Consider the following 57,671-nt stretch of genomic DNA (forward strand, 5'->3'; position numbering starts at 1 on the left):
ATCAGAGGTGAAAACGGTAAAGTCATTCAACACTTAGCAAAGAATACTTTTGATTTAAGAGAGGGCACTTTCGAGGAAAAACCGTTATGGATTGTTTGGGAAAAAGAAGGTTATGAAATAAAGGCACATTTAAGGCATAAAAATAATAGAAGTGAAATAACTTTTAAGCTTATTACACAGCTTAAACTCACTAAAAACTGATTTAAAATATTCGTTTAAGTTTCATTCAATTTATATAATAAAGTTAGTTATAATTAATCCTTCGACATCTTGTTGAAGTGGGGATACTACACCGTATAATATATGCTTATTGGCTTTATAGATAGATAATTAGGTATATACTATAGGCTATAAACCAATTTTAAAATCCAATAAATAGAACTATTCACCCATTTGATCTATAGTCATTGCACCACATTTTAAAAGGTCTTTTGGGTTTAGTTCTATGACTATAATAAAATTATGAATACAACAGTACAAGCGTATGCACAGCAATTAGAAGCTATAAATTACAAGTCTCTATGGTTAGGGGCTAATGTTATGGATAAAATAGAGGGTATATCAAACCATACAGCCTTTACACGCCCTATACCTGAACTTCATAGTGTTGCTGAGATTATAGGACATCTAATAGCTTTGAATATAGATGTGATTAATAAGATCAAAGGCTATCTATCCTTGCAACAAGTCTATCAGCCTGATCATTGGCGTTCTAATCAGGAACTTAAAACCATTGGTTGGAAACAATTAAAAGAAGACTATGAAAAAAGTATTTTATCATTAATTATACTTCTTAAAGATAAAGATGATTCTTTTCTTGAAAAAACATACACAGAAGATAACCATAAGAGTCGTTACCCTTTTGAGTATGCCTTAGAAGGTATTATACATCACATTTTATATCACTTAGGACAAATAGGTATTATCATAAAACTTCTTATTAGAAAATAACCATATATCTAATTACTAAAGTAACAAGCAACCCGTAATTAAGTATTCGACCATACTTAATTACCCATCTTTTTTATGCTAATAAGGAAATACTAATATTTTTGAAAGTTCCCTAATTAGATCAGTCACTTCACTCATTTACGTGATATCACAGTCGATTTAGGTCTATATTTGAACTTTCCTGAATTTTAAACACCCCTTTTAATTTGAATATTAATTTAAAACCACAAATGAAAAATGATTAAGAATGTAAAGTTATGGAGGGCTAGAATATTTCTAGTGCTCAGCTGGGTTAATTGATGATACCTCTTTTTAAAATAAATAGTTAACAAAAAATTAGCATGAGGTAAAAATTTCACATAGAGCATATTAAGTAAAATTGGCATGCAGTTTTTAGTAATTTCAGTGACAAATATTAATTTACAAGTACTATTTATCTACTTTTGAAGTTATAAAATTGAAGAAGAGTATTGACATTAACCATCAACTATCACTTCGTTTTAACCTATCAAACGCACCACACCCCCTTTATTGAAAAGCACAGATATATCTGTGGCATTAATTCTACGTCTTTTTTGATGTATGAAAATAAGCTACATATGTAACTATGTCACATTGTTTAACTAAACTAGTTCAATCATTATGATTAAAAAATCATGTTATTTATCTATCTTTTGCATCCTTGCATTAGGTTTTAATTCTTTACAAGCCCAAGAGACAGCTTCACAAGCCGAATTTGATTATGAAGCGGAACTTAATCGTTCTGTTCCAATTCCTAACTCTCCTGAGGCAGAAGCCTTCACTCAGTATGGCAATACACCTGTCAACATGTATGCAGGAACTCCAGAAATAGGCATTCCTATCTATACCCATCAAGGAAGAGAACTTCATCTTCCTGTAAACTTAAGCTATGATGCTTCAGGAATTAAAGTGGAGCAATTAGCCACAAGTGCTGGGCTTGGGTGGAATTTAGCAGTAGGAGGGCGTATCTCTCGTGTTACTAATGGACTACCAGATGACTACATTACTGCGGGAGTTACCCCATACCTAAGCTTTTGGAACAATGATGTTCAAAATAAAATGATAGTCTATAAAAATGAAAGCACCCTTTTTGCTAATCAACAAGGAGTAGTTGATTACTTTGATTTTATGAATAGCATCAATATTAATGAATATGATACGCAACCTGACTACTATAGTCTTAATGCCATTGGAATTAACGATTATATTGCTTTTGATGTAAATACACGTCAGGCATATGCACTTAATAACCCTCATATAGAAGTAACATTTACCACTACTGCGGCGGGGGCCAATGGTATGCGCAGTATTATGGGATGGACAGTAATAGGTGCTGACGGGACAAAATATTACTTTGAAGCTGCCGAGGTTACTGACTACGATGGGAATGATACACGTATATTTGATGTATATAAAACCTATAATTCCTCTTGGGTACTTACAAAAGTTGAATCCGCTAATAGAAGAGATATCTATATATTTAATTATACAAAATTAGCACCATGGGCTCAAAACTTTAGTGTCTCTGGCTATTCTTCGTATACCTACACCATAGATGAAAATACACCTGCAAATGTTCCTTCGCCTCCTTTTGTAACCAGTTTTGTTCCTAGCATTAAAATAGAGCAACAACGATTAGATAACATCACTCATAATGGGAAAGAAATTGTATCTATTTCGTATCAAAACAGATATGATATAGGTGCATCAGATGCTATTGATAAAATCATTATCAAAGATGGTGCAACACAAGAATATAAAATCTATGATTTTCTCACTTCGTATTTTGGAATTAATGATAGTCAATCTCCTGTGGGACAACAAGCAGCTGATATTCGTTTAAAATTAAATGGTATTGATATTCGTTCCAACACCAATGATCTATATCAAAAATATCGTTTTGAATATTTTTCTCCAGACCAAGTGCCTTCTGTTGGAAGTAAATCCCAAGATTATATGGGGTATTTTAATGGTAAATCCAATTCTGTACTTTTTCCAGAAGTAACTGTAGGGCAACATACCTTTGGAGGTGCTGATCGTTCTATCAACTTTTCTAATGCTATTAAAGGTACCCTCTCTAGAATTTATTATCCCACGGGAGGGTATACTGATTTTGAGTTTGAATCGCATACGACTCCTGCCAACCAATCAGACTTAAATGAAACTACACATACGCAGTACTATGCCAATCAGTCATTACTAGGTTATATTGACAATAATGTCTCATGTACAGATCCTGATTCTTTTTGTGAATGTGGCAGTGGATGGTGTAACGATGAATATGGTCCAGGACGAAGCCCTAATTTTTCAAATACAACCTTCGATATTCAAGAAGCTGGAAATTACACGTTAAAATATTTTGAAACCATTTCTAGTAGTGGGAATGTACCATCGGGAGGTACAGGCATAAGGGCTTATGCTTTTAAAGTGTCTAATGCCACAAGTTGTGGCCCAAATCCTATTCTTGATATCGATCAAATTCTAAATCCAAATGGAAATGGAGAACTATTAATCAATAATGCAGATGTGATTTTTAGTAAATACGCGGATCAATCTCAACTCGATATTGATGATGAGATGAGTGTTTTTTTAACCCCTGGATGTTATCAGATTTTACTTGTGAACCCAAATAACCAAATCACACAATTTATGCAGGTAAGCCGAATTGAAACTACCATTGATAGCCCTGCTGAATTAGCCGATGTTCAGCGGGCAGGTATTCGTATTAAAACCATTAAGGATTATACAGCTACTAATACATTAGCTACTGAAAAAGAATACCTCTATAAAGTTGATAAAATCACGAATGGTAATTCTTCAGGAAATATCATTTTTAATCCTCAGTTTTATACTATCAACAATGGTGTAAGCCTTTCAGGTATAGACGAAGGTTGTCAAATCATTGATGCCATTTCCATTACTGTAACAGGAAGCTCTAGTGGTGGAAGTCAGCCTCATGTTGCTTATTCGCGTGTTTATGAAATTCTAAAAAAAGGAACATCTGTAGAAGATAATGGAGGGTATACAAGACATGATTTTTATATCGATCAAAATACAGGCTTACACTCTTCGGGAGTTCCACCAAATGTAAGTTCGTATAAACCTCAATTAGCGGTAGGCAAACAGACACGAAATACCGTATTTGACGCTTTGGACATTGCTGTTCAGGAAGTAGTGTCCGAATATGCCACAAGTTCAAATGCGTATCAATATTTTGGAAGTTTTGGACTTTACGTTGTAAACAAACCCGAGAAGAATTTTGATTTACTAGTTTCTAAACCATATTTAAGCGGATATACCTATGATTTTTCTCAAAAAGACTATGGAGTCTATAGTACAGGAGGTGGTGGCGGTGGAGATGCTGAAGGAGCCTGCGCCTATGTATACCCTGATGTTACTCAATTAGGTTGGAATCTACATATTACAAGTTATGTACCTTCTTTTGAACTTAGATCATCTGCCGTGCAAGGTTTTGTAGGTGGAATGATACACCAAGAATCGACTCAGTTCTTTGGAAATGGATCAGATAATAAACAATTACAGACAACACAAGATTATGAATATGATGATACCATCGGTCATTTAGTTAGAAGAAAAATTTCAACATTGGAGACAGATGAGCAAGTGACTCAGGAGTATGTGTATTCTTTAGAACTTAATGATCCTGTGTATTTACAAATGCAAACGCGTAATCAATTGCAAATGCCAGTAGAAGTTACAACCACTGCAAATGATGCGAAAAGCAAAAGAAAAAGTAATTATAGGGCTATAGGGAATGGATTTTATCCCACCTCTATCGAAATTACAAATGATCTGATCAATCCCTCAACAGGAGCTACATCGAATCATCCAGATGAGAAGCGCATTTATTTTGAGTATTACAGTGATGGGAATATCAAAATGTCCTATCAATTAGACATCTCAAGTGGCAGTACGCCTACTGCTACAGAACAGGTTAATAAAATTGCGTATGTCTGGGGATATGATAACAGATATCCTATTGCCAAAGTGGTAAATGCATCACATTCAGAAATTGCTTCATATGTATCGTCACTAGTCACATTAGCACAAGCAGATAATGATCGAACAATAGGCAATCTTGGAAATGAAGGTGCGCTACGTCAGGCGCTTGATGGTATGCGAAACGATCCAGCCCTCTTTCATACACAAATAACCACCTATACCTATGATCCTCTTATCGGGATTACTTCTATGACAGACCCTAGAGGATACACCATGTATTATGATTACGATACCTTATATAGATTTAAGTATGTTAAAGATGCTGATGGGAATATCTTAAGTGAGAATGAGTATAACTACAGATACAATAACTAATATCCAATAGTAAAGATGAAAAAATTAATAGCATTTATTATGTTGCTTTTTCCAGTGTTAGGTATTGGACAGACAACAACAGAAAATTACGTAAAAACGACCTCCTATCAGGTTGCCACACAAACGGGAAGTGTTTCAGAGGATCATAAAATAGAGAATATCTCTTATTATGATGGACTCGGAAGAGCCAAACAAAGCGTATCTGCAAAAGCTGGAGGCGATAAGCAGAATATTGTACAATTGGTCACTTATGATTCTTTAGGAAGAACCAATAAACAATATTTACCCTTTGCTACAAGTGCAGAAATTCCGAATCCTTTAGATTTTACAAATCAAGGGACATTACAAAGTAATATTGAAGCTTTCTACAATACTGCTAAGTATGAAAATACGCTAAATCCCTATAGTGAAACACTCATAGAAAACGCTCCACTTAACAGACCTTTACGACAAGGAGCCCCTGGGAATAGTTGGAAAATTCAAAAGGATAATTTTGCAGATCATACGATTCATTATGTCTATACATCTAATACGGTGAGTGATGGAAATACTCAAGGAGATGATGTATTGGATTTTGAAGTGGTCTTTAGTGGTACTGATATTACCCTGCCATCATTACAATTGGTCGGTTTGCATCCAGCCAATAATTTATCAAGAACCATTACTCAAGATGAAAATTTTGAGCAGTTACTTGATCCTTCAGGACCAACAAATCCTTCCGATGCGCCTTTACAAGCGTATCAAATTATAGAAACTGGAGCTCATGCTAGTGAAGAATTTGTGAATAAAAAAGGACAGACGGTTTTAAAACGTACCTACAATAATGATGTAGTCCATGACACTTATTATGTATATGACGATTTTGGAAATTTAACATTTGTACTCTCTCCAGAGGCAAGTGCTCAAATTGTAAGTGGAACGACTTTAGTAGCCAATGCTCAGGACATACTAAACAGACTTGCATATCAATATAAATATGATTATCGCAATCGTCTGATTGAAAAGAAGGTGCCTGCCAAGGGTTGGGAATATATATTGTATGATAAGTTAGATCGCCCAGTTCTTACTCAGGATGCCAATCTTCGACAAAACAATGAATATCTTTTTACCAAATACGATGATTTTAATAGAGTTGTGTATACGGGTATTTACACCTCTGGATCTTCAAGACAAACCATACAAAATCAAATTGATGCCCAAACAGAATTTAATGAAGATGTAACTATCAATAGTAATTCATTTAATGGAAATACACTTTATTACACCAATCAGGTATTTCCTATCAATAGCATCTCAGTGCTTACTATTAATTATTATGATACCTATAAAGATTTGGGTAGTTATAGCTTGCCTACAACTGCTTATGGACAGACGATAACCAATGCTACAAAAGGACTTCCTACCGTATCAAAAGTACGTGTATTAGCAACCAGTAATTGGATAACCACCGCTACAGGTTATGACGTAAAAGCACGTCCTATATTCTCTTATAGTGAAAACACCTATTTAGGAACCACAGACACCTCTGAATCATTACTAGATTTTACAGGAAAAGTACTAGAGAGCAGAACGACACACCAAAAAACGGGTCATCAGGCAGTAGTCACTAAAGACTACTTTACCTATGATCATCAAAATAGACTCATTACGCAGATGCAACAAATAGATGATGAACCTTTGCAACTCATCGCTAGTAATACCTATGATAACTTAGGACAATTGGAATCTAAACGTGTGGGAGGACAACTTTTTGAAGTAGGTTATACCGATTTAGTCAACGTTGTTGTTTCAGATGATGGCCATTTGATTACAAAACTAGATGATCCAAATTTACCTGATGCATACAATGCTGGTCTTGCTACTATTGGAAAATTAGAAGGAGACGGAGGTATTTCATTTTCTGTAGAATCCATAGGTTCCGAATTAAGAGTAGGATTCAATGATATTAATACAGAAGAAGGAGTGTATGATATTAATTACTTTTACAGATTTCTAACTACTTTGGTGAATGGCAAGTATAAGTATATTATTTATAAACGTCCTCTAGCTGGAGGAGGTGCGCAATCACTCTACACTGGCTACTATGATATAGTTAGTAATGATTTTAAAATTGAAAGAGATGGTGATACATTATATTTCATACAAAATGGAGCTGTAGTAACTTCTACCTTATTGGAAGACCCAAGTATTTCTCTTATTGGAGATATTAGCCTTAAAACACCAAACTCACAAATAAGCAGTCTTAATTTCTATGCAACAAATATTGATAAGAGTCTTCAAAAAGTAGATTATCAGTATAATGTTCGTGGATGGCTTACTGATATTAATGATATTAATAGTAATTCTGGAGAACGTGACCTTTTTAATTTTCATATTAATTATGATACTAAAGAGGGAATGACTTCTACAGGAAGTGTTACTCCTCTTTACAACGGAAACATCTCTCAAACCATTTGGAAATCTGCAAATTCAGATTCTCAAGTAAGAGCTTACGGATATGCGTATGATGATCTAAATAGAATTAATGGAGGTTTTAGTAGAAAAGGAATCAATTATAACACCGTAGATAGTTATACACTTTTTAATGTGAACTATGACAGAAACGGAAACATAGAAACCTTAAAACGAAATGGATATATACCTACAAGTCCAGGATATCAATTAATGGACGATCTTTCCTATGCTTACAATGGAAATCAATTGCTCAATGTGATTGAAGGGAGTACTTCAGGTATCAAGAAACAGGGATTCTATGATGGGAATACTTCTGCTACATTGGATGATTATGAGTATGATGTTAACGGAAATATGATTAAAGATCGTAATAAAGGGATTACGGATAATATTGAATATAATCACTTAAATCTACCTGTAACTGTTAGAATTAATACCGTTGATGCTCAAGGTGATACTCAGCAAGGGACAATTTCGTATATTTACGATGCCACGGGAATAAAACTTGCGAAAATAATGAATGATGAAGTTCAAAATAGTACAATCACGACTTACTATGCAGGAGGATATATCTATGAGAATAACAATAATAACGTTGAATCTTTAAAAATGTTCCCGCACCCTGAAGGCTATATAGAACCTGTATATGGTACTTCTAAGTCTATTGGAAAATTTAGCACACAAACGCAAACAGCAAGTTTTTCTAACTATCAATATGCGTTTAATTATACCGATCACTTAGGAAACGTGCGTCTTACGTATGCAGACAGTGACGGAGATGGGGCTATTGAAATAGGTACAGAAATCATCTCAGAAAAGCATTACTATCCATTTGGATTAAAACAAAAAGGATACAATGACGTGGTTTCTGGGAATGTAAATCACACTGCGGACAGGTTTAGCTTTCAAGGTCAAGAATTACAAGAGGATCTAGGGTTAGGGTGGTTACAATTTAAATGGCGAAATCATGACCCTGCAATTGGAAGGTTTTTTAATCTTGATCCACTAGCAGAAAAATTTGTTTATAATTCTCCATATGCATTCAGTGAAAATAAGGTTATAAGTCATTTTGAATTGGAAGGACTTGAAGCGGTTTTGGGTATAACATTGGGCAAAGATGTAAAGTATAGAGGAGATATCCTTGAGCAAGCTCATCCTGGAACTCAAAATATTAATATTCAATCAGGAGGTGTAAATAGTTTTGTGGATGCTTTTAGAACTGCGTCTGCTTCTGACCCAGAAGGAATTGCTTTTGTGGCTGTTTGGGGTCATGGTTATGCAGGAACAATATTTGGAGCTCAAGCTGACGCTTCAGTTAGTAATTCTGGGCTAAGTAAATTAAACGATGCAATAAAGAACGGAGAAGTGAATTTTACAGATAATGCATTAATTTATTTAGGAAATTGCAATTCGGCAACTTGCGCAAGTGATGACGTTAGATCATTTGCTGCGGAATTATCAAAAATAACAGGAGCTACTGTTATTGGGGGTAATGCTTCTGTTGGAGTTGGTAGGGAAGGTTCTCAAATAGAAAACGCTGAAAGTATGATTTATTGGATGTATAATCCTAATAAGGATAATTTTGTTTCCTTTAATGATGGAGTATCTACAAATCTAGGAGGTAGTATAGATGTTATACGATTACTTAACAGAACTATGAATCCACCTACATCAGTCGGTACAGTAACTAGAGAAGGGATAACACCATCTTCTACTCCTTTACCTACTGGAAATACACTTCAAGCTGATGCAAGTAGTGGACGAATAGATACAGGAGACTTTAATACAGAACCATTTAGACCTAGGATAGATAAACATTAAAAATTATTTTAGAATGAAAAAAATAATAATATATTTTTTAACAATATGCTTTTTTTCTTGTGTTCAAGATAAACAAGTGAAAACATTAGAAAGTAAGATAGATACCGTAGACATTCCTGTTGAAACAAAAAATGGTCAAAACCAATCAACTTTATTGAATGATAATATCAATTTACAGAGTGTAAAAAATCAAATAGATAATGCTACTACTACTTTTTTAAGTAAAGAAGATATTATTTTTTTCCCTGATCGAATTAAAAATAATTTTTATGGATATTATACTCTTATAAAAAATTCTGATAGTAACTATCCAACGAGAATAATTGGGAATATGATCGTTTATGATTCTATAAATCCATATACTTATGAGAAGAATACTGATCAATTTGTAGAAATTACTTTAAATGACAAAGGAGTATCACTTTTCAATAATAAGATAGAGGTAGGAGCTTCTTATTCAAAAATTATTGAAGAATTCGGAAGTAAATATCAAAATAAGGATAATACTTTAATTTTTACAAAAAATAATAAAATTGCTTTTTTTAAATTTAAAGACAGCTTAGTCTCAAAAATAAAAATTGGAGAATATAGAAAAGATATAGATGTTGAATTGATGCTTAAACATTTCAATTGGTAATGGGTGATGTCCCAAAATAGGTCATCGTTTGGGTAATGTCCCAAACTAGGTCATTGCTAAAGATGACAACTTAAATTATTGAAAAACAGTAGTTAGCCAAAAAGTTAATTACTGTTTTCTTCGTTCATTGATATGTTGGTAAAAAAGAAAATCGCTAAGAGGTCTTAAAATAAACATTCTTTAAATCGTCATATATCAAATTAGGTCATAGAAAAACACCAATCTCAAAAGAAAGGTGTTTAAAAAGTATTCAATTATTCCAGCCAAATATCTTTGGCTTTATTAAACCCGACCCATTTATGATCCTTATCATACCCACGAGCAGACAAGCTGTAGCGAATGAGTTTTTCAAGAGGGATGTCATAGGCAAGGATGTCGGGTAACCGAGGCGGATTACTCCGCCTAAGTCCCCTAAGAACCGTACGTGATAGTTTCCCATCATACGGCTCAAGCACCTATAAGGCAAGAACTGTTTACTTTCTCACCCGCCTACCTTTACGAGTTTTAAAATAGTCATCCCATTGCTCATCAAATGGATTAGCTCCATGTCTAATTTTGATAAAGCGTTTAATGGGGATTTTATCCAAACGTAAGAGATGCACAGGTTTGTCTCCTCTATAGGCAGTAAATACCCAATTTCGATTTCCGATAGATTTCCAATATTTATTTTTAATCCATCGGCGAGACTTATTACCGTGTTTTCTCTTTGCCCATCGCCATAGGGCTTGGAAAATATCGTGATCCATTTTAGAGAATATTGCCTTAGAGACTACATGTCTATGATAATTTCCCCATCCTCTTTTCAGAGCATTGAGGTAAAGTATCACTTCATAAGTAGAAAGGCTTCCTGATTTTCTAATAAAATGATGGACTTTTTGCTTGAAATTCTTGATGGATTTCTTACTAGGTTTAATTAGTAATTTTCCATTGTATTTTCTAACATTTTGTCCAAGAAAATCAAAGCCTTGATCGATATGGGTAATTTTAGTTTTCTCTACTTGTAATGAGAGCCCTCTTGGTTTTAGAAATTCTTCTATTGCTGGTCGTACCACATTTTGTAGTACTTCCTTATTAGCGGCAGAAACAATAAAGTCATCTGCATATCGAACAAAACTAATTTGTAATTTTTGTCCAACACTATTTCTATTTCCAATCGGAGTTCTCCAGACTCCACAAGCGTCATAGATATATTTTTCCAATCCATCTAAAGTAAGATTTGCCAGTGTAGGAGATATAATTCCTCCTTGTGGTGTTCCTTTTTCAGTATGTTTAAAAAAACCGTGTTCTATAATTCCTGCTTTTAACCACTGTGATAAAATATATTTATCTATTGGAATATTATTCAAAAGCCAGTTATGGTTAATATTATCAAAGCACCCTTTAATATCAGCTTCCAGAATCCATTTAGCGCAGTATCTGTTTCCAAATACTACAAAACATTGCTCTATGGCATCTGCACAACATCTTTTAGGTCGAAACCCATAAGAATTTAAGTCGGCAGTTGTTTCTGCTATAGGTTCTAATGTTAGAAGTAGCAATGCTTGCATTGCTCTATCTTTCATTGTTGGAATACCTAAGGGTCTTTGTTTACCATTAGCTTTAGGAATGTATACTCTTCGCAGTGGTTTAGCTTTATATCCTTTTCTATTCAGGGATAAAGCCCCTTTGAGTTTTTGAGTAGGATATGACCAAACTTCCTTATCGACTCCAGGAGTATTTCTCCCTTTATTACTCGTTACTCTTTTTACCGCCAATAATTTGGCATAATAAGAGTTTTGCAGAATCCATTGTAAAGATTTTACTTTACGATGTTGTCCTGCTTTGGTAGCCTTTACGATACGCATTTGTAATAACCTTACCTTATACTCAACGTGATTCCAGTCTATGGAATTCCAGTATCCTCTAAGTTCAGACGCATGTTTCATAATATAAAACTCTAATTTGCTTTCTGATTATTAAGTTTCCTTACAAATTTCTCGTAATCAAGTACCAGATGAAAGTCAGCTTGCTTTCGCAACAAAACAATAGTTTCTATCCAGTTCATTACAAACTGGCATTCGCTTTTTTCATCATCCTTTACCCACAGGATTATCAGTTTTCCTTACGGATTACTTTCTTTGCTGGCAGACAAAGAATCCTATGGGCTTACCTAGTTTCTCTTACCACACAGAATAGGTTAGAATCTACCTGTCAACCGAGGACGTTATAGTTACGTCGGTTACCGCTTCACTAACCGAACTTATCCCATACCATTTTGGTTAAAGCCTATCAGTATCTTTGGCTTATCATTTTTAACGATTTTTTACAGTAGTTCACATTCTGTTATTCATACTATTCGTTCCTAGCAACCTTATCGTTTGATACTAACAATAGTGAGATTCTCTCACGAGAATTTCTAAGTCGCATTGCCTCCCGAGCTTTACACCTAATCGTTACCAACTACGCATATCAGGATAGGAAACTTGTGGTAACACACAAGGTTAAATCAACTGAAAATTCCAGCGTTTAACAGTGCAATAAGAGACTTTCTAGTCGCACAAAGCGTAATAACTCTCCATTTGCTGTAGAGAACATTCCTTGGAGTTCTTCCCAAAACCATAATGAATTACGATCTGTAAAGATTTCAGCAATCCTATCATAGGAAAGGGAAGTGTAACTATCAGGCAATACTTCAAAAGCTTGTCCGCTAACAATGGGGTAAATTTTTGGTATTACCGCATAATCATGAATAATACTTTCTACAACTCCGTACTCTTTGTGAGTAGTACGATGTTCAAAGTTGAGCCATAGAGCATGATCGATGGCTTTACTTTTTTGTTGGTGTCGTATCATCTTTCTTACCTTTTTCTGGTGTTCCTTTTTTGAGGGTAATCGTTTTGACAGGTGCTTTCTTTTCAGTTTTTGTTGCATCATCTTTAGTATCAGAAGTCTTTTTCACTTCCTCTACTCCATCCTTTGGATCTTCCTTTTTAATAGGAGTTCCATTGAGTGAAATGATATCTTCACGAGACGACAAACCTTCTGCTGCTTTTTTACGAATGAGACGTTGACTATTAAAGAGTGGTCTACATTTAATATTAAAGGCAGTATAGTTCAGCGCATCTTTTGGATTCTCCATACTACCGGCATAGATGGTATAGAGTTCATCATTGGTAAGTGAGTGATCTTTGGCATCCATAATAATATTTAATGCTCGTGTGGCCACATCGTTTAATGAACCTGTCGTTTCAGAGGTATTAAAGCCTAGTGCTTCAATCTTTTCTTTCTGCTCTTTATTGGCATATTTCAAAAAGATTTCTGCTTCTTTTCGATAGCTTTTGAGACGATCTGAAATTTCATTTTTGGCTGTTTTAGCCTCAGTAATTTGTTTGTCAGCTTCTGCGGTACGTATTATCAATCCCTATGCAGAGCATTTGATATTGCCGAAATCAGTTTTTAAACCAAGACGAAGCAATGCACATTACTTGCAATTCATTGAAGCTGTTACTTTCTATTGCCAACAAAAGAGAATCACAATTTGATGTGCATACAGGAGAAGAATATATAGAAACAAGTTTAGAAGATATTAAAATAGCAAACGCTCTTATCAAAGATACTTTGCTTCGTAAGTCTGACTCACTCAATGGAGCAACAAGAAATTATCTCGAAAATCTTAAAACTCATTTGAGCAAAAAACAGAATACGGTATTTACCAATCAAGAAATCAGAAGGGAATTACGGATTAAGGAATCAACCTTGAGACGCTATAATCAGTTACTCTTACAAGAAGGGTATATCAAACGTAGAACGGATATTCAAAAGGAATCCTTTTGTTATGAAATCATCGATGTAGATGAGTTTCGCCATTTAGAAACAACCATCGATATGGCGCTAAATATGTGTATCGAAAAGTTGCAAAAAGTGGTAAAAGTATAAATGCCTGCCCGTGCTACGGGTCGCTAGTTCGCCAGTGGTTCGCCACTGGTATAATGGCGAGGCTAAATGTTTGATAAACAAAAGAGAACAAGAGGTTCGCCACTGAAACTAAAAAATGTAAAAGGGTATAGAAGTTTATACACTCCTGCCTACCGACAGGCAGGTTCGCGAAAGCAAACTATGAAAAAACTACAACTTAAAAACGAGGTGTTTATACAACTCCTGGACTCATATACCAATTGGCTGGACGTACTTGGCTATGCTCCTACTACGGTCTATAATCTGCCAAATCATTTAAAAGAGTTCTTTCATTATTTAGAGAAACGAGGACATCGTAATCTTGACCTAGTAACGACTTTGCTTATCCAAGAATACTACACCCAATTATCAAAGCGGGGAAACCAAAGACGTGGCGGGGGATTATCAAAAGCCTTTTTAAATAAACACCAACAAGCCTTAAAGAAGTTCTTAGTCTATTTAAAAGAACATAATGCTAATATCAAATTTGGTGTACATCTCAAAGGAGAGAAAGTATCGTATCAGAATACGGATAAGGTGATACTTACCCAAGACGAAATCAAACGACTCTTTAAAGCCTGTGATTACTCACATATGAGTGAACACTTTCAAATGAGAGACCGTGCCATATTGGTATTGTTATATAGTTGCGGACTCAGGCGAAATGAAGCAGTACATATCAATTGTGAAGATATCTTATTTGATAAAGGACGTATCTATGTACGTAAAGGCAAAAACTACAAAGAACGCTTTGTACCGATTAACACATATAATTTAAGTATCCTCCAAGACTATCTCTATGAAGGCAGACCAGAGTTTCAGAATAACTATCAAACCGATGCTTTTTTGATTTCACAGCGAGGTACACGTATCAATGATATGTCGATAGCTAACAGGCTCAAATATATTATTGATGCCAGCGAAGATGAAGATATACAAGCAAAGCATATTACCTTGCATACTTTACGTCATAGCATCGCCACGCATCTCATGCAAAACAAGGTACCTATGAAATCCATTAGTCAATTCCTCGGCCATTCAAGTCTTGAATCAACGCAGATATACACGCATTTGGTAAATATGAACGAACATGAAATCATTTGATACCTATCTCTATGAAAAGGCGTATGCCAAATCAACAATCAATACCTATTTGATTTGTTACGATAAGTTTATGAGTTGGTGTCAATCAAAAGACTATAACCCTTATACCATTGATTACAAAACATGTTTAACCTACGCAAAGAAAATACAACGCCCCATAGCAGGGAAGCGACCTTCAAAGAAAACCACCAAACTACGCATTGGAGCCTTAAAAGTATTCTTTAACTATCTGATAGAAGAAAACCACCGAGGCGATAACCCTATGGAGAATATGAATATCAGAGGAGCAAAACGAATGCTGAATCATAACCTCTTAGAATACGAAGAACTCGAAGATTTATTTTATAGCTTTCAAACACAGAATATAGAACTTCCCAATAGTCCGTCGGTAGCGATACGGGATAAAGTCATTACAGGACTTATGGTGTATCAAGGACTTTCGATTACGTCTATTAAGCATCTGAAAATACACCACGTAAATCTAGAGCGAGGGAATATCTATGTGCCAAGCACACGGAAAACCAACTATCGCAAGCTAGAAATCAAATCGCCACAGGTGCTTTCCTTAGCCCAGTATATACAAACGGATAGGGAAACCCTGCAAAATGCTATAGCGTGCCACACAGAGGCGTTTATACCGCAAAACTCGGATCGTTTCACCATTGCCTGTCAGTTGTTTAAAAAACTCCGCACCATTAACCTAAATATCAAAAACGCTCATCAGATACGAGCATCGGTTATTACGCATTGGTTAAAGCTTCACAACATACGAGAAGTGCAATATATGAGTGGGCATCGGTATATTTCTTCTACCGAACGATTTGTTCAAGATGATATTGAAAATCTACAAGAAATGATAGATAATTTGCATCCTATCAATTAATTACTATTGTATTTAAAAATAATATAACTTCCAAAAGTAGCTATCCATAATTTTAGGCATTCTTTTTTGCATTTACTAGAGAATAGATATATTAGATTTGTGTATAAATATATACATGAGGTATGGAGGATAGACTCTTTATATAATTAACTGTATTAATTAAAACTAGAATTAATGTTCAAAGATTTTACAAATAACTTAGACGCAAAATTTATTTTCAAGTTGAAAATTTAGATGGATATACTAGTTTAAATTTCTTTTATATTATTGATGCTTTTGGACGTGTAATGAGCGGTTATTCAGAATTTTATAATTGTTGGATTTATGAAGAAGCTGATAGATGGTGTGTTGGTTTTTGGATTAGCGGAAATTATTTTTTTAATAGCAAAAATTTAACAAAAGAGGATGTGAAAAACATCAAAGATAAAATTGATTTTAAGCAATTTAAAAAGGATGGGTTTCATTTTATAGGAAATACCCAACTTATTGACAAATTGTCTGATCATAATTCTAGTTTTACTCTTGAATCTTTTAAAGAAAGGTACTTCTATTCTCTTAAAGAGATTCATTTGAAAAGTAAGTTTTCTAAAGAAGTGAATTTAGCTAGTCAAGAAGATATTCAAGAGATTGCAACTCTTTACCAGCAATACTATCAAGAGGAGTACAATGGTAATAACAATAAAGAACTGACTAAAACTCTTGAGAATTTTGAAAGTCTACAATTACGAAAATTAATATATAGTTTAAAGGAAAATGATAAGGTTATTGGATTTTGCACTATAATGACATTTCTATCTCCAAAACCAAATATGATTGGAACAATATTTATAGATGTAAATTTTAGGAATAATGGAAATGGAAGACATTTATTGTCTTTTGTAGTTGGTGAAATCCTCAAACAAAATGATGAACTTTTTCTTATGACTACGAAAGAAAATATATCATTAAATAGAATGGTTGAAAGTATTGGGTTTAGAAAATGCTATGAACATTCAGATAGGATAATAAAGAATCACGAATAACAGCTATTGTAGGTTATACTCTCCCTTGATTGTCAGCTGCTTAAAAACTCAGTACCATTAACCTCAATATCAAAAACGCACATTAGACACGTGCATCATCGGTTATTACACATTGGTTAAAGTTTCACAACATACGTGAAGTGTAATATATGGTGGGGCATTGGTATATTTCTTCAACCGAAAGATTCCTATAACATGATATTGAAAATCTACAAGAAATGAGTGATAATTTACATTCTGTCAATTAATTACCATATCTTAGTAATCCCTTAAATTAAATGTATTAATCTAAACAAATCTCAATATTTATTGGGGGTTATTTGTTTATTCTCCTCTGATTACGGAAAACCGTAAGCAAAGTTCATTTAAATGAATTATGCTTGTTTATTAAATTACTAAACCAATAAAATAATCAATGTACATATCTAAAATTGATATAAATAATTTCAGGAATTTTAAAGAGAAAAGAATTGAGTTCAATGATGGTGTTAATGTTATAATTGGACATAATAATGCAGGTAAAACAAACTTAATTAAAGCATTGTCATTAGTAATTGATAATGAAAGACCAAAACGGCTTAATACAGACGATTTTAATAAGAATGTTACATTAGACGAATTAAAGGCAATTGCTCCTAAAATTAGTATCTCTGTTACAATTACAAAAGGGAGAGAAGAAACTCCTGACGATTTAGTAACAGTATCCAACTGGTTAACGAAGTTGGATAGCTCATATGAGGCATTGTTGACCTATGAGTTTTTTTTGCCAGAGAAGAAACAAGAAGAATATGTTAATACATTATCTGTATTAACTAATGAGACTCCAAATGCCTTAGAAAAGGCATGGAAGATAATAAAACATGAATTTATTAGATTTTATGGATATAAAATATGGGGCGGTAAAATAACAAACCAAACTACTGCTGATTCAGAATCATTACAAAAATTTGATTTTCAATTTTTAGATGCAATTAGAGATGTTGAAAGAGATATGCTAACTGGCAGAAATACATTACTAAGGGAGGTTTTTGATTTCTTTATGGACTATGAAATTAAAAAGGATGGAACAAAAACACTAGATGAAAAATATCAACAGATTAAAATTAAAAAAGAATTATTTTCAGAAAAGGCTAGTCTTTTAATTGAAGACTTGAGCTCAAGAATTAATAATGGGAAACAAGAAATTCTTTCTTATGCAACAAAAACAGGAGCATCATTTAATAAAGCAAAACCTGATTTTGAAGGAAGTATTTCTGAAAATGAAATGTATTCTGTATTAAAATTAATTGTTGAATATGAATCAGGTATTAAAATTCCTGCAACACATAATGGATTAGGGTATAATAATTTAATTTTTATGTCTCTATTACTAGCAAAAATGCAGGTAAATGCAGATGTAGATTATTTAGATAACAACGCTAAAGTCTTTACAACTTTGGCTATCGAAGAGCCAGAAGCTCATCTTCATCCAGCAATGCAATATAAATTTCTCAAATTTTTGAATGAGAATAAAAAAGAAAAAAAAGTGCGTCAAATATTTGTGACGACTCATTCAACTCACATAACCTCTGCGGTTTCTTTGGGTGAAATTATTTGCTTACATAATCAAAATGGAGAAACAAAAATAGGTTATCCCACAAAAGTATTCCCTGATGTGAAAAATAAAAAATATGTGCAACGCTTTTTAGATGCAACAAAATCAGACATGCTATTTGCTCAGAAAGTATTATTTGTTGAAGGTATCGCAGAACAACTTCTAATGTCAATCTTTGCAAATTATATTGGTAAGTCACTAGAAGATAATCATGTTGCTGTAATAAATATTGGAGGTCGTTATTTTAATCATTTTCTACACTTGTTTGATAGCGAAAAAGAAAATACAATTCCTAAACAAATTGTCTGTATAACTGATAGAGATCCAGAAAGAAAAGAAAAAACTAAAAGTAGTTTCAAGAAATGTTATCCTTATGAATATAATCAAGATTTGGTTGGCTTTGATTATCAAGTAAACCCAAGTGCTGATATCTACGCTAAAGGCACACACCAAAATATAACGTTCTTTAGTCCTGAAACTAATAAAGGAAAGACTTTAGAGTACGAATTATTAATGAGTAACCCTTCTTTAAAATTATTACTCACAGAATCTATTGATAATAAGGAAGAATTAAAAGATTTAATGTCAATATTCGAAACTGATGATTCTACTGTCCAAGATTTAATGGATAGACTGAGAGATAGTAGTGCCAATACAAGAATCAAAGATTCAATAAATATAAATACCACTTTTGATAGTGAAGAAAAGAAAAAATCTATAATTGCATCTAGATATTTAAACTCTGTTGGCAAAGGAGAAAACGCTCTTGAATTATCATTTGTTTTGTCTGAAAATCTTAGTAAAAAAGGAACAGATGATTTTATAGAATTTAATGTTCCTAAATATATTAAAAATGCAATAGAAGAGTTATGTCAGTAATTATTATAAACTCTGATTTTAAAATAGCTGATATTGAAAATAATTTTAAGGTTTCAGCTGGTCCTGGTGCAGGTAAAACTCATTGGTTAGTAAACCATATTAGGAACATACTACATTCTTCAAATAAGCTTTCGATAACTAGAAAAGTAGCTTGTATAACCTATACAAATACCGCTGTTGAAAATATATATAAACGTTTGGGGACTTCTTCTGCTCAGGTAGAAGTCTCTACTATCCATAGTTTTTTATATAAACACGTTGTAAAACCATATGTTTCATTTATAGCAGAACAATATAGTTTAGATATCAGTAAAATTGATGGGCATGATGATATTATACTTTCAAATTATAGTTTTTTAAATGATTGGAAGGCAAGAACTAGACAGCAAAGAATTAGAGATGATAGTGTAGTTATCAGTGCTTTTAAAAATTTAAGATGGAAAATAGAGGGAGATGATTTAGTAGTAAAAACCCCTTACCCATTTAAAATGGGTAATTATCCAATAAGAAATGATTCGTATTTAGAATACAAAACAATGACTTGGGAAAAAGGAATAATTCATCATGATGATGTTCTTTTTTTTAGCTACCAAATATTTAAACAAATTCCGTTTGTTGCAAAAATTTTACTAGCAAAGTTTCCTTATTTAGTTGTTGATGAATTTCAAGATTGTAATCCAATCCAAATTACAATATTTAAAGCTCTTGGATTAGAAGGAGTAATAACTGGAGTAATTGGTGATCCAATCCAATCCATTTATGGATTTCAAGGTGCAGATTATAGCCAGTTTCATTCTTTTACGTTACCTGAAATTAAGGAATATTACTTAAATGAAAATAGAAGAAGTAGTAATGAAATAGTAGGGCTTTTAAACTCAATTAGAACAGGTATAACACAAGTGCCCTTTCGAAATACTAATACTCAAAATCCCAAAATAATAGTTGGAGATATGTTATTTGCTTTGAGGAGAGCAAAAATGATTAGCGGAAATGAAAAAGTGAATACTCTTTCTAGAGTTAATATAACTTCCAATGCAATGAAAGCTGAGATTAGTGGAACTGGTTTGGATAGCAAACTATTAGGTAAATTAGTTGAATCAGACAAACCAAGTTCCTCCAATAAATATCGTAGTAAATTAATTACGTCGTGTATTAAATCCATTGCTTTTGCAAGAGAGAATAAGTTCAAAGATGCAATAAAGGAATTAGAAAAATTCTTTAATTATAAAGCGGATAAAATAAAAGGTAAACGTAGGGCATTAAAATATATTACTATTTTATTAAAATCATTTGAGGAATATAAGTCTAGTTCTTTAATAGAATTCTCTGAATTTGTGAGACTAAATCTTGAACCTAGTATGACAAAAGTTAGCAGAGGTGCTGTCAAGGTATTTTATGAAAATCATACTTTTAATCAATTACTATTATGTGTATCAATACCAGAAGACTTGAGTTTGCATAAAACAATACATAAATCAAAAGGGGATGAATTTAAGAATGTTTTATTAGTTCTTGAAAAAGAAGATGATATAGATCTTTTTATTAATCCTGATTTAGAACAAAATGAAGAACACAGAGTAAACTATGTAGCCATAAGTAGGGCCGAAAACAAACTTTTTATATCTGTTCCTGTGTTAAGTAAAAATAATCAAGAGATGTTGAATACTTTATTTGATATTGAAATACTTTAAAGAATCATTGAAAGAAGAACGATCAGGCATATTTGATTTCATTGACGAGATATCTAAGGAAGAAACCTATCGTCAATTGTACCCAAGTAAAAAGGAGGGCATTGTAATTGCGCATTTGTATCAACGTGTAAAATCGGGATACTATGAAAACGATTCGTTTACAGCAGAACAGATTCATTCTCTATTTGAGTTTACAATGAACGAAGAAGAAAAAAGGGTCTCTGATGTAAAAGGACGGATAAATAAACTCCAAAAATACTTCCTGAAATATGATGAAGAAACACAACTATACTCCTTTCAAGAGTATGGTATAAAATTCTGTAGAATTGCAGAAGAAACATTAATTGGATCTTTAAAACCAACTGAGATAAAGATTATATGTTCTCAATTAAAGCAAAAACTACGAGAATCTATTGGAGATGAAACTAAAATAGAAGAATGGTTTATAATCCATTTTAAAAGTTTTCATCCCAATTTAAAACAACAAATAGATTTTTTAGACAGACAAATTGATGAGGCTGTAGAAAAATTAAGGAACGACACACTAGCTGAAAAAAAATCGCCATTAAAGTTACTACAAACTGTAAGCGATGACCTTGTAGATATACAGAATAAAAACGACGAATTACGTTCAGCATTTTCTGAAACCTATTCAATAAGCACTTTGTTATTTGAGATAAAAACAGAGCAAGAAATACTATTAGAGCGCATAAGGTACACCACTCGCTTTTTTAATAATGTACAGAGTAGACTTAGAAATACAAATAGGAGACTAGACAGAATACAACCAAAAATAAAACAACTCTTCTTTACACTAAATCAACCAGAGTATAGCGCCAAAATAGATCGATTTATACGATTTTTACTAAAATATTCTACACTTGAGAAAAAGGGTAATGACAAAGAAATTATATTCCCTAAAGAAGTAAACTCTATAACTTCAAACCATAAACGTCCTAAATATCTATTGATAGATAGGGATCGAGATTTATTTCCTACGCAAGCAAAACCCAGAAAAAAATATCATAGAGATCAAAAAATTGAAGCACAAAATAAAGCTGTTTTAGAAAATGCGTTTGATGATGCCCAAACCATAGATGATTGGGTACAGCTGTTTTTTGCCCAATTACAACAAAAAAAAGAACTAAACATTTCCAAAGGATTTTTCTTGGTACTCGAAGATACAAATGATGTTACAATTGCTACAAAAGTTACATTTAAAGTTATAGAAGATGCTCACAATAATGAAAAATATAAAGTGGATATAGATAAAACCAATTTAGTACAAAATAAAAATACAGCTTTATGGAAAACAATGATATTTCAGAAGTAGAATATCTGAAATTCTTAAAAGAAGAAGATGCTATTCAATACTTTGGGCGATTAGACTATCTATTAAAAGACGGTGTGCATATTCAAGAAGATGCAGACCAAATACCATATTACCGCTTTTTAAAGGAAAATAAAAACTCTATAAGAGAGTATTACGAACGCTTCTTTGGGATAAGCTTAAAAGAAGAAAATAAAGAAACAGATTCCTATTTTTTTCTCGATTTTAATGACTCTAGTAGAGGAAGCATACCACAACCATTTAGAGACATTCTTAAAAACGATTACATTATTATTGGGTTAATAATTTACAAAATACTATTTCTGGAAAGAAATTTAGAATTGACTTCTATCCAAAAGTTAAAACAGACCATTAGAAATGATTATCAAGAATTCAAACCAGGTTTAAGAAAACTTGTAGCACAGTCTACAACTGATAAAGATAATTTTGATGATGATGAAGCAATTGATAATGCTATAGACAGAGCCTTAAAACAATTTAGAAAACTAGCTTGGTTAGATTATAAAGGCGATACGTTTGAGTCTAGAGCATCTTTCCATAGAATAACAACACTGTACGAAGACATTATACCAAAAATTGACACTATAATAAAAAGCTATAAATGAAAAAATACCCGCGTATACATAGCTTAGGAGCCATAAACATTATACACCATCAAGAATTTGATTATAAATTTCATTCTTTTAGAACCGATTTTACAGGAGAAAGTGGTGTAGGAAAAAGTATTATCACGGACTTAATACAGTTAATCCTTGTAGGTTCAACACAATACCAATCAGCAACAAAAGGGCAAGACGATAGGCCTTATACAAGCCTTATTATAGAGACTCCAGATAAAGGTGATTACGGTTATGCGTACCTAAATGTAGAAGTAGCTAAAGGAAAATATCTATTAATAGGTAGTTATATAGAACGAAGGTCTAAAAAAACACAAGCTTTTATTGTACAAAAAAGTTTAGACTTTGAACAAAATATACTCACACCTTTTGACACGCCATTTACAGTAGAAAATTTTGAAAGAAATGATAAATGGATGACACTACAAGAATTTGATAAATATATTAATACGGGCAACCATTTAGGCTGTAAAATATACCATCTATTTAAAGACTATCATGAAGCATTATATTTAAACAACATATTGCCCATAGATGTTTTTACTAATAAAAGTGACCTAGAAGATTACGCTAAAATTTTACAAGCCTTTGCCCGAAGAGGAATAGATGTAAAGAACGATGTTAACTTACAAGAATTTTTACACGGAAAAGCTACAGGTTCTAGGTATTATAATCAATTTCAAGATGCTGTAAAACAAATGGAAGATTGCATTACAGGACATCGAAAAAACCACCAAGAAGTTCAAGATATAAAAGAAAAAAACACCCTATTAAAAAAGTTACGTGATCTCAAAGTAATTAAAGATAATGCATTTGTAAAATACAACAACGCAAAATTCTATTTTAACAATCATCGATTAGCCCAAATAAATGAGGAGATTAAACAGACTGTACAGAATTACTTTATAGCTAAAGCGTCCATAAAAGAATTAAAATATTTAAAAATAAAGACATTACAAGAGTGTGACACAAAACTCGCCAAACTTATTTCGGAAGAAGATAAATTAAAAAAAGAAAAAGATAAGTTACAAGTCACAGTAAGCTTTTTTAGCATCGTAGATGAAGCCTTAAAAAAGCTATCCTTAAAAACGGAAAAAGAAGTAAAAGAATCCTATACTTTATATAAAAAGAACGAAGTACAAATAAACAGGTATATACAATTACAAAAGCAACTTCAATTACAGAGTTTAGAAAATGACTTTAATACTCTTGATCACAATAAAACATTTAAAGGTGTTGTAGACCAATTACAAGAAGAAATTATAAAAAACGAAGTACAAGTAAAACAATATAAGGATCTTATAAAGTTTAACGATTTTGAAAACCCAAAATCAATGGCATATTGGGTAATCAATAAAGGCGAAAATTTAAACTTAAAAGAAGAAAGTATTATAAGGCATTTCTTTAGTATTGATACTATTAAACCAGAAAAAATTGATGCAAATAGCACATACTTGCCTAAGCCCAATAAGATTTTAGAAACCTTAAAAAACGTTATTGAAGAACCTGAAAAAAGAGGGTTCTGGATAACACTTTCTGGGCTTTATGTATTTATAGAAGAAGTTGAAGAACCTATTTTTAATACAGCTAACATAGATGAGCTTAAAAAAGTGTTTCAATCTAATAATCAAGATTTAAAAATAAAACTAGAAGAAAAAGAAAAGATATTACAAACAAATAAAAAATTACATGAATTTGTTTTAGAATATTTAACTGAACCAGAAAGTGACTTAAAAGTATGGCAAAATCGAAATAACTTGCAACAACAAACAGAACATCAAAAAGAAGTTTTTATTCGTTTTGAAGAATTTGATTTTGATAATGAAATAACTAAATATCCTAAAAAAGAAGAAATAATCGCTGTATTTGAAAAAGTAAAAAAAGAGTTAAAACATGTAGGTAAAGAAGTAATAAATTATGGAAGTATAAAAGAACAATTAAGTACGTTTAAAATTCATAAAATACAAGAGAAAATCCTTAATTTAAAAGCAATTGCTAAAGAGCAAAAAATAGTAACTGAACCAACTTTAGATATTATAATCGATAAAGATAAATTTATAATAGACTTTACAACACAGCATAAGACAGTAGTTGACAACTTAGATATTAAAGAAGGCCTAGAAGAATCTATAGAAAGTAAAAACACAGTAGAAACAGAGCTAGATACCCATAAACTAAAATATCCTTATGTAGTCAATGTTAATTTAGAAAAAACATTAAACAAGGAGGAAGATTACAAAGAAGTTTATGGTGCTTATGAAATTGCAAATACTAATTATTGGGTAGAACTTAAAGGTATATTGATTTCTTATGGATTAAATGATAAAGAAGAACAATTAAAAGGAGAACAATCTTTTATACAATTAGCAAAAATGTTGTTTCCATCAGAGATTTTTAAAAATGTTTCGTTTGATGAAACTAGCATACTAGATGAAATTGAAAAATATCTGGAGAAAATCATAGATGTTAATGCCAGAATAAATCAAAATAAACTTCTGGCTATAAAAGATATACTAGACGATTTAAAAACAGAAGTAGGCAATCAAATAGAAATTAATAAAGAAATTAAGAAATTTTTCAAAGAAGACTACACAAAAATAACAGGAGACAATAATGCATCATTAAAAATACAGCAAAGCTCTACAGTTTCCTTAAACTGGGTAGCGAGCTATTTAAAAAAACTAGCTACAGTAGATATTGGTTTATTTGATTATCAAGAAAGTTTAAACGCTAAAAATGAAAAATTACCCTCGCTAGAAGACAAACTATTATATGCTTACCAAGAATTTAGTAAAATACCCGAACCAAATATGTCGGCTAGGAAATTACTAAACCCTTTTTCCTATTATAATTTAGATTACAGTATTGTAACCAAAAGTGGAAAACGTAACTCTGGTAGTACAGGACAAACCTACACCTCAATAGCCCTATTATGTATTGCTAAACTATCCTTAAAAAATGGAAGTTCTACTAACAAAGAGCCTATTCTCGGGTTGCGTTTTATGAGTATAGACGAAGCAGAAGGGATAGGCTCTAATTTTGATATGCTAAGTAAAATTGCCAAACTATTTGACTATCAAATTATTTCATTATCCATAAGTCCTAATAAGCTTAAAAGGGAAAATCAATATATCTATAGGCTTACTAAAATAGCTAATGAAGAAAGAGCCAATCATCATCCATCTGTAATATTCAGTTAAACTATGAGAGAAGAACTAACTTGGCGAGAACTAGAAGGACTCTATCGACTCTATAAAGGAAAAAGTACACGCTTAAGATTGATGAATAATATATATGTAAAAAGAGTTTTATATGATATAGAAAGAATCATCGATTATAAAAATGGGAACATTAAAGTTATAGAAAAACAAGAAGGTTTCGATGAGTTTTTTGAAAAAAAATTGCTCGATCAATATTTATATTATGCAAACTTTTTTGAAGAAGTAAATATTGAAATATCTGCACAACGCACCTATTCAGAATATGTATTAAAAACCTTAATGTTAATCCATAAGAATAAGGAAAATCTAAAAGATACTTTGTCAACACCTCATATGTTTTCCAGTAACTTTTTTGAAGAAAAAGATTCTAAATTTCTAGATGATAATAAAAGATTACGGGATGATATTTTAAAAATCCTAGGTGTTAAAGAATTTCCTATGCAATCGCCAAAATCTCAACAATGGATGTTAGTTGTGGATTGTAAAAACCCAAAGTACATATTAATCTGTGAAAACATCGATTTTTTAAAAGACCCTTGGCTCTTTAGAGAAAATAATATAGAGCTATGGCATTTAGGAGGTAATAACACTAAAAAGCTAGAAGAAGTTCCATCAAAAAAAATAATCTATCCAGTATTTTATGTTTGCGATTGGGACTATCACGGATTAGATATTTATGTTCGTATAAAAAAAATACTAACTCAAAAAGATAAAAATATCATACTGCTAACCCCTAAAAACCCAATGCTAAAACCTATGAAGTCTGGTAAGCATCATAGCGAGTGGAAAAAAGAAGATTTTTCAAGTTTAAAGCGAAGTGCTTTTACTAGAGAAGCACAAAGTTTAATAGAACAATTGGTAATAAAAAACAAATGGGTAGAGGAGCAAACAATTAAACCGATTGAATTAATATTAAATCAAATAGATAATAAATAAAACATGTATGAGTGGATTTAGACTTTTAGCAATAAGACCTTTATTAGATTGTGATGAAACTTTTTTAAAAGGTCTTGATCCTAATGGTGTATTCTCTTTTTATTCTAATTATCAGTATTTAGGTAAAAAAGGAGAGACTGTTTCTAACATTGAACCTGTTGAGGAAATAATTATAGAAAAAGACGATTCATTTAACATATATAATGAAGAAATTAATGGCACATCAATTAATATTTCCGCTTTAGTTGGTGAAAATGGCTCTGGAAAAAGCACACTATTAGAATTATTTTATGTGACTTGTTACGCGATAGCCCTTGAGAAAGGAATAGTTCCTGGCAGCAAATATTTTAGCGAAAAATATATAAAGACTGAAGAATTATATCTTTATAAAATTATTAGCAATATAAATAGAGTGCAGACATATTTGAGGGTCGATTTGATATATGCTATTGATTTAGACTTTTTCTCAATTAATTATGTAGATGGAAGATTATCTCATCGTCATATACAAGGACCAGGTAAATTCTTGAATTTTAAAAACAAAACATATAAGAACGATTCGATTTCAATATATGAAGGGATTAGTAATGAGTTATTTTTTTATAGTATAGTAACAAATTATTCACTTTACGGACTTAATACCATAAATCAAGGGCACTGGCTTAAAAGTCTCTTTCATAAAAATGATGGTTATCAAACACCTTTAGTTATTACTCCAATGCGAACAGAAGGGGTTATAAATATTAATAATGAATTTCATTTTGCTCAAACACGTGTACTTTCTAATCTTGTAGATGAAAATTTTATTATAAAAAATATAGTCAATAATAAAGATGTAGAATCTATCAATTTTGAATTAGATACGGAAAGATTTATTAGTATCAATAATGTAAGTATTGATTTAGTATATCAAAGATATATTAAAGAATATAAGCTTTCAAACGGAAATCAATACACAGATAAAGAATTCTTTATTGATATTTATAATGCTTTATATAGAGAGAGAAAATTAAGAATTAAAGAGATTGATGTAAAAGTGATTCCCCATTTTGAATCTCTTATAAAATATATTTTAAGAAAGCTTATCCGTATTTCATCTAACTATAAAGAATATTTTGAATTTTCTTTTCTCCCAAAAGATGAAAAACCTATACCAAGTTTAAGAAAATTCAGAGAATTTTTACTAAAACTACAAAATGACAATAGCCACATCGTATTAAAGTTACGACAGATTTTAAATGCTATTAGATTCAATATATTTAAAAACTCTGATGAAATACACTGGGAACCTAATAACTTAGTTGATAAGGAAAAAACTACAAAGTATTATTATAAGTTAAAAACTAAAGAGTTTGTATCGAGAATTAAATCAATAAAAGATAATTTCCCTTCAATAGATTTAATCGAACTCATACCTGTTGCTGCTTATAGACCATACTTAATTATAGAAAAAATAACAAAAACTGGAGAGGGGCATATTTTTGAATCTCTAAGTTCAGGAGAACAACAATTTGCTCATTCGCTACATTCTATTTATTATCATCTTTTAAATGTAAACTCTGTTTTTAAAAGTAAAACAGAAAAGATAAAATATAATTATGTAAACATTATTCTTGATGAAATAGAATTATATTATCATCCAGACTTTCAGAAAGCATATATAAAAGAATTATTGAATGGCATTAAAAATTTAAAACTCAATAATATTAAAGGGATTAATATTATTTTTAGTACACATTCTCCATTTATTCTTTCTGATATTCCTGCAAATAATATTTTAAGACTCAAAGAAGGAGAAGTTTATAAAGAAGGTAATATTAAATCTTTTGGAGCAAATATTCATGATATTCTTGCAGATGACTTTTTTCTTAGTAATGGTTTTATGGGAGATTTTGCAAAAGAAAAGATTGATGAAGTGATTATTTGGTTAAATTCTGAGAGACTCCAAAAGGAGGTAACGTCTTTAAAAAAAGAAATAAAGTCCTTAAAAAGAGAAGAGAAAATAACTAATGGAATTAAAAATAAAATATTAAACACTAAAATAGAAGAGCTAAAAGAATTAAAAGATAGAGCGCCTGATTTATCTATGCAATATTGCGAATCACTTATTAAAATTATTGATGAGCCATTACTTAAAAATACTTTAGATGAAATGTATAATACTATTTACCCAAAAACTGAAGATGAAAAATTAGAAGAAATCAGAGCTTATGCTAAAAAACTAGGTAGAGATGATATAGCGAATAAATTAGATAATTTGGACTAGAGCTATGATATACTTAGGAGAACAAAATCATGCTCTAAAAATTTACAGCAAAGTAGCAATTTGTTGGTTGGGAATAAAAATAAAAGGGCGTAAGACTAAATCTAAAACTTTAGGATATAGGTGTGAAGACTCGAACTGCTCCTTATGTAGAAGTAGGATGAATATAAGGGCTAATGTTAATCAAGATTTTAGAGATTTATTTGCAGAAGATTTAATCATTAAAATTATAGTATCCAAGCCAGAAAAGCTTTACGAGATTTACAATCGAATTAAAAGTCAGTATCTTTATTTGGGGTATACACAGGAACAATTCAAAACTGAGAGCGATAAAATATTTGTTGATTCTGGTTATACAGATTGGTTCTTGTCGAATAAGTGGAACTATAAATTCGCTAAACTAATTAATAAACATACTTGTACTTATTGTAATAGAGAATATATCTTTGTTTTCAAGAAAGAAAAAGGAAAAGGACTAGTTCCGCAGATGGATCATTGGTTTCCTAAAACTTTTTTTTCGTTATTAGCATTATCTTTTTATAATTTAATTCCCTCTTGTGGAACCTGTAATACTATAAAATCTGATGCAGAATTTAACTTGGAAAAACATTTGCATCCTTATGTAAATAAAGATATTTCAAACGCTTATAAATTCGATTATATCTTCAAAACAGCTCATGTACCTGAAATATTTTTAAAAGAAAATACATTGATAGGTAATAAAGGGAAAAATACTTTTGATGCTTTAAATCTTCCTTTTATTTACAAAGGACATTCCGATAAGGAATTAAAGGATTTATATGATTTGCGATTCAAGTATTCCGAAAATTATTTAGAGAGTCTAATTAAAAATACATTCAATAGCCATTTACCAATAAGTGATAACGAAAAGTATCGGTTAATTTTTGGTATTGAACTTGATCCGAAAGATTACCATAAACGTATTATGAGCAAATTTAAAAATGATATTATTGAAAAGCTTTTGAATATTTCGAATGATGCTTAAATTTGAATTTTAATATTCGCTCATTGAAATAACCTCTATTAGTTTGAGGGATTGATTAAAAAAAGGTTTAAAAGCCCTTAAAAATTAGCCTTAGTTACTATCCCTTCGGATTGCAACAAAAAGGATATAACGATGTAATTACTTCCAATAAAAATGATGTAGCAGAACGTGTTAAGTACAACGGAAAAGAAAATAATCCTGAGCTTGGATTAGGATGGTATGATTTTGGAGCAAGAAATTATCAAGCTTCTTTAGGAAGATGGATGATTATTGACCCACTTGCAGAGAAATATATGAACCTTTCTTCTTATAACTTTGCTATGAATAACCCTATGTTCTTTATTGATCCTGATGGAAAAGAGGTTGATGTAAGTACTTTAGTTCAAAGTAATAAAAATGAAGATAAGTGGATATTATTAAATTTATTAATTGATTTAGCAGATATTTCGGGTCAAACGATAAAAATAGATACTGATAATAATGGTAAGTCTACATTAGTAGGTACAGGTTGTTCAGAAGGAGGTAATTGTAGTGATGAAATAAGCTCTTATGTTGATCATCTTTTAACTAGTGAAGAGTCCGTAAAAGTTTTTAGGTCAAATAACTCTACTACTACTTTTTCACAGGATGGAGTTAGATATATAGGTATAAATGGAAAACAAATTTATGGAGCTCAACAAGCATTAGAAGAAAATGGTGTTGATTCAAAAACTTTCGGTACAGGAATGGTATTTCTCCATGAAACCTTACATACGAAACTAGGAGCTAGTTATTTTAATAGTCCATTCGATGAATCAGAAAAAATAAATCCTGGATTTTTCCCAGATCCTATAGGTCGAGATAGAGAAACACAGACTGGTCCAACAGTTGATCGCGTTAATCAATTTAGAGAAAGTCTAGGGTTACCACAAAGATATATTTATGGAAATGTACAAGGAACTCTATACTTTGAAGTTGATGGAACCCGAAGACAGATTCAATATGAATACATTACAGTCCCTAATGTATCTGAAGCTGATTATAGTAAAACGAAATTAGTAAACGATAATAATTAAACTATGAGAATAAGTTTGTTTTTAATGATAACTCTTCTAATAATGAGTTGTAAATCTAATGAAACTTGTGTAAAAGAATTAGAGAAGAATGATTATTTGATAATTCAAAAATGTATAAATAAGGTTTTAGAAACTAAAGAAGGAATATCTATAGATTCTTATTTAGTAAAGCCTTATTTAGATCAAGTATCATTCAAACCTTATTCAAAAGAGGAGATTGAAAAAACTTTTAAAAGGCTTGAAATGAGCTTTGACGAAGTTGTTTCAATGAATGAAGAATCTGCTAACTGTAAAGAACGATATTATAAAGACTTGTCATCTTTATCTAGCACTAATAGTGATGCTGTAGTTTTTAGCACTACAAGATTATATGGTGATTTAATTCAAATTAAATTAACAAGTTATTATGGAGAAGTAGATGAGGATAAAATTAAAAATGAGGAGAAGCTAGATATAAATCAAATGTATGAGTACCTTTTTAAGGTAGAAGATGAAAATGTTAAGATACTTTTACAAAGTAGTACTTTTTATGACTAGAAAATCATAATGGTGGTGTAGTAAACTGATGCTTTTGAGAAATTGAATATTTTGATAATTGATTATCAGTAATATACATAAAGAATGGGTCTCGAATTTGAGACTCATTCTTGTTCTTTCAAGTAATGAAAATTTGTTAGAGGCTATTAAATAAGGATTCTTTATACTTACGTGTAGTAAATTGGTGCTTGGTTATTTTTACAGATATGAAATGTAAAAATTGTAATGCATCAAATTGTATTAAAAAAGGAAAACGAAGTGGTAAACAACGTTATCATTGTAAAAGCTGTAATCTAATTTTCAATTAGGATATACTTATAAAGCCTATCAATCAAACGTAAATGAATTTATAAAATGTTTATTGAAAGAAGGCTGTGGAGTTAAAAGTATTTTAAGAATTATAAATATCTCAACTAAGGCAGTTCTTTCAAGAATGCTTAGGATTAGTAAGGCAATTAAAGTTCCTTACTTTGATAAACAAGGCTGTACATTTGAAGTAGATGAAATGTTTATAAAGATTGCGAATGGTGAACATCAAAACTGGTTAATCTATGGTATTGAAAGAGTAACAAAATCTTTAATTGATTTTGTTATTGGTGGAAGAACAAAAGAGAATATTAGTTAATTAATCAATAAGATATTATTACTCAATCCCAAAAGGATTTATACCGATAGATTAAATATCTATCCTAGTTTGATTCCAAAAGAAATTCATAAACGATTTCAATATTGTACCAACAAAATAGAACGAATGAATTTGACATTACGAACACATATCAAACGACTTTCAAGAAAGACAATTTGCTTTTCGCGAACCTGTCTACCTCAGGTAGAAGCAAGAATATTTAGAAGCTCACTTACGGATATATTTTTGGGGATAGTATTAACATTAAATAATAGAAGTGAGGTTTTCATAATTGGCTATAATCAAGTGTATATCTTCCATCAAAAAGTTCGATAATTGACCCTTTTGGGGTACAAAAGGCTTCTCATTATGAGGAGCCTTTTTTGTTTTTGATATATAATTTTTTAGTTTTTAGCCCCCTCTTCTTTCTCTTTCATTCTGCTTTCGCGAAAGCGTAAAAAATAGTTTTATCAAATGGGTATTGGTCATCTTTACTCAAGATTGTGCTAAATATTTTTTGAGCATTTAGACCCTAAAAAAGCTTAAATACTCTCTTCAACTTGTAGGTTTTGATCTTTTTTTTAAATAACTTTTTTAGAGCTTAGAACGTAAAACTAGAATATCAAAAATGGCCTATTGTAGAAAAACAAGGGATTTTTGTATGAATGCCGTATCATGATTACGGTTATACCGTAACAAAATTACGGATATAATAAGTAGCTTTCCTATGTCTTAAGCCCCTTTACAAAACCCCCTTAAGTCCATCGTATATTTTCTCACTAAAATTAAATCGATATGGAACACTCTTACGTTATTATAGACAGCAATCCAGACACCGTATATGCCATACAACTTGCTATGGAAAATTTTAATAATTTTATCTGTATTGGGATTTCTCCCAGTGAGCAAGAAGGTCTAGATATTATTTTAGAAAGAAATCCTTCTTTAGTATTTCTTAATATAGAATTAGAGCATAATCGCTCGGGTATGACAGGATATTATCTGTTGGATGCACTCCAAAAATACTTAGATGTCTTACCACAATTTATAGCATTGGCTACGACAGCTCAATACGCAATAGAAGGAATTCGGCATAGTATATTAGATTACATTATGACTCCTGTCGATAAAAACGTGTTACGACGTACGTTATTTCGTTTTAGAAAATTACCATTTAACAAACCCGCAGATATTAATGATACACTTTGTTTAAAATCATACGGGGATTATAAGTTTGTAAATACTAACGAAGTGCTTTTTTTAAAAGCAGATAATAATACCACAGATTTTGTAAGAGTTAATGGGACCACTGTAAGCGCCTTTAAAACACTAAAATTCTTTCAGGACTCTCTACCTGAGCATTTTATAAGAATTCACAATAGTTACATAGTTAATAGTCATTACATATCAAGAATTCATTTTGGAAAATCACAATGCACGATGGAGCATAGTGATATAGCAGTTCCTTTTTCAAAATCATATCGAGATAATGTAGAGATGATACGCGATAATTTTTATAAGCGAAGTCTAGTCATTGCCTAGGGTTCTTTAAGTTATTAACGATGAAATACATTCTATTATATGTGCATATATCGATAAATAACAAAAATTTATTTAGTTAATTTAATTGATATTCAATAGGTTATGTTTTTTGAAATCTTAAAAACACTATAGTTTGGTAAAAATTACCATTTTTTAAATTGGCTATACACACGTGTATGACATCCATCTACATCTATGTGTCGTATAACTACTATATAGAAAGTAAATTGCGATTTTAACATACGACTTCTTTCTATTTTTACACCGTTATAACAAAGCAATTAGTGTTGTGAAGCTTTTCAAAATATCATTAAAAACACACAGTAATTAGGGGTGTGTTATGTAATGATATGATGATAAAACCGAATACCCCTAAAACCCTAATGCCAAATTAACCATTAGATAAATCTTAACCCAATCAAACAGATATGCTATAGCATATGCTTGAAATTAAATTACTAAAACACCCAAAAATGAAAAAATACATACAAACCATTGTTATATTACTAGTTGTTACTTTATTCTTTTCTTGTGAATCTGATCCTTTATTAGAAGATTTTGAGACAACTAACACCATTCTAAATATAGAAAGCATCGAAGACGCTGAAGCGACTCCTAACAATAGAACAGAAGAAACTAACGCTGATGTAGAGGAGGACGATCTTCCTCCTGCTGATGTAGTAGAGGAAGATGATCTTCCTCCTTCAGGGAAGGCAGACAATGTAGAAGAAGATGATCTACCTCCGCCTGTTAAAACTAATAATGATAATGTAGAAGAGGACGATCTTCCTCCAGCAGAAAAAAAAGACAAGAAAAAGGTTGAAGAGGATGATCTTCCCCCCAGTGGTAATTAAAACTAAGTTTAGTTATCAAAGAATTGTAAGAACTAATTTAGTTTATGCCCTATTCTCAATTTAAGGAATAGGGCATTATTTATTTTTACATTTTAGTTTATATTATACATAATTTTTTAGTTTTGTTAGTTGAAAAAGTTTATATTTCTGATATTTAGCATGATGAAGAATAATATTTCTCTATTACTTTTAATATCCTTTATTTTATTTTTGTCTTGTGATGATCAATCTTTTGAGTCAAGCTTAGGTAAAAAAGAAATAAATCCATTTGAGAAGTATCAAAGTCTTGTTGAGAACACCTCCATAGAAAAATCTGGGCGTCTTAAATATATTGACAGTATGGTTGATTATATTAAAGATTTACCGAGAGATACTCTATTAAGGAGTTATTTATTAGATATAGCTTCTTCCTATGAATTATTAGAGGTACAAGACTCTAATTATAGATTTAAGCATAAAGCATTGAAATTAAGTTCTTTGATTCATGATTCAATAGGGTTGGCAAAATCAAACTATAGTCTAGGATCATACCATTTAAGAAAAGATGCCCTAGATAGCGCTTATGCTTATTTTTATACTTCTGAAAAATTATATGATCAAATAAAAGATATTAAGTCAAAAGCTAATTCGGCTTTAGCTATGGCAATTACTCAAAAAAATGTTAGAGATTATGTTGGCGCTGAAGAAAGTTCTATCAAAGCAATTAGACTTTTTGAGCAAATTGAAGAAATTAGGTATTTAGCTTCCTCATATAACAACTTAGCTATCGTTTCAAAATTCTTAGGTGAATATGAAAGTTCTATAGAATACTATAAAAAAGTGTATGACTATAGGGCTAGCCTTGAAAATGGAAATTCGCTCAATATAAGTACACTGAATAATTTAGGGATGGTTTACATGGATATGGGTAATTATCCTGAGGCGATATACAATTTCAAAAAAGGGCTAGCCTATGATAGCCTTGAGTATAAAAAGCCCAAATCATATATCCGCTTGATAGATAATCTAGCCTATGCCGAGTATAAAAATGGGAACATGGATTCTTTTCCTGATTTATTGCTTAAGGCTCTAGACATGAGTAGGGAGGTAAATGATAGAATCGTGATGGTCTCCAGCGGGATGCATCTATCAGAAATTTACTTAGCCAAGGCAAATAAATCAGAAACATACTTAACTAAGGAAAATAAAACAGAAACATACTTAACTAATAAAAATAAAGAGCTAGCCACATATTATGCAGAAAATGCCTATGCTACTGCCAAAGAAATCACGTATAATGAAGGTATCTTAGGATCCCTAGAGCTTTTAATGAAAGTGTCAGCTCCTAGTGAAGGCATTGCATACGGACAGGAGTATATACGTATCAGTGATAGTCTTCAGCGTGAAGAAAGAGCTTATCAAAATAAGTTTGCTCGTATCCGTTTTGAAACAGATAAGCTAGAGGTAGCAAAAAACAAAGCAACAAAAAAATCTCAGTTTTTACTTATTATATTTTCAATTTGCGTGATTTTATTCCTGATAGGGTATATTGTTTTACAACAAAGAAATAGTAGAAAAGAATTAGAGTATCAAGAGGGGCAACAAAAATCTAATGAAGAGATTTTTAACCTCATGCTCGCACAACAAGGAAAACTAGAAGAAGGAAAACACCTTGCAAAACAACGTATCTCAGAGGAGCTTCATGATGGGATTTTAAGTAGACTTTTTGGTTTGAGATTGAGTTTAGATAGCTTGAATAACAAACACGGTAAAGATGTAGAAAAACTCCGATCTAGCTATATAGATCAATTAAAAGACTTAGGGAAGGAAATCAGAAAGATTTCTCACGATCTAAATAGTGAAGGATTTACTAAAGACAATTTATACCCAGATGTACTTAGAAAACTATTAAAAGATCAATTAGACCCACAACAGGTTACGTATGAATTTTTATATGACAAAGAGATTAATTGGGATTTAATCTCAAACCCTAAAAAAGTTCATGTATATCGTATTATTCAAGAATGTCTCATGAATATTAACAAGCATGCCAATGCAAAACATATTACGGTTACTTTTAAAAGTAAAGACGCAAACGTAGAACTTACCATTGAGGATGATGGAGTAGGAATGGATGCTACCAAAGCAAAATCAGGTATTGGAATGAAGAATATTAAATCTAGAGTATCACAAATAGCAGGATCTTATAAAATAATTAGTAAAATTAACTTAGGAACCCAAATCCAGATTCTATTTAATTAAAAAATTTAGTATCTTGTTGTCACTAAATAAATGTTAGTAGAATACTTTCCCTATAAAGTTTAAGATTAGCAACTTACGATATTTAGTAATTTATAAAATAATCGTAAACTATGAAAAAAAAACTTAAAGTCTTAATGGTTGATGATCACCCGATGATCTTAGAAGGGTATAAAAACACGCTATCAGATTTTTGCGAAGAGCATTATAAGCTAGAAATAGACACTGCATGTGACTGTGATGAGGCTATTTCGCTGATTGATAGAACCCCCAAATCAAAATCTTACGATCTCGCTATGATCGATGTACAGTTGCCCATTGCAACTAATGATGTAGGTATTACTTCTGGTGAAGGAATTGCCCAATATCTCAAGAAAAAGTTTTCGAGAGTAAAAGTAATTATTCTTACCATGCACAATGAGAGTACCAGAATTCATAATATATTGGAAAAGGTAAATCCTCAGGGATTACTCATAAAAACAGATATTTCCTTCTCAGAACTTAATCATGCCTTTGAGCAAGTTTTGAGTCAGAAAATATATTATAGTAGTACCGTAAATGATCACCTACGCAAAATGGTAACAAATGATGTATCTGTAGATCAAATTAACCTTCAGATACTATACCATCTTTCAAGAGGTGTCCGCACAAAAAACCTTACGAATCATATTAATCTTTCCTTAAGCGCCATCGAAAAGCGTAAAAATCAATTAAAAGAAAAATTACACGTTAAATCAGAAAGTGATGAACGATTAATTGAAGAAGCGCGGTTAAGAGGTCTTATATAGATATATCCTTCATAAGTATTTTATCTTCTCAAGAATATTTTTTGAGATTCTTAAATACTACAGCAACAACATCTAGAAATTATTCTTTGTGATAATGCCTAGATGTTTTTTTATTCTTACTCTTTAGGATATCTGCGTTGTCTAGTTTTTTTGTTAAATATCCGCTTTCGCGAAAGCAAAAACAACTGAAATATAATTCTTACAACTGAGTAAAAAAACAGGGCTAAATGTCTAAACTAGAAGACGTAATTATCCAAAATGGCTATAAACAGCCAAAATTACGGTAAAACCGTAAAATTTTTGACAGCATACCCGAACAAATATTCAGAACTGCTTCTTACATTAGATAACAGATAAGGAGAAGTATTTAATACTTTGCTAAGTACATAAAATATACATTTTCAATCTACTAGTAATTTGTTTACTTGTTCGTATTGAATGTTACAATTGTTGGTTTTGAGTGTTCAAGTAGCTTATTTAATATATTGAAATAGATTAAGAGAGTTTAGGGGCTTGTCGTCTATTCAATTATTAAAAAAAAACCAATCTTCCCCCAGCTTTAAAATAGCCCTCGACTTGAGGGCTATTTAAAGCTTTTATAGTTTGTAATAAACCCAAAAATTTTACAAGAAAAGTGATTTTATATTTGATTATAGGAATCCTATATTAATAGAAATCCTCTATAAAAAAAATCTAGACAATGAATTTTTTATGTAGTGTTTTTTGAAAAATGTATCATTTACTTTTTATAAACCACACCATTTTTCATAACAAAAGAAACACGTGTCATTACAGAAATATCCTTGATAGGATCTCCATCTACAGCAATGATATCGGCTAGATATCCTTCTTTTAATTCTCCTAACTGTCCTTGCATATCCAGCACCTTTGCATTGGTGATTGTAGCAGATTGAATAGAGAATATTTCTGACCATCCAGTTTCTACCATGTAGATAAATTCTTTGGCATTTTCTCCGTGAGGAAATACACCTGCATCGGTTCCAAAAGCAATATTAACACCCTCTTCAGCGACCATTTTCATAGTTTCGCGTATGCCAGCATCTACCTTCATTATTTTAGGAATAATAATAGCAGGGTAATATCCAGCTATATCCGCTTGTTGACGTACATAACGACCTGCAGATAGGGTGGGCACGAGATACGTATTGTATTGTTTCATCAAAGTAGCAGTTTCTTTATCCATTAAAGATCCATGCTCTATGGTTGTAACGCCTCCTTTTATAGCGCGTTTCATACCTTCTACTCCATGGGCATGCGCTGCAACGCTCATCCCATATTCTTTAGCTGTTTTTACAATTTCATTAATCTCTTCTTGAGTAAACTGAGGATTTACCCCATTTTTACTGACACTTAAAACACCTCCAGTAGCTGTGATTTTAATCAAATCAGCTCCATTTTTATACCGCTGTCGTACTGCTTTACGAGCATCTTCAGGGCTGTTTATGACGCCCTCTGCAGGCCCTGGATCTCCCATTAAGTCTTTTTTATATCCATTGGTAGGGTCTGCATGACCACCAGTGGTTCCAATCGCCTTCTCTGCTGTGAAAATACGAGGACCATCTATGGTCCCTTTATTAATAGCATTTCGTAAGGATACGTTTACACCGCTTCCTCCCAAATCACGTACGGTCGTAAAACCAGCCATTAAGGTGCGTTCTGCGATCTCTGCAGCAGTGTAAGCCACATCTGCTTCATTTTTTGTAAAAGGTTCGATATAACGCGTCGGACTCGTCTCTCCTTCTATGTGAACGTGCATGTCGATGAGACCTGGCATCACTGTTTTTGACTTAAGATCAATAACCGTCTCGTTTTTTTTAGGTTGTGTGTACCCATTGTTGATGGATACAATCTTAGTTCCTTGTACAACAATAGTACGTTCTGTCAGAACGGTACCCTTTTCTGTATCTATCAGTTTACCGCAATGTAAAAGGGTCGTTTCTTGTGCAAAAGAGGTGATCCCTATAAAAAGGATACACAGTAGTAAAATGATTTTTTTCATGGATTGGTTTTTAGTGGTGATTATTTAGTTACAAAATCAATGATGGTTGTTGTAATAAACTCGATTTGCTCGTCATCAAGTTCTGTATGCATAGGTAGCGAGATCACATCCTGTACAAGCTGATTGGTTACCGTAAAGTCAGCTTCTTGGTAACGTTCATCTTGATAGGCTTTTTGCTTATGCAGTGGGATAGGATAATACACACCACACGGAATTTGTTTCTCTTGTAAATGTGCGACAAGTGCATCACGATCTGTATCTTTTAATCGTAATGTATATTGATGAAATACATGACAATCACAGCTATCACATATCATAGGCGTGATAATTTTTTCTTGATTCATAAAAGCAGCAGTGTACTTGCGCGCTGCTTCTCTACGCGCTGTATTATATGCATCTAAGTGTGGCAATTTTGCGCGTAATATGGTTGCCTGTAAAGAATCTAATCTACTATTCACACCTACCACATCGTGATGGTATCTCACATACATCCCGTGATTTACAATCCCTCGTATCGTGTGAGCAAGATCATCATCATTGGTAAAAATAGCACCTCCGTCACCATAGCATCCTAAATTCTTAGAAGGAAAAAATGATGTAGTTCCCACATGACCAATCCCTCCTGTTTTTACTTTTTTGCCATCGCGTCCCGTGTAAGTAGACCCGATGCCTTGTGCGTTGTCTTCTATGACATATAGATGATGCTCTTTAGCAAGATCCATGATAGCATCCATATTGGCTGCCATCCCAAAAAGATGCACAGGAACAATCGCTTTTGTTTTTGGTGTAATGGCTTTTTTTACAGCCTCAATATCAATATTAAAATTGATAGGATCTACGTCTACAAGCACTGGAGTAAGATGCAATAAAGCAATCACCTCTACAGTGGCTGCAAATGTAAAATCTGCGGTGATGACCTCATCACCAGGCTCTAGCCCTAATCCCATCATGGCAATTTGTAAGGCATCAGTTCCATTTGCACATGGGATTACGTGTTTTACACCCAGATAGTCTTCAAGTTCTTTTTGAAATGCGTGTACTTCAGGACCATTTATAAAGGCAGTAGATTCAATCACTTCTAGAACAGAAGCATCTACACGTTCTTTTATTTTTTCGTACTGACCTTTAAGGTCAACCATTTGGATCTTTTTCATAGATATACAAGAGTTTTTACTCTTTTTTGAGATAAGATTGATTGCGTTTTCAGTTAAGAAAGTTGTAACGAAAATACAAAAACTCGTTCCTTTCAACAATCTATTTTAGGACAAAGCACTATTTTAGCAGTGTATGCGTCATCTCTATTCTATTTTTATCTTTATAGTACAAGCAGTTTTGCCTATTTCAGGACTTTTTAGTCCAAAGATGAAGCTATTTGTAAAAGGGAGAAAAGACGTCTTTCCTACGCTAAAATCCCAAATTGCAGATCAAGATCGTGTCGTTTGGTTTCATGCGGCTTCTTTGGGAGAATATGAACAGGGCGTTCCTGTGATGGAGGCCTTGTTAAAAAACTATCCAGAATATTCGCTGGTCATTACCTTTTTTTCTCCCTCTGGCTATGAGATCAAGAAAAATAACGCTTTCGCGAAAGCGACCACCTATTTACCCCTTGATACCCCATCTAATGCACGTACTTTTATAGATCTTATCCATCCAGAATTGGTGTTTTTTATTAAATATGAGTTTTGGCCGAATTACCTCACCGAACTTAAAAAACGAAACATTCGAACCGTTCTCTTATCGGGGGTTTTCAGAGAAAATCAACCTTTTTTCAAATGGTATGGAGCGTGGATGCGTAAAAGTCTTGATGCTTTTGATCATTTTTTTGTACAAGATAGCTCCTCTGTAAAAGCTGCCGAAGCATTGCACTTGCATCCCGTCACCTTGAGCGGAGATACCCGTTTTGATCGGGTCTCTCGTCAAATTGAGATGGATAATACCTTAGATTTTATCGAAGATTTTAAAGCAAATAGTCTGTGTGTGGTTTGTGGGAGTACATGGCCAGAAGACGACACTGTGTTAGCTTCCTTTATCAATACCCATCAAGGGATTGCAAAAATGATTATAGCACCGCATCAAATTCATCAAGAAAAAATAAAAGCCCTCCAAAAAAGACTACGCGTAAAATCTGTTTTGTTTTCTGAAAAGGATGGAAAAACACTTTCTGAATATGACGTTTTTATTATTGATACCATCGGATTGCTAACTAAAATATATAATTACGCAGATATTGCTTATGTAGGCGGAGCACTAGGAGCAACGGGGCTGCACAATATCTTGGAGCCTGCTACTTTTGGAATTCCTATTATCATTGGAAATCACTTTGAAAAATTCCCTGAAGCCAAAAAATTACAACAATTAGCAGGCCTTTATGCGATTTCGAACCAAAAGGAGCTCAACGAAATATTAAATAAATTACTTGTCGATCAAAAATTCAGATCCCAAACAGGCATGATTGCAGGTCATTTTATCAATAGCAATACAGGTGCTACAAGAACCGTTATGGAGTATATATCAAAACTTCATGGGTAAACTTTTTCTGAATGTATTTTGGGTTGTAATACTAACCATCATTACACAAATAGGAGGTGTTATATACCTATTTTCTGCCTTTATGTATAGAAGAAGTGTACTAAAGCGATGGACAGTTTTTATAGTGCTATACCTTTTCAGCACTTTTTTCATTGTTCCCTTTGTAGCTCCTTTTTTTGGGAGAGAAAAAATTCAAATGACAGACACTGTCAAGATACATATGCTTTTTACGTCATTAGCTAACAGAAATTATGTTGTTCCTGAGGTGAATACGGTACTCACCAATGTATCAACGAAATTGTTAAAGCTGTATCCAGATGTAGAGGTACATTGTCTAGATGCTAATTTTCCTTTTTTTGACGGCTTCCCATTATTACCACATATAAGTCATAATGACGGTAAAAAATTGGATATTTCTTTAATCTATGAAAATAAAAAAGGACTCATCATAAATGATAAGCCCTCTGTAAGCGGTTATGGAGTTTTTGAATCTCCGTTGAAACGTGAATATGATCAAATATCAGTATGCAAAGAAAAAGGGTATTGGCAATATGACTTTCCAAAGTACCTCACACTAGGCACTGTAAATCCAGATTTGAATTTCTCTGAAAAGGGAACAAAAAAACTAATGCAATTTTTTACTCAAGAAGCATCTATCGCTAAAATTTTCATCGAGCCTCACATACGGGATAGGATGCAAATACGTCATCCCAAGATACGATATCATGGATGTCGTGCTGTGCGTCACGATGATCATATTCATATTCAAGTACGTTAATATTGTACCTGATAAATATGCCTAAGATTATTTTGAGACTTCTACTTCGTCACCAGTAAACGCTGTAGTTGTTTCTGACTTGGTAGGATTCCAACTTTTTTTGAACAGTTGCATAAAGGATAATGTAAATACTGCTGTCGTAGCAAATCCGCAGATAGCTACGGTAAACAGAATAATAGCTAGACTTGTAGAACTTCCCCAAGGTCCCATAAAACTGTCTGTAAACGTGGGGTTAATATTTCCTGCGTAAATTCCAAAGAATAGTGTAAATAGAAGGGTGGCAACAAATCCAGTAACAATTCCTGTGGTGAACCCTTTAGCGTATGTAAAAGCGTCTTTTTCTCTTAATTTGAATCCTTTAATGACCTCATAAATCCCAAAGCCGGTAATCACACCATTAAACAAACTAAATAACGGATTGGTGTGCCATCCAAATAAAGAAATGAGTAAAAAGTAACTGATCAGCAATCCACTTATGGCAATTGCATATCGTATAGATAGGGTAAGTTTTGTTTTCATAATATTTTTTTGGTTTCCATTAAGATAATTAAAATCGATGATATAGTATAATAACAGCTTGTTAAAAAAGAAATTGATAAAGGCTACGCTTTCGCGAAAGCATACTCAGAGTCATCTAAAAGTAACGGATTTTGAATAAAAAACGCCAGCAATATGCTGGCGTTTCGAAAGGAATAAATTGGGGGATTTTATTCTCCTTCAGGGATTGGATAGTCAAAAGACTCCGTATCCAACACATTTTCTTCTAGCGTATCGGCTAGTTCTTCATCATCCGTCGTAGTTTCTTGAAGATTTGTATCTATAGTAGCCGCTCCTCTAAAGTATAGTTTAATACGATATACAATATAAAAGAGTAAAGGCACAATAATTAGCGTCAAGAAAGTAGCGATGATCAGGCCATAAATGACAGCCCAAGCCAACGGTCCCCAGAAAATTACATTATCTCCTCCTATATAAATACCAGGATCAAAGCTTTGAAATAAACCAAAAAAGTCAATATTAATACCAACAGCAAGCGGTATAAGTCCTAATACCGTTGTAATTGCTGTTAAGATTACAGGCCGTAAACGTGCGCGACCTGCTTTTACAATGAGCTCAGCAACTTCTTCTTTAGGAAGTAAAGCCTTCTCTGGTAAATCTAAAGCAACAAGTTTACGATCTATTAAAAGTTGGGTGTAATCCAGTAATACCACCCCATTATTTACCACAATACCTGCCAAGGAAATAATTCCCATCATAGTCATCATAATAACAAATGGAGCGCCAGTGATTAAAATCCCTCCAAATACCCCAATGAAACTCAGAAAAATCGCGATCATAATAATCATTGGTTTTGAGATAGAACTAAACTGGAAAATCAGTAGAAAGAAGATGAGTCCTAGTCCTGCAAAAAAAGCACCCATTAAGAATTCCATTTGTTTGTTTTGCTCTTCTATCTGCCCTGTATAATTTACTTTAATGGTACCTGGAATAATTTCTTTGGCATCCTGTGTATCCATCTCTTCTTGAATTTGACTAACAATGGCACCTGCATCTGTATATCCGGGTGCTAGTGCGGAATATACCGTCACCACACGTCGGGTATCGCGATGTTTGATAGCACTAAAAGAAGAAGTGTTTTTCGTTTTGGTTACTGCCGCAACAGGAACTTCTTTTATTTGTCCATTGGCAGGATCTCTAAAGGTAATATTCTGATTAAATAGGGCAGAACGATCATATCGTTGGTCTTCATTGAAACGAACATAAATATCATAATCTTCCCCGTCTTTCTTATAAACACCAGCTTTGTCTCCAAAAATAGAACGACGCAATTGGTTTCCTACCATTCCTGTTGGAACTCCAAGTTCTCCGGATTTTTGGCGATCTACCATTACCTGCGTTCCAGGTTTTCCTTTGTTTACATCGATTTTAAGCTCATCAATACCTGAAATATTTTTAGTATTGATGTAATTACGCATGGCTTCTGCCGCGACAATAAGTTCGTTATAATCTTTGCCTTCTAGTTCAATATTGATAGGATACCCAGCTGGTGGTCCTACCGCATCTTTTTCTACAGAGATGGCAATACCAGGATAGATTCCTTTTACTGCTTTTTGCACTTTAGAACGCAACTCTTCACTGTCGGCACCATTGCGAAATTTGTATTCTCGCATGGTGGCTGTGATCTTAGATCGGTGTGGCATTTCTGCAGCGCTACCCCCATCAGTTTGAGGATTTCCAGCACCTTCTCCCACCTGAGAAACCGAGGTTTCTACTAAGAAATTATAATCATCTCCTTTTAAATAGGCTTTATCATTAAAAACTTTAAAAACACGACGCTCAATTTCTTTTGTAATTTCATTGGTTTTAGAAATAGCGGTCCCTTCAGGATATTCTATATAAACAATAATCTGATTAGGAGTATTATCTGGGAAAAACTCAATACTCGTTCGTTTTGCTCCAACAGACGCTCCAAAAGCCATAAAGGTTGCAATAAGAAGTATGAAAATACCTCCCACAAAAAGACCAGGTTTTTTCCCTTTTATAGACCAACCAAGAAATTCTTGATATTTGCGTTCTAACCACGTTAGGAATCTGCGTTGAAAAGCTTCTGTAGCTCCCATTAAAAAATAACGATAGATCCATAAAAAGACAATGGTGACCAGCACTAAACTCCCTAAACCACTTACAGGTCCTCCTACAAAAAGAATCAACAGGCCAATGGGTAGCATGATAAGAGAAGTTCTTATTAAGAATTTGCGAGTCAGTGGGGTTTCTTCGGTTTTCATAAACCTTGAGACCAACATAGAGTTGATAAAAATAGCAACAAATAAAGAAGAACCTAATACGACAGACAGTGTAATTGGGAAGTAAATCATAAACTGTCCCATCACTCCAGGCCACAATCCAAGCGGTACAAAGGCAGCTACGGTTGTTAATGTAGAAATGATAATAGGGAATGCAATTTCCCCTATTCCTTTTTTGGCAGCTTCGATACGAGACATCCCTTCCTCATCCATGAGACGGTACACGTTTTCGACCACCACAATTCCATTATCTACCAGCATTCCTAATCCCATAATCAAGGCAAAAAGAATCATCGTGTTCATGGTGTAGCCCATCAGGTTCAGAATCATAAAACTCATAAACATGGACATTGGAATCGCAAAACCTACAAAAAGTGCGTTTCTAAATCCTAAGAAAAACATTAATACACCTACAACGAGGATAATTCCAAAAATGATGTTGTTTACAAGGTCATTTACTTGATTAACCGTTTTTTCACTCTGATCATTAGCTACTGCAATTTTTAAATCGGGAGGGAAGACGTTTTCTTTTGCGTTTTTGATAATTTCATTAATCTGCTCTACGGCTTCGATCATGTTTTTGCCAGCGCGTTTTTTTACGTCTAGCATTACGACACTTTCACTTACATTTTCATCATTGACACTTTCACCTTCCTCTAGGGTGAGATCTCTTGCATAGGTAGTTTTGTCTTCTTCACTAAAGGTCACTTTTGCAATATCTTTTAAATAGACAGCTCCTTTTTCAGATTTTACTACAAAGTCATTAAGGTCTGATGGATTTTCTATTTCTCCCGTAATACGAATGGTACGACGCTGACCACTAGTTACTAAGTTCCCTGCAGAGAGGGTCATGTTTTCATTGCGAATGGTATTAATGATATCATCAAAACTAATTTTGGCAGCCATCATCTTATAAACATCTACCGCGACTTCCACCTCTTTTTCCTGTGCTCCACGGATGTCTGCGGCTTTAATTTCTTTGAGCGCTTCTATTTCATCCTGAAGATATTCGGCATATTCTTTTAGTTTTTCAACCTGATAATTCCCAGAGATATTTACATTAAGAATAGGCGTTTCTTCTGAGATACTTAAATCAAAAACATTGGGTTCTACTTTAGCGCCATTAAAGGTAGGCCAGTCTTCATTGGAGGTTTCACTATCTACTTCGTCTTTTACTTTTTGTTTGGCTTCTGCGACAGTAAATGTTTCCTCAAACTCTACCGTAATGATCGCATAATCCTCTTGTGCAGTCGAAATAATCTCGACCACTCCAGAAATATTTTGAAGTTTGTCCTCTAGGGGGTCAACAATGAGACGTTCTATATCTTCGGCAGTATTTCCAGGATAGGGTGCAGAGATGTATATTTTAGTTTCGTTAATTTCAGGGAAATTCTCACGAGGCATCCCAAAATAAGCTACTAATCCTAACACTAAAAACAGGGACATCAGGACATAAATAATCGTGGGATTATCTATCGCCCAACTGGATAAGATAAACTCTTTATCTACCTTTTTATTTTTTTTAACCTCCATGATTAATAGGTTTTAACTTTAATTTCTTGATTATCTTTTACAGAACGGGCACCTTCAACAATCAAGTGATCTCCACTTTTTAATCCTTCCAGAACTTCGATGTAGTCACCTTGCGTTTTTCCTGTTTTGATAATTTGACGTTTAGCGATGGTTTTATCGGGTGTGTCCGCTTTCGCGAAAGCGGTATACACATACTGATCTCCTTCTGAGTTTTCATTAATCACACTAAGCGGAATCAAAATGGCATTCTCAGCCGTATAATCATTGATAGATAGACGTGCTGTCAAATTAGGTTTTACCTGACCATCTTTGTTAGGAACATCTACCTCAATTGTAAAACTTCGGTTTGCAGGATTGATATAGTTTCCTGTCTGGCGTACTTTTGAAGTAATTGCTTTTCCTAAAACTGGGAGCATAACCTCTACTTTTTTCCCAGGGGTCACAGTAGCTAAATAGCTTTCTGGAATTTCTGAAGTCACAAACATATCGGTTAGATTCACAATCCTGAAGATAGGTTGTCCTGGAGCTACTACCGTACCTTGATCTGTAATTACTTGGTCAATAATTCCAGAAAATGGAGCTCTTACCACTGTCTTTGCTAACTGACTCTTCATTTGTTTTACCATATTTTCTGAAGATTCATATTGTGTTTTAGCTTGTAGGTATTGTATTTCTGATCCTATTTTTTGATCCCAAAGACGTTTTTGACGCTCATACGTTGTTTTAGTAAGGGACGCTTGAGATTCTAATTGAGCCAATTGATTTGTTAAACCACCATCGTCAATACTAGCTAAAGATTGCCCTTTAGTCACGCGTTGTCCTTCGGTTACATATACTTTATTGAGTGTTCCCTGAAACTCTGGGTAAATCACTACATTTTGCTTGGTTTCTACGTTCCCTTGTACTTCTATAAAATGATTAAATAGGGTGTCTTTAAGTACCAATGTGGTCACTAAGGTTTTGTTTTTAGAACTATCATTCTTTTTGAGAACCTTATCTAGCTCTGTGATCTGAGCATTTAAAGCTGTAATCTCTTTTTTAATCTCTTCTCTCTTTGTTTTGATAGTTTCAAGATCTCCTTTTTCTATGATACTCTCTATAGATTGAGATTCTTTGTCACCGCCACAGGAAGCAAGGAGTAGTGTGATAGTTAAAATTGAAAGTATTTTTTTCATTGGTACTGGTTGTTTATGAGTTTATAGGTTTAAAAGTTTATCTGATGAGATGTTTTTGAACCTTTATGTTTTGATTGATTATTTAATGTGTATGTGATAATTTAAAGTCGTCTTAACTTTTATCAAACATTTAATTTTTCAAAACCGAATGTTTTCATTTTAATTAGTATTTGTTTTTTTAGTGAAAAACAGCGTGCTCCGTTTTTATTTTCTTAATATTTATACTCCTCAACTATTCTTTACCTCTATAGTTAGGTGTGTTCAACACTGTTTCAAGCTCAGCTTTTGAATTAATCATATCCAGCATGGCTTGTAAAACCGCATTTTGCGCTGAGTATAATTGTGTTTGAGCTTGTCGTAATTCAAAGCTTGTTGCAATCCCTTCTTTATATTTGATTTGGTTTTTTTGCTCGATACGTTCTGCCAGTTTTAGATTGCTTTTAAATACCTCAAGGTTATCAATAGCAAGTTGGTGTTCACTTTTTGCTTGTTCGTATGCAAGCCTGATTTGTTCTTGTGTGTAATCAAAATCACTTTCGGCTTGTTCTAATGCAATTTTTGCTTTTTGAGTACGCGCACTTCTCGCACCCGAACTGAATAACGGAACATCAAGCGTTAAGCCAAATATAGAAGAGGCAAAATAACGCTCATCACTATCAAAAAAGTTAAACTCGTTACGCCCTGTTGACGTGCCTACATTGATAAACCCTCTCAGACTTGGTAAGGCTTTACTTCGTTCTAATTTGAGTTCTAAAGAGCGTTGCTCTGTAAGATTGAACGCAATTTTATAATCTACGTTTTTTTCGATTTCTGGATTTTCTTGAAAAAGCCCTAAACCTGGTTTTGCTAGTGATGTAAGCGTGTCTGTGAGTTGTGTTTCGCTAGTGATATCAACACCAATCGCTAGATTGAGCATCTGGATTGCAATCCCTTCAAGACGCTTTGCATTTGTTTTCTGATTAAGGAGTTGGCTATAGGTAATTTGTAATTGTTCTACATCTTCCTCCTCAGCAAGACCGTTTTCATATATAATACGTGTTTCGTCTAGATTTTTTTTAACGGTCTCAATATTGCTATCGAGAATAGCCAAATTTTCTTGAGTAATCAGTACGCTTCCGTAAGCATTGATGACGCCTTTTCTGATTTCTAATTGCGTTTTTTCATTCGCATTTTCAGAAAAATCTAGAAAGGCTTTTGCGGCTTGGAGTCCCACGAGGTAGGAACCATCAAAAATCAATTGTGTTAATGTGGCTGTGGCCGAAGCATTTTGTGAAGTTCCAAAAGCAACAGGTGTAAACGTTCCTGGATCTCCACCAAAAAATTCTGATGGAATAAAGGATACTGGTTGCTTGATTTGATTTTGGTAATCGATCACGCCATTAATTTGAGGAAGACCAGAAGCAGTGGTTTCCCATTTTTGTTTAATGGCAATAGCGATGTCTCTGCGCGCATTGATGGCGGTTTTATTATTGTCTAACGCATAGCTGATTGCTTCTTCTAAGGAAAAACGAGTCTTTTCTTGCGCATAAAGGGAACTCCCAAATAACAATAAAAAAATGATTAGAATTCTTGTCATTACTCTTGGTTTGATTGTATGAGTTTGTTTAATAATTTTCGGCCTTTGGGCGTTACAATACCACGCAGGTGATATTCTAAATACATATCATATAAGATGTGTGGCGGAAACTCTGACGCAGGAAATATATCGCCGTCTTTGATTCCTGTCATTCCTGTAAAATAAATACGAGCTACAAATTGAACATCAATATTTTCTCTAAAAAGCCCTTCGTCCACACCGCGAATTATATTTTCAACCATGCAATCTTGCATAAAGTCATATTGCTTTTTACGTAGGTTACGGTGAATTTTTGGATAGTATTTTTGGAGCTGATACATAGGAGAGGTACGCTCCCCTTTCAAATGCTCTAAAACAAAACGTTTGATGTCATAAAGCTCCTCAATTGGATTTTTTTTATGTCCAGTAATCAGATCGATGCCACTACAAATCATATCAAAAATCCCAGCTGCAGAAGCTTCAATAATCGCTTCTTTATTGCTAAAATGACTATAAATCGTCTTTTTTGATATCGCCATTTCCTTGGCGATATCATCCATGGTAATGCTTTTAAATCCTTGATTTAGAAATAATTCAGTGGCAGTATGTAGTATTTTATCTTTCATAAATTGCGATGCAAATGTACAGAGGAAACTTTAAAAACGATTAAAGTTTCCAAAGTTTTTACGATAATTTAACATTTGGAGTACGCTTTCGCGAAAGCATACCTTTAGCCATAACCTAGGAAAGCTTATTTTTGTGTTCAAATTTTTTTGTAGATGTTATCCGTACTTGAATACTCATCCCTATTTATAGATTACCTGAATCAACGCTCTTTAGATAAAGAACCTAAAAATCTATATGAACCTATTAATTATATTCTTGATTTGGGAGGAAAGCGTTTGCGTCCTGTCTTAACGCTCATGGCAACCGAGTTGTTTGAGCAACCCTATCATAAAGCGTTGGATGCTGCACTAGCGATCGAGATTTTTCATAATTTCTCTTTGGTTCATGATGATATTATGGATGACGCCCCTCTGCGAAGAGGACAGCAAACCGTACATGAGAAATGGGATATTAATACGGGTATTCTTTCTGGTGATGCGATGCTTATTCTTGCGTATCAATTATTTGAAAATTATGACGGCCCTATTTTTAAAGAACTGGCAAAACTGTTTTCTAAAACAGCTATAGAAGTATGTGAAGGGCAACAATATGACGTTGATTTTGAGACCAGAGATGATGTTACGATTCCTGAGTATTTAATGATGATTGAGTATAAGACCGCTGTTTTGGTAGGTGCTGCACTTAAAATGGGAGCTATTGTCGCTGGCGCTTCAAAGGAATGTCAAGAAGCGATTTATAATTATGGAAGAGATTTAGGAATTGCATTTCAATTACAGGATGATTATCTAGATGCTTTTGGTGATCCTGAGACATTTGGAAAACAAGTGGGCGGCGATATCATCGAGAATAAAAAAACATTTTTATACCTCACCGCTTTGCAGAAATCAGCCAAGGATGAGGCGAGACAACTGGAGCATTTATTTTCAATCACACCCATAGATCCTTCTGATAAAATTGAAACGGTAAAGCAGCAATTTATTGATAGCGGGGCTGCAAAAGCCACACAAGAAGAAATGGAAACCTATACGCAGCGTGCTTTTCAATCATTAGAATTAGTAGCGATTTCTGAGGACAAAAAACAGTTGCTACGTGACTTTGGAATGAACTTAATGAAACGCACGATGTAATCTAGCGTTTAAAAATACACTCTTACAAAAGGTTGCCATGCCTCTGCATAAATACCATCATTATTATCAAATAAAACGTTATAGCGGGCACCAATAGTCACGCCTCCATAACGATAGCCCACTCCTAAGAAAAGAGCCGTGTTATTTACATCAAAAGATTGACTCCCTCCAATATCATTAATTTTTTGTGTGCCAAAAAGTTGTTCTAATTCTCCAGAAAGCTGAATCTCCGGAATTGGATTGGCAAGAAAAATACCACTCACACCATAGAGTGTTGAAGAAAAGTCGCCAAATTTTTGATAATTAAAATTTAATCCAGGGCCAAAAGCAATATATTCATTATACTGATAAATAGCACTTGGTGCTACCGTTATTTGTGTGTTATTATTGCCAAATGCAAGACCCAAACCACCTCCAAAACGTACGTTCCTCCAAAACTCACTTCTTGGTGTAGAAAGAGGATCTTCTTGTGCAATAGCTTGATCTTGAAAACTAAAAAAAAGAGCAAATACAATGAAAATAGGAAGGTTCGTTTTTAGTTTCATACAGCTGTTTGTTAAAATAATCTCATAAATATAGGAATTATATACCCCAAAATGTTAAATATCGTATTTTTGTATCTCTATATGTCAGTAAGACATAGATTATAATCAACAATGGATAGATTTTCGTTTCTAAACGCAGCCCATACAGCTTATTTTTCAGAGCTTTACGATCAGTATTTACAAAACCCAGACAGTGTTGAGCCTAGTTGGCGCGCCTTTTTCCAAGGTTTCGATTTTGGAATGGAGAGCAGTGATGCGGTTTCTGATGAGGTAAGAGAGCATACCTCCGTAATAATTCCTGAGAGTGTAAAGAAGGAATTTGACGTCATTCGCTTAATTGACGGATACCGTACCAGAGGACATCTTTTTACAAAAACAAATCCTGTAAGAGCTCGTCGCAAATACGAGCCTACCCTAGAACTTCATAATTTTAATCTCTCTGATGCAGATCTGGATCTAGAATTTGAAGCTGGGTCTGTTTTAGGATTAGGAAAAACCAGCTTACGCGAAATCGTACGCCACTTAGATGCCATTTATTGTGATGCTATCGGAGTAGAATATATGTACATCCGTAAACCTGAAGAGCGTGAATGGATTCAAAATTGGTTAAATAATAACGATAACCATCCTTCTTTCTCTGCAGATGAAAAAAAACATATACTTCATAAATTAAATCAAGCATCTTCTTTCGAAACCTTTTTACATTCTAAGTATGTAGGTCAAAAACGTTTTTCTGTAGAAGGACTAGATGCATTAATCCCCGGATTGGATTATTTAATTGAACTTGGCTCAGAAAAAGGAATTCAGCAATTTGTTTTGGGAATGGCACATCGTGGTCGCCTCAATGTATTGGCTAATATTTTTGGAAAATCACCAGAAGCTATTTTTAGCGAGTTTGATGGAAAAGAATATGACGAAGATGAGCTATTTGACGGAGATGTAAAATATCATATGGGATGGACCAGCTTTCGCGAAAGCGATAAAGGAAACAACATCCGTATGGATCTAGCACCAAATCCTTCACACTTAGAAACCGTAGGTGCCGTGATTGAAGGAATATCACGTGCAAAAATCGACACAAAATTAGACGGAAATAAAAAAGCAATTCTTCCTATCGCCATACACGGAGATGCAGCCGTAGCGGGTCAAGGAATTGTATATGAAATTGTGCAAATGTCACAACTAGATGGATACGGCACTGGCGGTACCATTCATATTGTTGCCAATAACCAAGTAGGGTTTACCACAAATTACCTAGATGCACGATCTTCTACCTACTCAACAGATGTGGGAAAAGTAACGCTCTCCCCAGTACTTCACGTAAACGGAGATGATGTAGAGGCTGTATGTCATGCTTTTGCCTTTGCCTTAGATTTTAGATTAGAATTTGGGCGCGATGTCTTTATTGACATTCTAGGATATCGTAAGTATGGGCATAATGAAGGGGATGAGCCTCGCTTTACACAACCTAAATTATACAAAGCCATTTCAAAACATAAAAATCCAAGAGATATTTATGTAGACCGCCTATTGAATGAAGGAGTGATCAAAGACGGATACGTAAAGCAATTAGAGAAAGATTATAAAAGTGATCTTGAAGAAGATCTAGAAGCATCTCGTAAAAAAGATAAAACGGTCATTACTGAGATCCTCGCAGATGATTGGAAAGACTATACACTAGGTTCTCTAGAAGATATTCTTGCACCTATAGACACGACTTACGATCAGAAGAAATTAAATACCCTGGCAGAGGGGATTACAAAATTACCAGAAGATAAAAAGTTTATACGTAAAATAGAACGAATTGTCGCAGATCGCCATGCACAATACACAGAAAAAAATCAATTAGACTGGGGGATGGGAGAATTACTTGCCTATGCTAGTTTAATGGAAGAAGGTTTTAATGTTCGTATTTCTGGACAAGATGTAGAACGTGGCACTTTTTCTCATCGTCATGCGATTATCAAAACAGAAGACGATGTAGAGGAGATCAATCTTCACAATAGATTAGGTCTAGACGGTCATATGGATATATATAATTCTTTACTCTCAGAATATGGAGTGGTAGGGTTTGATTATGGATATGCCATGGCAGCACCTAAAACCTTAACGATTTGGGAAGCACAATTCGGAGACTTTTCTAATGGTGCACAGATTATGCTAGATCAGTATATCTCTGCAGCGGAGTCTAAGTGGAAAACTCAAAACGGACTTGTAATGTTATTGCCTCACGGATATGAAGGGCAAGGTTCTGAGCATTCAAGTGCCCGTATGGAGCGTTATTTACAACTCTGTTCTCGTGATAATATGATCATGGCAGATGTCACAACACCAGCTAACTTCTTTCACTTATTACGTCGTCAGATGAAGTGGAATTTCAGAAAGCCGCTTGTGGTGTTTACACCAAAATCACTATTAAGACATCCACTAGTTGTGAGCAGTAAAGAAGAGCTTGCTACAGGAAGTTTCCAAGAAATAATAGATGATACTACTGTAGACAAGAAAAAAGTGACATCTCTTGTATTCTGTACAGGTAAATTTTATTATGACCTTTTAGAGTATCGTACAGAAAATGGTCGTGAAGATGTTGCTTTAGTTCGATTAGAGCAATTATTCCCATTACCACAAGATAAAATTAAAGAAGTCATAGCAACGTATCCTAAAGTAACAGATTATGTTTGGGCACAAGAAGAGCCTAGAAATATGGGCGCTTGGGGATTCATGCTCATGAATTTTGATCAAGTCAAATTGCGTGTCGCTTCCCGTAAAGTATATAGTTCACCAGCAGCAGGAAGTAGTACACGATCAAAGGCAAGACATAAAAAAGTAATAGAGAGTGTTTTTGAAACACCAAAACAACAATAAATTCCCGCGAAGGCGGTAATCTCACGAACATGAGAATTCTGCGCAAGTGGAAATCTCACGATAATGAGATTTCACGCAAGTGGGAATCTGATCATAATAAAGATTAATTTTGAAGGAGGATGAGACTTCTTCCTTTGAGAGAGTTTAATTAATAAGTCCGCTTTCAGTTAGTGAAGCGACGCAGAAGTGTATACCAAGCGACGTCGAAGTGCGAAAGCAAAAACAGGATAATAAAAACAACTATGGTTTTAGAAATGAAAGTCCCGTCACCGGGAGAATCGATCACTGAGGTAGAAATTGCACAATGGCTTGTTGAAGACGGCGATTATGTAGAAAAAGATCAGGCGATTGCCGAAGTAGATAGTGATAAAGCAACACTAGAACTTCCTGCCGAAGCGAGTGGTATTATTACACTTAAAGCAGAAGAAGGCGATGCTGTCGCCGTAGGTGCTGTAGTTTGCCTAATAGACACTTCTGCCGAAGCCCCAGCTTCAAGTACTTACGAAGGTGGAGACGAAGGAGGCGGTGATGGTAATGTAGAAGAAGACCTCAAAAAGGAACAAGCTAAAACGCCAAAAACAGGCGAAAAAGCTCCTGCTGAAACTCAAAAAACATATGCTTCTGGAGTACCTAGCCCCGCAGCAAAAAAGATCCTAGACGAAAAAGGAATGAGCTCCAATCAAGTATCTGGATCTGGTCGCGATGGTCGTATTACCAAAGAAGATGCAGTACAAGCAAAACCTTCTATGGGAACACCAGGACCTGGTGCTAGAGGTGAAAGTCGTACCAAGTTATCAATGTTACGTCGTAAAGTAGCAGAGCGTCTTGTAGAAGCAAAAAATACAACGGCCATGCTTACCACATTTAATGAGGTAAACATGCAACCTATTTTTGACCTTCGTGCAGCGCATAAAGAAGCGTTCAAAGCAAAACATGGGGTTGGATTAGGATTTATGTCCTTTTTTACACTGGCTGTGGTAAGAGCTTTAGAAATGTATCCAGCTGTCAACAGTATGATTGATGGAAAGGAAATGTTGACGTTTGATTATAAGGATATTTCTATTGCGGTTTCTGGTCCTAAAGGCTTAATGGTTCCTGTGATTCGCAATGCAGAAAATCTTTCTTTCAGAGGGGTAGAAAGCGAAGTAAAACGTTTGGCTATCAGAGCACGTGATGGACAAATTACGGTAGATGAAATGACAGGTGGTACCTTTACAATCTCTAATGGAGGGGTTTTCGGATCTATGTTATCTACACCAATCATCAATCCACCACAATCGGGTATTTTAGGAATGCATAATATTGTAGAACGTCCTATAGTTATAGACGGAGGTATCGTAATAGCGCCTATTATGTATGTGGCACTCTCGTATGACCATCGTATTATTGATGGAAAAGAGTCTGTAGGGTTCTTAGTAGCGGTGAAAGAAGCACTGGAAGATCCAATTAATTTATTAATGAATGGCGATGTAAAGAAAGCATTAGAAATGTAGACTTTGCAACACATAACTATATAAAAAAACCGAGCCAACTGGCTCGGTTTTTTTGCTTTACAGATACGAACGGTCTCTCAATATATGATGTGTTTGAAGAGACTCTTTGCTATTACGCTATCATCCTTTTGATTGTTCTGCATTCAACTAAGTAACATCACTTGTCATTAGAAAAAGTAGCGTCTTCTATAAAAATTCCCATGGGGTAATTTGTAAAAACCAAACCGAATAAGATATGAGGTAGACAGGTGTTTTTCTT

At 33.4% G+C, this 57,671-nt stretch carries 40 protein-coding genes and 1 pseudogene; 29 read left to right on the plus strand and 12 right to left on the minus strand.

All coding sequences use genetic code 11. The features are described 5' to 3' along the window. From ACFO3O_RS11975 to ACFO3O_RS11995, 5 genes are all read left to right on the plus strand, one after another. A partial coding sequence (locus ACFO3O_RS11975; RefSeq protein WP_379979081.1) for a hypothetical protein occupies window positions 1–201 on the plus strand: 201 nt, incomplete at its 5' end. Window positions 202–462: 261 nt separating this feature from the next. Then, on the plus strand, window positions 463–951 hold the full coding sequence (locus tag ACFO3O_RS11980; RefSeq protein ID WP_379979083.1) for a DinB family protein: 489 nt from the start codon (window positions 463–465) through the stop codon (window positions 949–951). A gap of 642 nt (window positions 952–1,593) precedes the next feature. Further along, window positions 1,594–5,310: an RHS repeat domain-containing protein gene (locus ACFO3O_RS11985; RefSeq protein WP_379979085.1), complete on the plus strand. Its 3,717-nt coding sequence runs from the start codon at window positions 1,594–1,596 to the stop codon at window positions 5,308–5,310. 15 nt (window positions 5,311–5,325) lie between these two features. Then, complete coding sequence (locus tag ACFO3O_RS11990) at window positions 5,326–9,585, plus strand: DUF6443 domain-containing protein (RefSeq protein WP_379979087.1); 4,260 nt, start codon at window positions 5,326–5,328, stop codon at window positions 9,583–9,585. A gap of 13 nt (window positions 9,586–9,598) precedes the next feature. After that, window positions 9,599–10,222 (plus strand): hypothetical protein, encoded by a 624-nt coding sequence (locus ACFO3O_RS11995; protein ID WP_379979089.1) that lies wholly within the window; start codon window positions 9,599–9,601, stop codon window positions 10,220–10,222. A 254-nt stretch (window positions 10,223–10,476) separates the two neighbouring features. Here the strand turns inward: ACFO3O_RS11995 and ACFO3O_RS12000 are convergent, their stop codons facing one another. The 4 genes from ACFO3O_RS12000 to ACFO3O_RS12015 all read right to left on the minus strand — a co-directional run bounded on the left by ACFO3O_RS12000 (window position 10,477) and on the right by ACFO3O_RS12015 (window position 13,619). Beyond that, window positions 10,477–10,677: a hypothetical protein gene (locus ACFO3O_RS12000; protein ID WP_379979091.1), complete on the minus strand. Its 201-nt coding sequence runs from the start codon at window positions 10,675–10,677 to the stop codon at window positions 10,477–10,479. An 18-nt stretch (window positions 10,678–10,695) separates the two neighbouring features. Further along, window positions 10,696–12,147, minus strand: coding sequence for a group II intron reverse transcriptase/maturase (gene ltrA, locus ACFO3O_RS12005; protein WP_379979093.1), 1,452 nt, complete (start codon window positions 12,145–12,147; stop codon window positions 10,696–10,698). A gap of 580 nt (window positions 12,148–12,727) precedes the next feature. Then, a complete protein-coding gene (locus ACFO3O_RS12010) occupies window positions 12,728–13,054 on the minus strand; it encodes a hypothetical protein (RefSeq protein WP_379979095.1) in 327 nt (108 codons plus the stop codon). Continuing rightward, a complete protein-coding gene (locus ACFO3O_RS12015; protein WP_379979097.1) occupies window positions 13,029–13,619 on the minus strand; it encodes a hypothetical protein in 591 nt (196 codons plus the stop codon). The genes ACFO3O_RS12010 and ACFO3O_RS12015 overlap by 26 nt, the downstream gene beginning before the upstream one ends. Window positions 13,620–13,675: 56 nt before the next feature. Between ACFO3O_RS12015 and ACFO3O_RS12020 the strand changes: the two genes are divergently transcribed. From ACFO3O_RS12020 to ACFO3O_RS12115, 19 genes and pseudogenes are all read left to right on the plus strand, one after another. Then, window positions 13,676–14,137, plus strand: coding sequence for a hypothetical protein (locus tag ACFO3O_RS12020; protein ID WP_379979099.1), 462 nt, complete (start codon window positions 13,676–13,678; stop codon window positions 14,135–14,137). Between the two features lie 66 nt (window positions 14,138–14,203). After that, window positions 14,204–15,259 carry a tyrosine-type recombinase/integrase gene (locus ACFO3O_RS12025; RefSeq protein ID WP_379979101.1) on the plus strand — a complete coding sequence of 352 codons (1,056 nt, stop codon included), beginning with the start codon at window positions 14,204–14,206 and terminating at the stop codon, window positions 15,257–15,259. Beyond that, window positions 15,246–16,142: a tyrosine-type recombinase/integrase gene (locus tag ACFO3O_RS12030; protein WP_379979103.1), complete on the plus strand. Its 897-nt coding sequence runs from the start codon at window positions 15,246–15,248 to the stop codon at window positions 16,140–16,142. The genes ACFO3O_RS12025 and ACFO3O_RS12030 overlap by 14 nt, the downstream gene beginning before the upstream one ends. Before the next feature lie 287 nt (window positions 16,143–16,429). Then, window positions 16,430–17,164: a GNAT family N-acetyltransferase gene (locus ACFO3O_RS12035; RefSeq protein WP_379979105.1), complete on the plus strand. Its 735-nt coding sequence runs from the start codon at window positions 16,430–16,432 to the stop codon at window positions 17,162–17,164. Between the two features lie 415 nt (window positions 17,165–17,579). After that, window positions 17,580–19,637 (plus strand): ATP-dependent nuclease, encoded by a 2,058-nt coding sequence (locus ACFO3O_RS12040; protein ID WP_379979107.1) that lies wholly within the window; start codon window positions 17,580–17,582, stop codon window positions 19,635–19,637. Then, entirely contained in the window at window positions 19,628–21,328 is a 1,701-nt protein-coding gene (locus ACFO3O_RS12045) for a UvrD-helicase domain-containing protein (RefSeq protein WP_379979109.1), read from the plus strand. The genes ACFO3O_RS12040 and ACFO3O_RS12045 overlap by 10 nt, the downstream gene beginning before the upstream one ends. Window positions 21,329–21,335: 7 nt before the next feature. Next, window positions 21,336–22,661 (plus strand): hypothetical protein, encoded by a 1,326-nt coding sequence (locus ACFO3O_RS12050; protein ID WP_379979111.1) that lies wholly within the window; start codon window positions 21,336–21,338, stop codon window positions 22,659–22,661. Next, on the plus strand, window positions 22,634–23,284 hold the full coding sequence (locus ACFO3O_RS12055) for a condensin complex protein MksE (RefSeq protein ID WP_379979113.1): 651 nt from the start codon (window positions 22,634–22,636) through the stop codon (window positions 23,282–23,284). The genes ACFO3O_RS12050 and ACFO3O_RS12055 overlap by 28 nt, the downstream gene beginning before the upstream one ends. A 428-nt stretch (window positions 23,285–23,712) precedes the next feature. Further along, on the plus strand, window positions 23,713–26,496 hold the full coding sequence (locus tag ACFO3O_RS12060; RefSeq protein WP_379979115.1) for a hypothetical protein: 2,784 nt from the start codon (window positions 23,713–23,715) through the stop codon (window positions 26,494–26,496). Between the two features lie 3 nt (window positions 26,497–26,499). Then, window positions 26,500–27,453 carry a hypothetical protein gene (locus tag ACFO3O_RS12065; protein ID WP_379979117.1) on the plus strand — a complete coding sequence of 318 codons (954 nt, stop codon included), beginning with the start codon at window positions 26,500–26,502 and terminating at the stop codon, window positions 27,451–27,453. A gap of 7 nt (window positions 27,454–27,460) precedes the next feature. Further along, window positions 27,461–29,719: an AAA family ATPase gene (locus ACFO3O_RS12070; protein WP_379979119.1), complete on the plus strand. Its 2,259-nt coding sequence runs from the start codon at window positions 27,461–27,463 to the stop codon at window positions 29,717–29,719. 4 nt (window positions 29,720–29,723) lie between these two features. Then, entirely contained in the window at window positions 29,724–30,722 is a 999-nt protein-coding gene (locus tag ACFO3O_RS12075; RefSeq protein WP_379979121.1) for a hypothetical protein, read from the plus strand. A gap of 83 nt (window positions 30,723–30,805) precedes the next feature. After that, a complete protein-coding gene (locus ACFO3O_RS12080) occupies window positions 30,806–31,777 on the plus strand; it encodes an RHS repeat-associated core domain-containing protein (RefSeq protein WP_379979522.1) in 972 nt (323 codons plus the stop codon). 42 nt (window positions 31,778–31,819) lie between these two features. After that, the gene (locus ACFO3O_RS12085; RefSeq protein WP_379979123.1) at window positions 31,820–32,314 is read left to right on the plus strand and encodes a hypothetical protein; all 495 of its coding nucleotides are present in this window, start codon (window positions 31,820–31,822) and stop codon (window positions 32,312–32,314) included. Between the two features lie 206 nt (window positions 32,315–32,520). Further along, window positions 32,521–33,195 (plus strand): annotated as a pseudogene (locus ACFO3O_RS22650) (IS1 family transposase). A 539-nt stretch (window positions 33,196–33,734) separates the two neighbouring features. After that, a complete protein-coding gene (locus ACFO3O_RS12100; protein ID WP_379979127.1) occupies window positions 33,735–34,481 on the plus strand; it encodes a LytR/AlgR family response regulator transcription factor in 747 nt (248 codons plus the stop codon). Between the two features lie 473 nt (window positions 34,482–34,954). Then, a complete protein-coding gene (locus ACFO3O_RS12105; RefSeq protein ID WP_379979129.1) occupies window positions 34,955–35,335 on the plus strand; it encodes a hypothetical protein in 381 nt (126 codons plus the stop codon). A 159-nt stretch (window positions 35,336–35,494) separates the two neighbouring features. Further along, window positions 35,495–37,576 carry a tetratricopeptide repeat-containing sensor histidine kinase gene (locus ACFO3O_RS12110; protein ID WP_379979131.1) on the plus strand — a complete coding sequence of 694 codons (2,082 nt, stop codon included), beginning with the start codon at window positions 35,495–35,497 and terminating at the stop codon, window positions 37,574–37,576. 110 nt (window positions 37,577–37,686) lie between these two features. Next, a complete protein-coding gene (locus tag ACFO3O_RS12115) occupies window positions 37,687–38,361 on the plus strand; it encodes a response regulator (protein ID WP_379979133.1) in 675 nt (224 codons plus the stop codon). Window positions 38,362–39,100: 739 nt separating this feature from the next. On the opposite strand, the gene ACFO3O_RS12120 is transcribed toward ACFO3O_RS12115, so the two are convergent. Together ACFO3O_RS12120 and ACFO3O_RS12125 are read right to left on the minus strand one after the other, a co-directional pair. Next, window positions 39,101–40,381 carry a metal-dependent hydrolase family protein gene (locus tag ACFO3O_RS12120; RefSeq protein ID WP_379979135.1) on the minus strand — a complete coding sequence of 427 codons (1,281 nt, stop codon included), beginning with the start codon at window positions 40,379–40,381 and terminating at the stop codon, window positions 39,101–39,103. A gap of 20 nt (window positions 40,382–40,401) precedes the next feature. Continuing rightward, on the minus strand, window positions 40,402–41,535 hold the full coding sequence (locus ACFO3O_RS12125) for a DegT/DnrJ/EryC1/StrS family aminotransferase (RefSeq protein ID WP_379979137.1): 1,134 nt from the start codon (window positions 41,533–41,535) through the stop codon (window positions 40,402–40,404). Between the two features lie 133 nt (window positions 41,536–41,668). Between ACFO3O_RS12125 and ACFO3O_RS12130 the strand changes: the two genes are divergently transcribed. Continuing rightward, window positions 41,669–42,910 (plus strand): 3-deoxy-D-manno-octulosonic acid transferase, encoded by a 1,242-nt coding sequence (locus ACFO3O_RS12130; protein WP_379979139.1) that lies wholly within the window; start codon window positions 41,669–41,671, stop codon window positions 42,908–42,910. Next, the gene (locus ACFO3O_RS12135; RefSeq protein WP_379979141.1) at window positions 42,903–43,688 is read left to right on the plus strand and encodes a hypothetical protein; all 786 of its coding nucleotides are present in this window, start codon (window positions 42,903–42,905) and stop codon (window positions 43,686–43,688) included. Before ACFO3O_RS12130 ends, ACFO3O_RS12135 begins: the two co-directional genes overlap by 8 nt. A 27-nt stretch (window positions 43,689–43,715) precedes the next feature. On the opposite strand, the gene ACFO3O_RS12140 is transcribed toward ACFO3O_RS12135, so the two are convergent. The 5 genes from ACFO3O_RS12140 to ACFO3O_RS12160 form a co-directional block, all read right to left on the minus strand. Continuing rightward, the gene (locus ACFO3O_RS12140) at window positions 43,716–44,207 is read right to left on the minus strand and encodes a DUF4199 domain-containing protein (RefSeq protein ID WP_379979143.1); all 492 of its coding nucleotides are present in this window, start codon (window positions 44,205–44,207) and stop codon (window positions 43,716–43,718) included. A 188-nt stretch (window positions 44,208–44,395) separates the two neighbouring features. Further along, on the minus strand, window positions 44,396–48,025 hold the full coding sequence (locus ACFO3O_RS12145) for an efflux RND transporter permease subunit (protein ID WP_379979145.1): 3,630 nt from the start codon (window positions 48,023–48,025) through the stop codon (window positions 44,396–44,398). Between the two features lie 2 nt (window positions 48,026–48,027). Next, on the minus strand, window positions 48,028–49,200 hold the full coding sequence (locus ACFO3O_RS12150) for an efflux RND transporter periplasmic adaptor subunit (protein ID WP_379979147.1): 1,173 nt from the start codon (window positions 49,198–49,200) through the stop codon (window positions 48,028–48,030). Window positions 49,201–49,432: 232 nt separating this feature from the next. Continuing rightward, window positions 49,433–50,776, minus strand: coding sequence for a TolC family protein (locus tag ACFO3O_RS12155; RefSeq protein ID WP_379979149.1), 1,344 nt, complete (start codon window positions 50,774–50,776; stop codon window positions 49,433–49,435). Next, complete coding sequence (locus tag ACFO3O_RS12160) at window positions 50,776–51,381, minus strand: TetR/AcrR family transcriptional regulator (RefSeq protein WP_379979151.1); 606 nt, start codon at window positions 51,379–51,381, stop codon at window positions 50,776–50,778. The genes ACFO3O_RS12155 and ACFO3O_RS12160 overlap by 1 nt, the downstream gene beginning before the upstream one ends. A 153-nt stretch (window positions 51,382–51,534) precedes the next feature. Between ACFO3O_RS12160 and ACFO3O_RS12165 the strand changes: the two genes are divergently transcribed. Continuing rightward, the gene (locus ACFO3O_RS12165) at window positions 51,535–52,509 is read left to right on the plus strand and encodes a polyprenyl synthetase family protein (protein WP_379979153.1); all 975 of its coding nucleotides are present in this window, start codon (window positions 51,535–51,537) and stop codon (window positions 52,507–52,509) included. 8 nt (window positions 52,510–52,517) lie between these two features. Here ACFO3O_RS12165 and ACFO3O_RS12170 read toward each other — a convergent pair whose 3' ends face one another. Beyond that, window positions 52,518–53,054, minus strand: coding sequence for a hypothetical protein (locus ACFO3O_RS12170; protein ID WP_379979155.1), 537 nt, complete (start codon window positions 53,052–53,054; stop codon window positions 52,518–52,520). A 111-nt stretch (window positions 53,055–53,165) separates the two neighbouring features. Between ACFO3O_RS12170 and ACFO3O_RS12175 the strand changes: the two genes are divergently transcribed. Together ACFO3O_RS12175 and odhB are read left to right on the plus strand one after the other, a co-directional pair. Continuing rightward, a complete protein-coding gene (locus tag ACFO3O_RS12175; protein ID WP_379979157.1) occupies window positions 53,166–55,919 on the plus strand; it encodes a 2-oxoglutarate dehydrogenase E1 component in 2,754 nt (917 codons plus the stop codon). A 242-nt stretch (window positions 55,920–56,161) separates the two neighbouring features. Next, window positions 56,162–57,412: a 2-oxoglutarate dehydrogenase complex dihydrolipoyllysine-residue succinyltransferase gene (odhB, locus tag ACFO3O_RS12180; RefSeq protein WP_379979159.1), complete on the plus strand. Its 1,251-nt coding sequence runs from the start codon at window positions 56,162–56,164 to the stop codon at window positions 57,410–57,412. Window positions 57,413–57,671 lie beyond the last annotated feature (259 nt).

It is taken from the genome of Dokdonia ponticola (assembly GCF_042653865.1).
GTDB classification, from domain to species: Bacteria; Bacteroidota; Bacteroidia; order Flavobacteriales; family Flavobacteriaceae; genus Dokdonia; species Dokdonia ponticola.

What these genes read in the sequence shown, in the direction of transcription:
- ACFO3O_RS11980 (WP_379979083.1), top strand. Translation starts at nt 463, where the DNA reads ATGAATACAACAGTACAAGCGTATGCACAGCAATTAGAAGCTATAAAT.
- ACFO3O_RS11985 (WP_379979085.1), top strand. Translation starts at nt 1,594, where the DNA reads ATGATTAAAAAATCATGTTATTTATCTATCTTTTGCATCCTTGCATTA.
- ACFO3O_RS11990 (WP_379979087.1), top strand. Translation starts at nt 5,326, where the DNA reads ATGAAAAAATTAATAGCATTTATTATGTTGCTTTTTCCAGTGTTAGGT.
- ACFO3O_RS11995 (WP_379979089.1), top strand. Translation starts at nt 9,599, where the DNA reads ATGAAAAAAATAATAATATATTTTTTAACAATATGCTTTTTTTCTTGT.
- ltrA (WP_379979093.1), bottom strand. Translation starts at nt 12,147, where the DNA reads ATGAAACATGCGTCTGAACTTAGAGGATACTGGAATTCCATAGACTGG.
- ACFO3O_RS12010 (WP_379979095.1), bottom strand. Translation starts at nt 13,054, where the DNA reads ATGATACGACACCAACAAAAAAGTAAAGCCATCGATCATGCTCTATGG.
- ACFO3O_RS12020 (WP_379979099.1), top strand. Translation starts at nt 13,676, where the DNA reads ATGCACATTACTTGCAATTCATTGAAGCTGTTACTTTCTATTGCCAAC.
- ACFO3O_RS12025 (WP_379979101.1), top strand. Translation starts at nt 14,204, where the DNA reads ATGTTTGATAAACAAAAGAGAACAAGAGGTTCGCCACTGAAACTAAAA.
- ACFO3O_RS12030 (WP_379979103.1), top strand. Translation starts at nt 15,246, where the DNA reads ATGAAATCATTTGATACCTATCTCTATGAAAAGGCGTATGCCAAATCA.
- ACFO3O_RS12035 (WP_379979105.1), top strand. Translation starts at nt 16,430, where the DNA reads ATGAGCGGTTATTCAGAATTTTATAATTGTTGGATTTATGAAGAAGCT.
- ACFO3O_RS12040 (WP_379979107.1), top strand. Translation starts at nt 17,580, where the DNA reads ATGTACATATCTAAAATTGATATAAATAATTTCAGGAATTTTAAAGAG.
- ACFO3O_RS12045 (WP_379979109.1), top strand. Translation starts at nt 19,628, where the DNA reads ATGTCAGTAATTATTATAAACTCTGATTTTAAAATAGCTGATATTGAA.
- ACFO3O_RS12055 (WP_379979113.1), top strand. Translation starts at nt 22,634, where the DNA reads ATGGAAAACAATGATATTTCAGAAGTAGAATATCTGAAATTCTTAAAA.
- ACFO3O_RS12060 (WP_379979115.1), top strand. Translation starts at nt 23,713, where the DNA reads ATGACACTACAAGAATTTGATAAATATATTAATACGGGCAACCATTTA.
- ACFO3O_RS12065 (WP_379979117.1), top strand. Translation starts at nt 26,500, where the DNA reads ATGAGAGAAGAACTAACTTGGCGAGAACTAGAAGGACTCTATCGACTC.
- ACFO3O_RS12070 (WP_379979119.1), top strand. Translation starts at nt 27,461, where the DNA reads ATGAGTGGATTTAGACTTTTAGCAATAAGACCTTTATTAGATTGTGAT.
- ACFO3O_RS12075 (WP_379979121.1), top strand. Translation starts at nt 29,724, where the DNA reads ATGATATACTTAGGAGAACAAAATCATGCTCTAAAAATTTACAGCAAA.
- ACFO3O_RS12085 (WP_379979123.1), top strand. Translation starts at nt 31,820, where the DNA reads ATGAGTTGTAAATCTAATGAAACTTGTGTAAAAGAATTAGAGAAGAAT.
- ACFO3O_RS12100 (WP_379979127.1), top strand. Translation starts at nt 33,735, where the DNA reads ATGGAACACTCTTACGTTATTATAGACAGCAATCCAGACACCGTATAT.
- ACFO3O_RS12105 (WP_379979129.1), top strand. Translation starts at nt 34,955, where the DNA reads ATGAAAAAATACATACAAACCATTGTTATATTACTAGTTGTTACTTTA.
- ACFO3O_RS12110 (WP_379979131.1), top strand. Translation starts at nt 35,495, where the DNA reads ATGATGAAGAATAATATTTCTCTATTACTTTTAATATCCTTTATTTTA.
- ACFO3O_RS12115 (WP_379979133.1), top strand. Translation starts at nt 37,687, where the DNA reads ATGAAAAAAAAACTTAAAGTCTTAATGGTTGATGATCACCCGATGATC.
- ACFO3O_RS12120 (WP_379979135.1), bottom strand. Translation starts at nt 40,381, where the DNA reads ATGAAAAAAATCATTTTACTACTGTGTATCCTTTTTATAGGGATCACC.
- ACFO3O_RS12125 (WP_379979137.1), bottom strand. Translation starts at nt 41,535, where the DNA reads ATGAAAAAGATCCAAATGGTTGACCTTAAAGGTCAGTACGAAAAAATA.
- ACFO3O_RS12130 (WP_379979139.1), top strand. Translation starts at nt 41,669, where the DNA reads ATGCGTCATCTCTATTCTATTTTTATCTTTATAGTACAAGCAGTTTTG.
- ACFO3O_RS12135 (WP_379979141.1), top strand. Translation starts at nt 42,903, where the DNA reads ATGGGTAAACTTTTTCTGAATGTATTTTGGGTTGTAATACTAACCATC.
- ACFO3O_RS12140 (WP_379979143.1), bottom strand. Translation starts at nt 44,207, where the DNA reads ATGAAAACAAAACTTACCCTATCTATACGATATGCAATTGCCATAAGT.
- ACFO3O_RS12145 (WP_379979145.1), bottom strand. Translation starts at nt 48,025, where the DNA reads ATGGAGGTTAAAAAAAATAAAAAGGTAGATAAAGAGTTTATCTTATCC.
- ACFO3O_RS12150 (WP_379979147.1), bottom strand. Translation starts at nt 49,200, where the DNA reads ATGAAAAAAATACTTTCAATTTTAACTATCACACTACTCCTTGCTTCC.
- ACFO3O_RS12155 (WP_379979149.1), bottom strand. Translation starts at nt 50,776, where the DNA reads ATGACAAGAATTCTAATCATTTTTTTATTGTTATTTGGGAGTTCCCTT.
- ACFO3O_RS12160 (WP_379979151.1), bottom strand. Translation starts at nt 51,381, where the DNA reads ATGAAAGATAAAATACTACATACTGCCACTGAATTATTTCTAAATCAA.
- ACFO3O_RS12165 (WP_379979153.1), top strand. Translation starts at nt 51,535, where the DNA reads ATGTTATCCGTACTTGAATACTCATCCCTATTTATAGATTACCTGAAT.
- ACFO3O_RS12170 (WP_379979155.1), bottom strand. Translation starts at nt 53,054, where the DNA reads ATGAAACTAAAAACGAACCTTCCTATTTTCATTGTATTTGCTCTTTTT.
- ACFO3O_RS12175 (WP_379979157.1), top strand. Translation starts at nt 53,166, where the DNA reads ATGGATAGATTTTCGTTTCTAAACGCAGCCCATACAGCTTATTTTTCA.
- odhB (WP_379979159.1), top strand. Translation starts at nt 56,162, where the DNA reads ATGGTTTTAGAAATGAAAGTCCCGTCACCGGGAGAATCGATCACTGAG.